The 57,671-nt window shown below is 52.2% G+C and carries 51 protein-coding genes, 1 tRNA gene and 1 riboswitch (1 of these 53 running past the window's edge); of the genes, 12 read left to right on the forward strand and 40 right to left on the reverse strand.

Annotation, left to right across the window (positions count from 1 at the left end):
• Positions 1 to 174 precede the first annotated feature (174 nt).
• Positions 175 to 1,779 (forward strand): NAD(P)/FAD-dependent oxidoreductase, encoded by a 1,605-nt coding sequence (locus tag EYB48_RS14505; RefSeq protein WP_162021096.1) that lies wholly within the window; start codon positions 175 to 177, stop codon positions 1,777 to 1,779.
• Positions 1,780 to 1,855: 76 nt separating this feature from the next.
• On the opposite strand, the gene EYB48_RS14510 is transcribed toward EYB48_RS14505, so the two are convergent.
• The 6 genes from EYB48_RS14510 to EYB48_RS14535 all read right to left on the reverse strand — a co-directional run bounded on the left by EYB48_RS14510 (position 1,856) and on the right by EYB48_RS14535 (position 8,245).
• Complete coding sequence (locus EYB48_RS14510) at positions 1,856 to 2,683, reverse strand: HDOD domain-containing protein (protein WP_162021097.1); 828 nt, start codon at positions 2,681 to 2,683, stop codon at positions 1,856 to 1,858.
• A 187-nt stretch (positions 2,684 to 2,870) separates the two neighbouring features.
• Positions 2,871 to 4,349 carry a nitrogen regulation protein NR(I) gene (gene ntrC / locus EYB48_RS14515; RefSeq protein WP_162021098.1) on the reverse strand — a complete coding sequence of 493 codons (1,479 nt, stop codon included), beginning with the start codon at positions 4,347 to 4,349 and terminating at the stop codon, positions 2,871 to 2,873.
• A 56-nt stretch (positions 4,350 to 4,405) separates the two neighbouring features.
• Positions 4,406 to 5,473: a nitrogen regulation protein NR(II) gene (glnL, locus tag EYB48_RS14520; protein ID WP_408058303.1), complete on the reverse strand. Its 1,068-nt coding sequence runs from the start codon at positions 5,471 to 5,473 to the stop codon at positions 4,406 to 4,408.
• 83 nt (positions 5,474 to 5,556) lie between these two features.
• Complete coding sequence (locus EYB48_RS14525; protein WP_162021100.1) at positions 5,557 to 6,045, reverse strand: DUF4124 domain-containing protein; 489 nt, start codon at positions 6,043 to 6,045, stop codon at positions 5,557 to 5,559.
• 132 nt (positions 6,046 to 6,177) lie between these two features.
• Complete coding sequence (gene glnA / locus EYB48_RS14530) at positions 6,178 to 7,593, reverse strand: type I glutamate--ammonia ligase (RefSeq protein WP_162021101.1); 1,416 nt, start codon at positions 7,591 to 7,593, stop codon at positions 6,178 to 6,180.
• Between the two features lie 457 nt (positions 7,594 to 8,050).
• Positions 8,051 to 8,245, reverse strand: coding sequence for a hypothetical protein (locus tag EYB48_RS14535; protein ID WP_162021102.1), 195 nt, complete (start codon positions 8,243 to 8,245; stop codon positions 8,051 to 8,053).
• A gap of 61 nt (positions 8,246 to 8,306) precedes the next feature.
• Between EYB48_RS14535 and EYB48_RS14540 the strand changes: the two genes are divergently transcribed.
• The 3 genes from EYB48_RS14540 (at position 8,307) to EYB48_RS14550 (ending at position 11,833) form a co-directional block, all read left to right on the forward strand.
• The gene (locus EYB48_RS14540; protein ID WP_162021103.1) at positions 8,307 to 11,108 is read left to right on the forward strand and encodes a bifunctional diguanylate cyclase/phosphodiesterase; all 2,802 of its coding nucleotides are present in this window, start codon (positions 8,307 to 8,309) and stop codon (positions 11,106 to 11,108) included.
• Positions 11,109 to 11,188: 80 nt separating this feature from the next.
• A complete protein-coding gene (locus EYB48_RS14545) occupies positions 11,189 to 11,653 on the forward strand; it encodes a rhodanese-like domain-containing protein (protein ID WP_162021275.1) in 465 nt (154 codons plus the stop codon).
• A 90-nt stretch (positions 11,654 to 11,743) separates the two neighbouring features.
• Positions 11,744 to 11,833, forward strand: a tRNA-Ser gene (locus EYB48_RS14550).
• Between the two features lie 163 nt (positions 11,834 to 11,996).
• Here the strand turns inward: EYB48_RS14550 and EYB48_RS14555 are convergent.
• From EYB48_RS14555 to EYB48_RS14575, 5 genes are all read right to left on the reverse strand, one after another.
• On the reverse strand, positions 11,997 to 13,076 hold the full coding sequence (locus EYB48_RS14555) for a fimbrial protein (RefSeq protein WP_162021104.1): 1,080 nt from the start codon (positions 13,074 to 13,076) through the stop codon (positions 11,997 to 11,999).
• A complete protein-coding gene (locus EYB48_RS14560; protein ID WP_162021105.1) occupies positions 13,073 to 15,763 on the reverse strand; it encodes a fimbria/pilus outer membrane usher protein in 2,691 nt (896 codons plus the stop codon). The genes EYB48_RS14555 and EYB48_RS14560 overlap by 4 nt, the downstream gene beginning before the upstream one ends.
• Positions 15,756 to 16,514 carry a fimbrial biogenesis chaperone gene (locus EYB48_RS14565; RefSeq protein ID WP_162021106.1) on the reverse strand — a complete coding sequence of 253 codons (759 nt, stop codon included), beginning with the start codon at positions 16,512 to 16,514 and terminating at the stop codon, positions 15,756 to 15,758. The genes EYB48_RS14560 and EYB48_RS14565 overlap by 8 nt, the downstream gene beginning before the upstream one ends.
• A 180-nt stretch (positions 16,515 to 16,694) precedes the next feature.
• Positions 16,695 to 17,249: a fimbrial protein gene (locus EYB48_RS14570; RefSeq protein ID WP_235935173.1), complete on the reverse strand. Its 555-nt coding sequence runs from the start codon at positions 17,247 to 17,249 to the stop codon at positions 16,695 to 16,697.
• Between the two features lie 625 nt (positions 17,250 to 17,874).
• Positions 17,875 to 18,420 carry a hypothetical protein gene (locus EYB48_RS14575; RefSeq protein WP_162021107.1) on the reverse strand — a complete coding sequence of 182 codons (546 nt, stop codon included), beginning with the start codon at positions 18,418 to 18,420 and terminating at the stop codon, positions 17,875 to 17,877.
• 257 nt (positions 18,421 to 18,677) lie between these two features.
• Between EYB48_RS14575 and EYB48_RS14580 the strand changes: the two genes are divergently transcribed.
• From EYB48_RS14580 to EYB48_RS14590, 3 genes are all read left to right on the forward strand, one after another.
• Positions 18,678 to 19,025, forward strand: coding sequence for a hypothetical protein (locus EYB48_RS14580; protein WP_162021108.1), 348 nt, complete (start codon positions 18,678 to 18,680; stop codon positions 19,023 to 19,025).
• A 151-nt stretch (positions 19,026 to 19,176) separates the two neighbouring features.
• Positions 19,177 to 19,839: a DUF4272 domain-containing protein gene (locus EYB48_RS14585; protein ID WP_162021109.1), complete on the forward strand. Its 663-nt coding sequence runs from the start codon at positions 19,177 to 19,179 to the stop codon at positions 19,837 to 19,839.
• A gap of 2 nt (positions 19,840 to 19,841) precedes the next feature.
• Positions 19,842 to 20,504, forward strand: coding sequence for an SOS response-associated peptidase (locus EYB48_RS14590; RefSeq protein ID WP_162021110.1), 663 nt, complete (start codon positions 19,842 to 19,844; stop codon positions 20,502 to 20,504).
• Here EYB48_RS14590 and EYB48_RS14595 read toward each other — a convergent pair.
• Positions 20,496 to 22,124, reverse strand: a complete 1,629-nt coding sequence (locus tag EYB48_RS14595; RefSeq protein WP_162021111.1) for a mechanosensitive ion channel family protein — start codon at positions 22,122 to 22,124, stop codon at positions 20,496 to 20,498. The genes EYB48_RS14590 and EYB48_RS14595 overlap by 9 nt on opposite strands.
• 282 nt (positions 22,125 to 22,406) lie before the next feature.
• Here EYB48_RS14595 and EYB48_RS14600 point away from each other — a divergent pair, with 282 nt between their 5' ends.
• Positions 22,407 to 23,153, forward strand: a complete 747-nt coding sequence (locus EYB48_RS14600) for a tetratricopeptide repeat protein (protein ID WP_162021112.1) — start codon at positions 22,407 to 22,409, stop codon at positions 23,151 to 23,153.
• Between the two features lie 3 nt (positions 23,154 to 23,156).
• Here EYB48_RS14600 and EYB48_RS14605 read toward each other — a convergent pair whose 3' ends face one another.
• The 19 genes from EYB48_RS14605 to EYB48_RS14695 all read right to left on the reverse strand — a co-directional run bounded on the left by EYB48_RS14605 (position 23,157) and on the right by EYB48_RS14695 (position 45,852).
• The gene (locus EYB48_RS14605) at positions 23,157 to 23,759 is read right to left on the reverse strand and encodes an SCO family protein (RefSeq protein ID WP_162021113.1); all 603 of its coding nucleotides are present in this window, start codon (positions 23,757 to 23,759) and stop codon (positions 23,157 to 23,159) included.
• Complete coding sequence (locus EYB48_RS14610; RefSeq protein ID WP_162021114.1) at positions 23,732 to 24,211, reverse strand: hypothetical protein; 480 nt, start codon at positions 24,209 to 24,211, stop codon at positions 23,732 to 23,734. The genes EYB48_RS14605 and EYB48_RS14610 overlap by 28 nt, the downstream gene beginning before the upstream one ends.
• Positions 24,208 to 30,021, reverse strand: coding sequence for a discoidin domain-containing protein (locus tag EYB48_RS14615; protein ID WP_162021115.1), 5,814 nt, complete (start codon positions 30,019 to 30,021; stop codon positions 24,208 to 24,210). The genes EYB48_RS14610 and EYB48_RS14615 overlap by 4 nt, the downstream gene beginning before the upstream one ends.
• A gap of 507 nt (positions 30,022 to 30,528) precedes the next feature.
• Entirely contained in the window at positions 30,529 to 31,983 is a 1,455-nt protein-coding gene (locus tag EYB48_RS14620) for a cobyric acid synthase (RefSeq protein ID WP_235935175.1), read from the reverse strand.
• 24 nt (positions 31,984 to 32,007) lie between these two features.
• On the reverse strand, positions 32,008 to 32,811 hold the full coding sequence (locus tag EYB48_RS14625; protein ID WP_162021116.1) for a cobalamin-binding protein: 804 nt from the start codon (positions 32,809 to 32,811) through the stop codon (positions 32,008 to 32,010).
• A complete protein-coding gene (locus EYB48_RS14630; protein ID WP_162021117.1) occupies positions 32,808 to 33,800 on the reverse strand; it encodes a cobalamin-binding protein in 993 nt (330 codons plus the stop codon). The genes EYB48_RS14625 and EYB48_RS14630 overlap by 4 nt, the downstream gene beginning before the upstream one ends.
• Positions 33,797 to 34,816: a threonine-phosphate decarboxylase CobD gene (gene cobD / locus EYB48_RS14635; protein WP_162021118.1), complete on the reverse strand. Its 1,020-nt coding sequence runs from the start codon at positions 34,814 to 34,816 to the stop codon at positions 33,797 to 33,799. The genes EYB48_RS14630 and cobD overlap by 4 nt, the downstream gene beginning before the upstream one ends.
• Positions 34,809 to 35,762 carry an adenosylcobinamide-phosphate synthase CbiB gene (cbiB, locus tag EYB48_RS14640; protein ID WP_162021278.1) on the reverse strand — a complete coding sequence of 318 codons (954 nt, stop codon included), beginning with the start codon at positions 35,760 to 35,762 and terminating at the stop codon, positions 34,809 to 34,811. The genes cobD and cbiB overlap by 8 nt, the downstream gene beginning before the upstream one ends.
• Positions 35,762 to 36,331, reverse strand: coding sequence for a bifunctional adenosylcobinamide kinase/adenosylcobinamide-phosphate guanylyltransferase (gene cobU, locus EYB48_RS14645; RefSeq protein ID WP_162021119.1), 570 nt, complete (start codon positions 36,329 to 36,331; stop codon positions 35,762 to 35,764). Before cobU ends, cbiB begins: the two co-directional genes overlap by 1 nt.
• Positions 36,328 to 37,629 carry a cobyrinate a,c-diamide synthase gene (locus tag EYB48_RS14650; RefSeq protein ID WP_162021120.1) on the reverse strand — a complete coding sequence of 434 codons (1,302 nt, stop codon included), beginning with the start codon at positions 37,627 to 37,629 and terminating at the stop codon, positions 36,328 to 36,330. The genes cobU and EYB48_RS14650 overlap by 4 nt, the downstream gene beginning before the upstream one ends.
• The gene (gene cobO, locus EYB48_RS14655; protein ID WP_162021121.1) at positions 37,623 to 38,255 is read right to left on the reverse strand and encodes a cob(I)yrinic acid a,c-diamide adenosyltransferase; all 633 of its coding nucleotides are present in this window, start codon (positions 38,253 to 38,255) and stop codon (positions 37,623 to 37,625) included. Before cobO ends, EYB48_RS14650 begins: the two co-directional genes overlap by 7 nt.
• Before the next feature lie 4 nt (positions 38,256 to 38,259).
• Complete coding sequence (locus tag EYB48_RS14660; protein ID WP_162021122.1) at positions 38,260 to 39,024, reverse strand: ABC transporter ATP-binding protein; 765 nt, start codon at positions 39,022 to 39,024, stop codon at positions 38,260 to 38,262.
• Positions 39,024 to 40,082: a FecCD family ABC transporter permease gene (locus EYB48_RS14665; RefSeq protein ID WP_162021123.1), complete on the reverse strand. Its 1,059-nt coding sequence runs from the start codon at positions 40,080 to 40,082 to the stop codon at positions 39,024 to 39,026. Before EYB48_RS14665 ends, EYB48_RS14660 begins: the two co-directional genes overlap by 1 nt.
• Positions 40,083 to 40,303: 221 nt before the next feature.
• Entirely contained in the window at positions 40,304 to 42,133 is a 1,830-nt protein-coding gene (locus tag EYB48_RS14670) for a TonB-dependent receptor domain-containing protein (RefSeq protein ID WP_162021124.1), read from the reverse strand.
• 190 nt (positions 42,134 to 42,323) lie between these two features.
• Positions 42,324 to 42,561, reverse strand: a riboswitch (cobalamin riboswitch).
• An 88-nt stretch (positions 42,562 to 42,649) separates the two neighbouring features.
• Positions 42,650 to 43,030: a PilZ domain-containing protein gene (locus EYB48_RS14675; protein WP_162021125.1), complete on the reverse strand. Its 381-nt coding sequence runs from the start codon at positions 43,028 to 43,030 to the stop codon at positions 42,650 to 42,652.
• A 46-nt stretch (positions 43,031 to 43,076) separates the two neighbouring features.
• Positions 43,077 to 43,619 (reverse strand): histidine phosphatase family protein, encoded by a 543-nt coding sequence (locus EYB48_RS14680; RefSeq protein WP_162021126.1) that lies wholly within the window; start codon positions 43,617 to 43,619, stop codon positions 43,077 to 43,079.
• Complete coding sequence (locus EYB48_RS14685; protein WP_162021127.1) at positions 43,616 to 44,419, reverse strand: adenosylcobinamide-GDP ribazoletransferase; 804 nt, start codon at positions 44,417 to 44,419, stop codon at positions 43,616 to 43,618. Before EYB48_RS14685 ends, EYB48_RS14680 begins: the two co-directional genes overlap by 4 nt.
• Before the next feature lie 3 nt (positions 44,420 to 44,422).
• Complete coding sequence (cobT, locus tag EYB48_RS14690; RefSeq protein ID WP_162021128.1) at positions 44,423 to 45,451, reverse strand: nicotinate-nucleotide--dimethylbenzimidazole phosphoribosyltransferase; 1,029 nt, start codon at positions 45,449 to 45,451, stop codon at positions 44,423 to 44,425.
• Positions 45,452 to 45,453: 2 nt separating this feature from the next.
• The gene (locus EYB48_RS14695; RefSeq protein ID WP_162021129.1) at positions 45,454 to 45,852 is read right to left on the reverse strand and encodes a diacylglycerol kinase; all 399 of its coding nucleotides are present in this window, start codon (positions 45,850 to 45,852) and stop codon (positions 45,454 to 45,456) included.
• A 325-nt stretch (positions 45,853 to 46,177) separates the two neighbouring features.
• On the opposite strand from EYB48_RS14695, the gene EYB48_RS14700 reads away from it, so the two are divergent.
• The gene (locus EYB48_RS14700) at positions 46,178 to 46,951 is read left to right on the forward strand and encodes an IclR family transcriptional regulator (RefSeq protein ID WP_162021130.1); all 774 of its coding nucleotides are present in this window, start codon (positions 46,178 to 46,180) and stop codon (positions 46,949 to 46,951) included.
• A gap of 195 nt (positions 46,952 to 47,146) precedes the next feature.
• Here EYB48_RS14700 and EYB48_RS14705 read toward each other — a convergent pair whose 3' ends face one another.
• The 3 genes from EYB48_RS14705 to EYB48_RS14715 all read right to left on the reverse strand — a co-directional run bounded on the left by EYB48_RS14705 (position 47,147) and on the right by EYB48_RS14715 (position 48,732).
• On the reverse strand, positions 47,147 to 47,530 hold the full coding sequence (locus EYB48_RS14705) for a TipAS antibiotic-recognition domain-containing protein (protein WP_162021131.1): 384 nt from the start codon (positions 47,528 to 47,530) through the stop codon (positions 47,147 to 47,149).
• An 89-nt stretch (positions 47,531 to 47,619) separates the two neighbouring features.
• Positions 47,620 to 48,165 (reverse strand): TlpA family protein disulfide reductase, encoded by a 546-nt coding sequence (locus EYB48_RS14710; protein ID WP_162021132.1) that lies wholly within the window; start codon positions 48,163 to 48,165, stop codon positions 47,620 to 47,622.
• Positions 48,166 to 48,273: 108 nt separating this feature from the next.
• Complete coding sequence (locus EYB48_RS14715; RefSeq protein WP_162021133.1) at positions 48,274 to 48,732, reverse strand: hypothetical protein; 459 nt, start codon at positions 48,730 to 48,732, stop codon at positions 48,274 to 48,276.
• 286 nt (positions 48,733 to 49,018) lie between these two features.
• Here EYB48_RS14715 and EYB48_RS19450 point away from each other — a divergent pair, with 286 nt between their 5' ends.
• The 3 genes from EYB48_RS19450 (at position 49,019) to EYB48_RS14730 (ending at position 52,108) form a co-directional block, all read left to right on the forward strand.
• On the forward strand, positions 49,019 to 49,714 hold the full coding sequence (locus EYB48_RS19450; RefSeq protein WP_162021134.1) for a toll/interleukin-1 receptor domain-containing protein: 696 nt from the start codon (positions 49,019 to 49,021) through the stop codon (positions 49,712 to 49,714).
• A gap of 100 nt (positions 49,715 to 49,814) precedes the next feature.
• Positions 49,815 to 51,332 carry an ATP-binding protein gene (locus tag EYB48_RS14725; RefSeq protein WP_162021135.1) on the forward strand — a complete coding sequence of 506 codons (1,518 nt, stop codon included), beginning with the start codon at positions 49,815 to 49,817 and terminating at the stop codon, positions 51,330 to 51,332.
• Positions 51,333 to 51,787: 455 nt separating this feature from the next.
• Complete coding sequence (locus tag EYB48_RS14730; protein ID WP_162021136.1) at positions 51,788 to 52,108, forward strand: hypothetical protein; 321 nt, start codon at positions 51,788 to 51,790, stop codon at positions 52,106 to 52,108.
• A gap of 1,078 nt (positions 52,109 to 53,186) precedes the next feature.
• Here EYB48_RS14730 and EYB48_RS14735 read toward each other — a convergent pair.
• From EYB48_RS14735 to tkt, 6 genes are all read right to left on the reverse strand, one after another.
• The gene (locus tag EYB48_RS14735; RefSeq protein ID WP_162021137.1) at positions 53,187 to 53,723 is read right to left on the reverse strand and encodes a DUF924 family protein; all 537 of its coding nucleotides are present in this window, start codon (positions 53,721 to 53,723) and stop codon (positions 53,187 to 53,189) included.
• A gap of 103 nt (positions 53,724 to 53,826) precedes the next feature.
• Positions 53,827 to 54,315 carry a hypothetical protein gene (locus EYB48_RS14740; protein ID WP_162021138.1) on the reverse strand — a complete coding sequence of 163 codons (489 nt, stop codon included), beginning with the start codon at positions 54,313 to 54,315 and terminating at the stop codon, positions 53,827 to 53,829.
• Between the two features lie 45 nt (positions 54,316 to 54,360).
• Positions 54,361 to 55,044: a signal peptidase I gene (gene lepB, locus EYB48_RS14745; protein ID WP_162021139.1), complete on the reverse strand. Its 684-nt coding sequence runs from the start codon at positions 55,042 to 55,044 to the stop codon at positions 54,361 to 54,363.
• Between the two features lie 138 nt (positions 55,045 to 55,182).
• Positions 55,183 to 56,196, reverse strand: coding sequence for a type I glyceraldehyde-3-phosphate dehydrogenase (gene gap / locus EYB48_RS14750; protein ID WP_162021140.1), 1,014 nt, complete (start codon positions 56,194 to 56,196; stop codon positions 55,183 to 55,185).
• A gap of 176 nt (positions 56,197 to 56,372) precedes the next feature.
• Entirely contained in the window at positions 56,373 to 56,990 is a 618-nt protein-coding gene (locus tag EYB48_RS14755) for a GNAT family N-acetyltransferase (protein ID WP_235935177.1), read from the reverse strand.
• Positions 56,987 to 57,671, reverse strand: partial view of a transketolase gene (gene tkt, locus EYB48_RS14760; RefSeq protein WP_162021141.1) — the 3' portion only. The gene runs 1,319 nt beyond the window's last position; only the last 685 of its 2,004 coding nucleotides appear in the window; its start codon lies off the right edge, out of view — the gene reads right to left on this strand; its stop codon occupies positions 56,987 to 56,989. Before tkt ends, EYB48_RS14755 begins: the two co-directional genes overlap by 4 nt.

Consider the following 57,671-nt stretch of genomic DNA (forward strand, 5'->3'; position numbering starts at 1 on the left):
GATGCCTCTTTGCAAGCCCTTCGTTCAAATAATTTCTGCAAACCGAAAAAGTTCATCCACTTCAAAATAGGTGGCGTCTATGCGCATTTCCCTCAAGCACGCAACCAAACGGTAGAATACTGCTTTTCAGATTTTCCACTTCCGTCCGGCACGGAGGCTTTTTGGATCACCACTATGTTACGCATTACCGACCTATCGCTCCCACTTGATCACACCGAAGCTGACTTAACTAATGCGATATTGGCGCAGTTAAAAATATCTTCAAGTGAGATGACTAGTTACAGCATTTTTAAACGCAGTTACGACGCGAGAAAAAAAACGGCCATCTTACTGATATATACAATTGATGTTGAGACGGTCGATAACAAGGCTGCGCTAAACCGCTGCAAAGATCATCCAAAGATTTCGGCGACACCCGACACCAGCTATCAGTTTGTGGCGCACGCAGGAAAAACATCGTTTGAAAGACCTGTAGTTATCGGCTTCGGCCCATGTGGCTTATTTGCTGCATTCATACTGGCGGAAATGGGCTATCGCCCTATCGTCCTGGAACGTGGCAAGACAGTTCGTGAGCGTACGAAAGACACCTGGGGACTATGGCGGAAACGTGAATTGCAACCGGAATCTAACGTACAGTTTGGCGAAGGCGGCGCCGGCACTTTTTCAGATGGTAAGCTATATAGCCAAATTAAAGATCCCAAGCATTATGGTCGCAAGGTGTTGACTGAATTCGTCAAAGCTGGCGCGCCTGAAGAGATTCTGTATGTGAGCAAACCGCACATCGGCACCTTCCGGCTGGTTAAAATGATAGAGCAGATGCGTCATCGCATAGAGGAACTGGGGGGCGAAATCCGATTCCAGCAACGCGTGACCGATATCGACATCCAGAACCACGAAGTTCGCGGCCTGCATATTAATGATAATGAATACCTGCCAACCAGGCACGTGGTACTCGCCATTGGACATAGTGCGCGCGATACCTTCCAGATGATTTACGACCGTGGCGTCTACGTTGAGGCCAAACCTTTTTCAGTCGGCTTCCGAATTGAACACCCGCAATCGGTGATTGACCAGGCGCGCTTTGGTCCGAATGCAGGCAATAAAATCCTGGGTGCAGCGGACTATAAATTAGTACATCATGCGAAAAATGGACGCTCTGTCTATAGTTTCTGCATGTGCCCAGGCGGCACCGTGGTAGCTGCAACCTCAGAACCAGGTCGCGTTGTGACCAATGGCATGAGTCAATACTCACGCAATGAACGCAATGCTAATAGCGCGATTGTGGTCGGTATTACGCCTGCAGATTATCCTGGACACCCGCTGGCAGGCATAGACTTTCAGCGTCAGCTGGAATCAAGAGCATTTGAACTTGGCGGCAGCAATTACAGCGCACCAGGTCAATTAATCGGAGACTTCATTGCAGGCAAGCCATCCACCGCATTGGGCTCAGTAGTCCCCTCCTACAAACCAGGTATAGAATTGGGTGATCTGCATCTGGCATTACCAGAATTTGCGATCACGGCCATGCGCGAAGCGATTCCGGCATTCGATAAAAAAATTAAAGGTTTTGCGATGCGAGATGGTTTGCTGACTGGCGTAGAAACAAGAACTTCATCTCCAATTCGCATCAAACGCGACGATCACAGTCTGTGCAGCCTGAACACCAAGGGCCTATATCCTGCCGGTGAAGGGGCTGGCTATGCCGGGGGCATCTTGTCGGCAGGCGTAGATGGCATACGCGTGGCAGAAGCGGTTGCTCTTCATATCGAAGGCAAATAAGGAAAATAAAAAAACGAGTGTTAGCTGACACTCGTTTTTTATACCTACGTAAAAAGGAATCCTGCAGCAGAGTTGGCTAAGCAATCAAATCCTGCAAGCCCTCACTCAATTCCGCGATAGGAGGCATTTCTTCAAGAAATAACTCTTCTTTTAAGCCCAGTTTTTTTGCGACAGCGGCCGGGAAAGTCGCCGCCAGCTCATCCGCAGAAAATTTAGCCTCGTCTGCACGCGCACGCCATGCAGCCAGATGCACGATGGCAGCAACCGGTTCAAATGGCTCATGCTGCAAAGGTTCAGCGCAGGCCTTAATCGCAATCGCAAAGGTTTCCGGAAAGCGCCAGCGTTTGGCAAGCTCTGCACCCACATCATAGAAATCATAGCCGAAAGAATTCATCTCGACATCGGTGCGGCGCGCATCCAGCGGGCCTGCGATTTTATCAATCTGCAAAGTCTGTTCTGGCATACCTGCATGCATCACCAACTGCCCAATGGCATGCATCAACCCCACGGTAAATGCAAAATCTGAATTCCCATGTGCCTGCTTGGCAATCCATTTCGCAGCCACTGCAGTATTCAGGCTGTAACGCCAAAACTGCTTCAAATCAACACCCGGCATTGCCTTAAATCCACCGGTCAGGCCTGAGCTGACGACCAATGTGCGCACCGTCATAAAGCCCAGCATGAGCACCGCATCATCGACACTTCCTACGGTACGTGATGCATGGTAGTACGAGGAATTTGCCAGGCGCAGCAGTTTGGCACTGAGTACCTGATCAGCAGACAGCTTACGGGCGATCTCGTCAATCGAGACGCTGTCATTATTAAAGCTGTCTATCACTTCCTGGACAACTTTAGGAATGGAGGGTAAGGCATTTTGTTGTTGAAACAGAGCATCGAGTTTCATGGGCATCTCCTGGGATGTTGGCGGCCGTGTTGCCTAGACCTGCATCTTGATCGTCATTTCACATGACAAATCGCCTTTTCTGACAAATAGCGCTACTCGCTATCAAAAATCATACTCTGATATTTGCGCTAAAGAAAACTATTTTCTCAGCGAAACAACGATCGTTGCAATTACCCAAAGAAAATATCTAGTCTTCTTTCGCTCCAACAATACCCAATTCCTGAATTTTCCGGGTAATCGTATTGCGTCCTATACCCAACCTGACTGCCGCATCATTTTTGCGGCCATGCGTGTATTTGAGTGCAGCACGAATGACAATCGCCTCAAACTCTTTGCCCAGCTTGACGATTACTTCTGGTTCAGCAGCTGCCAGCAAGGAAGCAGCTTCTGTCTCAAGCAAATCATGCCAGCTATGGTGAGCCATCTCAGTGACAGCTGCGCCCATTGAATTGCCTATGACGTCATTAGCAAGCCGCGCTTCGCCATTTAATGGTGCTGAAACTGTTACCTGAGCAGTAGATGTCAAATCCTGCGGCAAGTCTGGAATTTCCACAGTCTGCCCTGGTGCCATCACAGTAATCCAGTTGCACAGATTTTCCAATTGGCGCACATTGCCCGGGAAATCCAGCGTAGACAAGTACTGCACAGCCGGTTCCGATAAGCGCTTCACCTCAACACCCAGTTGCTTGGCGCTTTGTGCCAGAAAAAATTTTGCGAGCAAAGGAATATCTTCGCGTCGCTCACGCAAACTAGGCAGCCTGAGCCTGATGACATTCAGGCGGTGATAAAGGTCTTCACGAAACAAGCCCTCTTTGACGCGCGTTTCAAGATTCTGGTGCGTAGCTGCAATTACTCTGACATTCGCTTTTAGCGGCTGATGTCCGCCGACACGGTAAAAATGTCCGTCCGACAATACCCGTAGCAGACGCGTCTGCAAATCGAAAGGCATATCTCCGATTTCATCCAGGAATAAAGTGCCCCCCTCCGCCTGCTCAAAACGCCCGCGCCGCGTGGTTTGCGCTCCGGTGAAGGCACCTCTTTCATGCCCAAACAATTCAGACTCCAGCAAATCTTTTGGTATCGCTGCCGTATTCAGCGCAATAAATGGCTGGGATGCGCGTGGACTATGTTTATGCAATGCCCGCGCAACCAGTTCTTTACCACTACCCGATTCACCAGTAATCAAGACTGTTACATTGGATTGCGACAAGCGTCCTATCGCGCGGAAAACATCCTGCATTGCAGGTGCCTGACCCAGAATTTCCGGCGTTTCGGAAATGGTCTGCTCGACGCTGGACTCACGCAGACTTTCATCAAGTGCACGGCGTATCAATTCAACCGCTTTATCCAAATCAAATGGCTTAGCCAGATATTCGAACGCACCACCTTGAAACGCGGCGACCGCGGAATCAAGATCAGAGAAGGCGGTCATAATAATCACTGGCAATCCAGGATGCTTAGCCTTGACCACCTGCAGCAACTCCAGCCCCGATGCACCGTGCATACGGATATCGGATACCAAAACCTGCGGCGCTTCAGTTTGTAAGGCTGTCATCGCATCCCGCGCATTCGTAAAGCTACGCGTCGTCAGGCTTTCGCGGGCCAGCGCCTTTTCCAGCACCCAACGAATCGACTCATCATCATCCACTATCCAGATTGGCTTCATATTTTTCTTTTCAGTTTTATGTTCGGTTTAACACAGCGTGGCGTAAGTATTTCTCATCAGGGTAAAGGAATCAGTATTCTGAAATCCGTACAACCCGGACGACTCTCGCATTCAATCGTACCCATATGCTGAGCCACAAAAGTCTGCGCCAGCGTTAGCCCCAAGCCGCTGCCACCCTCTCTGCCAGAGACCAGTGGATAAAAAATCCGGTTACGTATTTCAGCGGGAATGCCAGGGCCGTTATCAATGATATGCAAATCTAATGCCAGCCTGTAACGCACCTTGGCCAAAGTGATTTGACGCACAACGCGAGTTTTGAAAGTAAGCACTGCATCGCCCTGGATGATGCGATCTGACAAGGCCTGCGCCGCGTTATGCGCAATATTCAGCACCGACTGTATCAATTGCTCCTTATCGCCGCGGAACTCAGGAATCGATAAATCGTAATCGCGCTGTATCGACAGTCCTTGCGGGAACTCAGCCACAATCAGACTGCGCACCCGTTCACATACTTCATGAATATTCACGTCGCCAACGATGTGCGGATGGCGGTGAGGTGCCAGTAAGCGATCAACCAAGGTCTGCAAGCGGTCTGCCTCTTTGATGATGACCTGGGTATATTCCCGCAATTCACGCAGTTGGCGCTCAGGCAGCTCAAGCTCCAACAGCTGCGCTGCGCCACGAATTCCACCGAGTGGATTTTTGATTTCATGCGCCAGATTACGAATCAGCTCTTTATTGGCCTGACTTTGATCCAGCATGCGCTCTTCACGATCCAGCTTGAGTTGCTGCACATTTTCTCTTAACTCGATCAACACTGGCATGTCTGGGTTATCCAGTGCGGTCACAATACTGTGCACATGCAGAGGTTCACGTCCAGAACGCTGCAGCGTTAAGTCCTGACGCTTGTCTGCAAACTGATGTTCGACCGCCTGATGAAACACCTGAAGCAGATCATCAGCATTCAAAAACAAATCGTTGAGCTTCTGATTGACCAGAGAGCGCGCCGAGCTTTCCAGTAAATTTTCAGCAGCGGCATTCGCGTACACCACGGCACACGCGTCATCCAACACAATGACCGCGGAAGTCAGCAAATCCAGACCGGAAAAAAAAGAAGGTGTCATCAAACCAGTATCCATAAAAAAAGGTCGCCTACCGCGACCTTCTTACGCAAACATCGTGCCCACATGCAGGCCAGTCGCTCTCTTTACTTGAGGTTAGCAATCTCACGACGCAATGCTTCGACATTTTTTTCTGTACGCGCGATGTTATCTTTCATCATCGCGGTGCGCTCCAGATATTTGGCGTAGTTACGCTCATCGCCACGCCGTTCAGGCTCACCGTTATTAAACTCTTTTTTCAACTCTGCCAGCTTCTGCTCTTCGGTTTTCAATTCATCGCTGAGTATCTGCTTTCTGTCAGCATCACGGCTTTTCTGCGTACCCTCATCTACTTTAGGGAAATCAGCCGGACTGGATGCGGATTTAGCCTGCGCTTTTTTCGGGGCAGGCGGCAAAACAGGTGCGGGCACCATGGTAATACCAGGTAGCTCCACTTTCTTACAACCCTTAGTTGTCCCGGTATTTTTGTACTCTTTCTTGCCGTTCTCATCCACACACAGGAATACCTCGGTCTGCGCAAGGGCCAGCCCATGGAAGGCAATCGTAGAGATCAAACCAATCAAAAGTCGCTTCATAATCATTCAAAAGTCAAAAACAGGCTCTTAGTGTATGCGAAGCGGGGGCAGTTCACAATCAGACGTTACCAGCCGTTACCAGTCGTAACAAAGAAAAAAGCGGGGCTAGCCCCGCTTTTTTTGCCCTGAAAATTACAGGGAATAGTACATATCGAACTCTACCGGGTGGGTAGTCATGCGGAAGCGTTGAACTTCCTGCATTTTCAGATCAATGTAGGCATCGATCATGCTGTCACTAAATACGCCACCACGTGTCAGGAATTCACGATCTTTGTTCAGTGCATCCAGCGCTTCTTCCAAAGAAGAGCAAACTGTAGGGATCAGTGCATCTTCCTCAGGCGGCAGATGGTAGAGATCTTTAGTCGCTGCTTCACCTGGGTGTATCTTGTTCTGAACACCGTCCAGACCCGCCATCATCAGTGCGGAGAAGCACAGATATGGATTCGCCAGTGGATCTGGGAAGCGTGCTTCCACGCGACGGCCTTTTGGATTTGCCACGTAAGGAATACGGATAGAAGCAGAACGGTTACGCGCAGAATAAGCCAGTTTTACCGGAGCCTCAAAGCCTGGAACCAGACGTTTGTAGGAGTTCGTACCCGGATTGGTAATCGCGTTGAGCGCTTTTGCATGCTTGATGATACCGCCGATGTAGTACAGCGCGAAGTCAGACAAACCTGCATAACCGTCGCCAGCAAACAGATTCTTGCCATCTTTCCAGATGGATTGATGTACGTGCATACCGGAACCGTTGTCACCAACGATAGGCTTAGGCATAAACGTCGCTGTTTTGCCGTAAGTGTGAGCCACGTTCCAGACTACGTATTTCAGATTCTGTGTCCAGTCAGCACGTTCAACCAGTGTAGAGAACTTGGTGCCGATCTCGTTCTGACCAGCGCCAGCTACTTCGTGGTGATGCACTTCTACAGGAATACCCAAAGATTCAAGGATCAGGCACATTTCAGAGCGCATATCCTGGAAACTGTCGACCGGAGGAACCGGGAAATAGCCGCCTTTAACTGCAGGACGGTGGCCGGAGTTGCCGCCTTCGAGCTTGGCACCAGTCGACCAGGACGCTTCTTCGGAATCAATCTTCACGAAGCAACCAGACATATCGACGTTCCAGCGTACGCCATCAAAAATGAAGAATTCTGGCTCAGGACCAAAGTAAGCTGTATCACCGATACCGGAAGATTTCAGATAGGCTTCTGCGCGCTTGGCGATGGAACGCGGATCGCGGTCATAACCCTTACCATCGGAAGGCTCGATGACGTCACATTGCATGAACAATGTGGTTTCTTCCATGAACGGATCGATATTTGCAGTGTTTGGATCAGGCATCAACAACATGTCAGAAGCTTCAATACCTTTCCAACCTGCGATGGATGAGCCGTCAAATGCATGACCGGACTCAAACTTATCCATATCAAACTGGGAAACGGGAACAGTTACGTGCTGTTCTTTGCCTCGTGTGTCAGCAAAACGGAAGTCAACGAACTTTACTTCGTTGTCTTTCGCCATTTTCAAGACTTCTGCTGCTGTCATTGCCATGTGAAACTCCTCAAATAGAGCAAAAAAAATTCGGAAATTGCCGAGTGTCCTGCCTGTGCACAGTAGAAAACCCGCCAAACTGTCTTCTTGACTTACGTATTCAAACTGCGGCGCTTAAACTCATACGTCTTATTAGCAGAATCTATGCCACCCCAATTAAAAACCCAGACATCAAGCAACAACTGCCTAAACAACTGTTTTTAATGATTTTTTGCATAAGCATTCGTAGAAAACCAATATAGCGCAAAATCAGCAACGCACCAAAACACTGCAAAAAAAATATTTCGCACCAAATTAGCGCAACGCAAAGGCGCATTCGATTTGAAGCATCTTTGTGGTGCAATTTCTTGACGCTCGATTATCTTTATTTAAATTCGTGCTCAGAATAGTGCATGCAACGCCGTTCTGCTTGATTTGTATCACACAGTAGTAATCGACTTGCAAATAAGATTGAGTCTCATTTTCCTGGCTGTGCTGCAAAAATTGCATCAAGCTTCAATTGTCGCATATACTTTCCAAAAAGAAACAATTTACTATTTTCTTCTGATCTTTTCATATCAATGTCCATTTCCTCCCATATCAAGCGAACCAATTCCAGAATCTGGGCAGCATTGGCATTCTGTATGGCGATGACATGCAGCATAACTATCATCAGCAAACTCGAACAGGCTGAGCAAAGGGAGCAACACAACCAAGCCTCAGAGCTCGCACTAATGCAAGCCCACACACTGGAGCACAAACTCGCCCATGCGCTGTCAGCCTGTTATGCAGTCGGCGCTTTTATCCAGCAGAACCAGGGAAGAACGGAAGGCTTTGCACAATTTGCCGAACAACTTCTGGAATACCACCCCGGCATTAACGCGATTTACCTGGCACCTGGTGGCATCACACAACTTGTCGTACCAGCAAGCCTGAGCAGCGTGGGTCTAGGCATAGACCTCATACACGACAATTCGCGCAAAACAGAGGCTTTGCTGGCTATCCAGAGTAAGCAACTGAGCCTGGCTGGGCCCTTAGAGCTGAAACGCGGTGGGGCTGGTGTCGTTGGCAGACTACCGATTTACTTGAGCGACGCAAGCGGTAAGGAAACACTTTGGGGCATCGTCTCTGTGGTCATTCCGCTACCACAAATTCTGAATGACGCCGAGCTTCCGGAGCTGGCTAAACGCGGGCATCAATATGAACTTTGGCGCATACATCCGGAAACCGGCAACAAGCAGATAATTGATCAAAGTGCACACTTTTCAGACAAAGGCAGTGTGCGTCACAGCTTTAGTTTACCTAATACAACCTGGATCTTAGACGTCAACATCAGCAGCGTTAAGGGGTTGGCCTATGCTCCTCCTTTGAAGTTTGGAATAGCACTGCTATTAAGCGCAATGCTGGCGGTCATGACACATTTATTGCTATCAGCACGTGAACAAAAAAAAGGCTTGCGCAAACTGGTGAGTTTGCGCACAGGCGAGTTGGTGGCGCGGGAAAAAGATTTACAACGCGCGCAATCCATATCGCAGACCGGGAGCTGGATTGCCGACCTGAGCACCATGGAAATCCGTGGTACGGAACAGGCCTTTCGCATTTGGAGTATAGGCCAGAGAACCACAATTTCCTGCGAATCTGTCCTGGCGCAGATACATCCCGAAGATCGTGCTATCGCACTTGCCGGCTGGCAGCAAGCCAGACAAGGACATGCCGCATCGGTGGAATACAGATTGCAGCTAGGCGATCAACTCAAATGGGTACATTCCCAGATTGAACACGATCACGACCCGATCACTGATGCAATGCGCTGCATAGGGACTGTTCAGGATATAACCGAGCGCAAAAAAATTGAAAATGATTTAAGGATCGCTGCGATTGCCTTTGAAGGACAGGAAGGCATTGTCATCACCGATCAGCACAGAAACATCTTACGCATCAATCAAGCCTTCACCCGTATTACCGGCTATGAGCGGGACGAGGTGCTGGGAAAAACCACCAGCTTATTGAAATCCGGCATACATGGCCCCGCTTACTATGCCGATATGGCTGAGCAACTGGAAACCCAGGGACTATGGCAGGGGGAAATATGGAACCGGCGCAAGAATGGTGAAATTTACCCGGAATGGCTGACTATTACCGCCATACGGTCTGCAGACGGCGGCATCGTCAATTATGTTGGCACCATGCTCGACATTACACAAAGAAAAGCGACTGAAGCCAAACTGGAACATCTGGCCTACCACGATCCGCTGACAGGGCTCGCCAACCGCCGCCTGCTACTGGACAGACTGCAACATGCGCTAGTCAGCAATGCACGCAGCCATCGTTACGGCGCAATCCTGTTTTTAGATCTGGATAATTTCAAAACGATTAATGATACTTCGGGTCATGGAAAAGGCGATTTATTGCTGCAGCAAATTGCGAAGCGACTGCAAGTCCGCACAGGAAAAGGCGATACACTGGCCCGCATAGGCGGCGATGAATTCATCATCATTCTGGAAGACCTCAGTGAGAATCTGCGCGATACAGCCATTGAAGTCAGGTCATTTGCCTCTGGCATACTGGAAGACATCAAACGCCCGTTCGACCTCGATGGCCAACCCTTTCATACCACGGCAAGCATAGGCATAGACCTGTTTGGCACTAGCGAAACCTGTGCTGAAAACATGCTAAAACAAGTGGAAGTTGCCATGTATGAAGCCAAAGCGGAAGGCGGCGATCATTTCTGCTTCTTCAATCCCGATATGCTCAATATCATCGCCGCCCGGGCCGCGATGGAAAACGATATACGCACAGGTATCAGCGAGCGGCAATTCACCCTGTTTTACCAGCCACAAGTTAACAGTGCAGGAAAATGGATAGGTGCGGAAGCACTAATACGTTGGCGACACCCGGAAAAAGGCATGATCTCTCCTGCTGAGTTTATCCCTTTAGCCGAAGAATCAGGCTTAATTATCCCGCTCGGAAACTGGGTGATACAAGAGGCTTGCTTACAATTGAAATCCTGGTCAATCCAAGCCGCCAGTGCGCATATGACGTTGGCAGTTAACGTCAGCGCCAAACAATTCCGCCAGCCTGATTTTGTCGATGTTGTTCTGAATGCACTCAACTCCAGCGCTGCTGACCCAAGAAAACTCAAAATCGAACTCACAGAATCGGTACTGGTCGACAATGTAGAAGAAATCATCGCCAAAATGCAGCTATTGAAATCGCATGGTGTTTGCTTTTCGCTGGATGACTTTGGCACAGGTTATTCCTCCCTGACCTACTTAAAGAAGTTACCTTTGGATCAGCTAAAAATTGACCAGTCTTTTGTGCGCGATATTCTGATTAATCCTAACGATGCCGCGATCACACGCACCATTATCGGACTTGGAAAAAGTCTGGGACTGGCCGTAATTGCCGAGGGCGTGGAAACCGAAGCGCAGCGCACATTTTTGCAAAGTCAGGATTGTCATACCTTCCAGGGATATTTATTCGGAAAGCCATCTGCTACACTCGATATTCCACACAAAACACCGCTTGCTGTCTGATTGCACTGCCTGAGGGTAACTCAGAGCTCAGTAACAGTGCAGGTATCAGATCAGCATCTTATCCCCGAATGGAAACGATGATGTCAGAAACAAGTCTGATTGCGCTGGCCAGACAGCGCGCAATAGAGAGCAGCCTGCCCTATGCCGGAGCGCTGACGCCGACAGAAGCATACGCCTTGCTCCAGCAGCAGGATAAGGCCATCCTGATCGATGTCAGAACCAATGCTGAGCGCGACTGGGTCGGGCGGGTAGTGCTCGCGGAAACCCAGCACCACGCTGTGCAATGGAGCCTGTACCCGGGAGGCACCCCCAACCCGGACTTTCTGACCCAGCTTGCTGACATTTGTCCGGATAAGGCGACCCCGCTGCTGTTTCTTTGCCGCTCAGGAGTACGTTCGCGCCATGCTGCCAAGCTGGCAACAGAGCATGGCTACACCCTGTGCTTAGATATCCTTGAAGGATTCGAGGGAGACAAAAATACCCTAGGCCACCGCAAGAGTGTCGGCGGCTGGTGTCAGCACGGATTACCTTGGGTTGGCGCTTAAATTCATGTATTCGCAGAAAGGGGCTTCCATCTTTTATAAGTCTTTGCTAGAATAGCGGACTTCGCTGATGCAGAAATGCAAAAGCATGTTGGAGAGGTGGATGAGTGGTTTAAGTCACACGCCTGGAAAGCGTGCGTAGGTTAATCCCTACCGGGGGTTCGAATCCCCCCTTCTCCGCCAGGATTAAAAAACGCCCTTGAGCAATCAAGGGCGTTTTTGTTTTTACCAACCAACATCCACACTACAGGGACAGATGCAGGTGGCTGATTATCTTCGCATCGCTGAGTAAATTAGAGCTTCGTCATCCGTATCGCCAAGCAAGCAGCCAGCTTACCGCAACACCCTATTCGTAGTTCATAGTAAAAGTGACCGTCGCTGCCACATTACCCGCAGAAACCGATGCAGCTGTCTGAAAATAACGGGCACTGTAAGGAATGCTTAAAACACCGTTGGGAGACAGTCCAACCGGCGCCTTCAATCCAAAGGTAACAGGAACACCAGCTCCATCCTGTATCTGCACTCCCACACCAGAGGCAAAGCCAGCTCCGGTAGTCGGCTGCACAACACCGGCAAAGGTCGCAGACGGATTAGCAGTACTCATCGTGACCTTCACAGTCGACCCGGATTGGCAATTAAGACTCAGGGCAAACGCTGTGTTGCCAGCGGCCGATCCCAGGCCAGTCAGGGCCGATACGGGAATGGTTGGCATATTTACCGTCATATTGACGGAGCCCGCAGAAACACTGCAAGCGATCACATTGACCGTCGTTCCTCCGTTTAAGCTAACAAAAACATCTGGAGAGAAGTTGGTGCTGTTATTCAGGCCCAGCACGACCCATTGAAAATGGAATAAATTTGTTTTCGCTGCCACTGCCCCAGGTGTCACAGCCCCGGTTTTAATGAACTGAAAAGTCACAGCATTAGTCGCAACAGCCCCAGATGCGGCCACAAAGGCGAAATCATTCCCCATAGGCGCCGTAATTCCCAATGTATCGTTGACCAGCAAGCCCACGCCAGGGAGGTTCGTAGGAATAATTATCCCGCCACCACTACGCGCAGTCCATGCTGCAGGACTAGCCGTCCGGAACTGAATAAACGCCTGCCTTGGATTGCCCGGACTAAAGTTATCAGTAGTGGTACAGGTAAAAGAGTAATTTTGAGAGACAGGTGTGCCGATCAAAGTCCCGACAGGGGCATCCCTTGGAACAGTCACTACAGCAGGCATAGTGAAACTGGTCGGAGCCGAAATGATGGAGCAGGAGGTGCTTGCATGGGCAATAAAACAATAAGCAGTCAGCAGCATCAGCAGACCTAATTGACGCAAGTGGCTCAGCCACCGTGAGCACGCCCCCTTCAGGAAGCAGCGGTTCTCAATTTTCCGTACCGTTTTATCTGACTGCAATTCAAAGTCGTATCCCATCATGGTTGTACTCCTGTGGTTTGATCGCCAGCCACTTTCGCAAATGTAGATGCTTTAGGTAAACAAATTGTTCTGATAATTTCATATGCCTGCTCCGCATTTGACCCGGATTTTTTTTCGGGCACCTGATATTGCAAAGTGCAACCGTCTGGCTGATCATCTGCCATCCAGCTAACCCGAAGCGTTCCGCGTGCTGACGGCAACTGAGCAAAAATACGCCCCCCCTGACTAACAATACCCACATCCTGCTGCGCATGGTCAGTCACCTGTGCACCGAAAGGAATCGGTGAGCCATCAGGCAATGCAGACTGGATAATCGCCATGCGTTGAAGACTGGTTTTAAAGCGCATCTTGACGATAGCACCAGCATAAGGAGCGACTTCCTGCGTAGTAGACTCGAACTGCACATCCAGCGGCAAACCTTTCGGACTCACTTCGATAGTGTTCCTCACGAAGGGTGTCATATACGGGACGATTGCCCTGCCTTGCTGATTAAGCCGGACACCGCTTGCATTCGTAATTTCCGCACCGGCGGCACCAGGCGCCTCAACGATACCAATGGTTTCACCAAGACTTTGGCCGAACAGCAGCCCTCCTTCGTGCAGCACTATCGATCCGGCAGCGCTCAGCGACTGCTGGGAATAATTGCGTCCTTTACCTGCACTCAGTGCCATTCGGGCGTAAGGCCCCCGGTACTCCCCGATTGCGTTCACGGCACTACCCGCATTGCTGTCATTAGACACGCTGGCACCATAGCTGAATTCATTCTGCTCACCAGCCGAGGCATTAAAGCTTGCGAGCGCGGCAGTTCCCCCCTCAGGTTGACTGGAGGTCAGACTGGCGGTGATATTTTTTGCATGGCCGTTTTCATCATCCAATGGGAGAGTAAAGCCAAGGTAAAACTGATTGACATATTGATTTGAGAAAACGTCTTTACTGCGAGTGACTGACAGGTTGTAGTTCAGGCGTCCGATATGGTTGTTATAGCCGACCTGAAACTGGGTATCGTTGCCATAACGATTCCAGTAATTTTGAGTTGTTCCCATCAGGTACAGGGTACCGGATTGATTGCCCAGGCGCTGATTCAGCGAGATGCTAAATCGATTACGACTGCGATCCAGCGAAGGCAACAAACCAAGTTTGGCACTGTCATGCAGCAATGCTGCATCGGTCAAATTCAAAAAACCGCTAGTCGAATATCGATAAGCAGCAATGGCAAGATTAGTGTCTGTCTTTGGCAAACTCAGGTTATATGAAATGCGCAGACTGCTGCCATTTTGTGTTGCAGCGCCAGGAATTTCAGCTTGAGATTGTGTCAAATCCAAGCCCACGGCGCCCACCTCAGTATTCATAGCAACACCGCCTAAAACGGAATGGTAGGCTGGTGTCGCAGCAATACCTCCATAGACCGTCATTTGGCTATTAAGGCCATGCTGTAAAGTAGCCTGGACGACATTGACAGATTCCATCAGTCCTGGTTGTTGCAAGCGTCCCGCTGCAATATTGAAACGACTGACTCCGGGGCGCAATAATTGCGCCACATTCGCATATGGCACACTGAAGATTCTCTGTCTGCCATCTGCTTCTGTAACCGTCACTTGCAGATCACCGCCATATCCGGTCGCATACAAATCCCTTATTTCAAAAGGACCGGCAGAAACCGTGGTTTCATAAATCAGATAGCCACGCTGGCGTATCGTTACTTTCGCATTACTATCAGCAACGCCTCTGACCACTGGTGCATACCCACGCATGGAGCTGGGGAGCATGCGGTCATCAGAACCCAACTGAATACCACGGATAGAAATCACATCAAACAAATCATTGGACGTATAGCTGTCACCGATGGTCACTTGTGCATTCCAACCTGGCACACTGGTTTGCACATAGCTGGCCATGTGCTGCCAGGAATGACGCGAGCCATTGGACCCTCCACTTTGCCAGATCAATGCAGAACTCTGGCGAAAACGCCAGCGATCCCAGTTAAAACCTGCATCTAATCCGAGGAAGGTATTACTTTGGGAAACTCCTTGTACTTCCGTACGATAACTATTAAGAGTGTAATTAAGACTGGCTGCGGTCACACCCAGGTCCCAGAATTCCGGATTCACATAACCTCGGGGAACGCGGTTTTGCACAGCTTGTGGAATCGTGATCTCCAGACGCTGATCCGCACTATCAAAACGCTCGCCAGCATCTGGCAGCAAGCTCTGCAAACTGACGCAAGCGGACGGCACACTCAATTGTTTCATCGCTTCCGCTTGCAACTTTTCAAAGTTCACATTCGCACGCAACAGCAATTCCCGCGTGTAGCAAGCATGCGCACTGTTGCCTGAATCTGGAGCACGAAACACGACGGTACTGATTCCCATCCATTGATCGTTGATAAACACATCAACCCGATATGTGCCGGGCAAGACGACATTTCCTCGCTCAAATCGTTTTAAATCCAGTCCCTTGCTACTTCCACTCAAAAATGCAGGATTAAATGTCTGTTCCGTATTCTGGCCAGACTGTTTTTTTTCCTCTTTAGCTGGCGCTGAAGTGGATTCGGCAACTGCTTGTACCGTGTCAGCACAAGCAGCACCCTGTATCAGTACAAGCACCGCCCCCATAATGACATTGCGTCGACATAAGTGCGTCGCCGCCAGTCTGCGCATTCGTGCAGACTGATCGGAATAATCAATCATGGAGCACTCCGAGGAATACAGTTGTGCCGCCAAAATCATTGATGATACTAAAGCTCAAATCCGGGTTTCCAGCCTTACAGGAATTCAATCCTTTCATACTGAAGCGCATCTGAGAAAATGGAGCAATCATGCCGGTATCCCCTTGAATGCGTTGTCCACCCACATTCAATTCCAGCGCATTAATAGTTATATGGAACGCAGTCGGATTATCGGCTTCCAACATGCACAAACCGCTCGCACTGTCAGGCAGGAGTTTCCAACGCAACTGCTCAGGCGCTTTCACACCACTGGCTGTCAGTGCTTTGGGCCGGAAAAACACTTTAATTCGGGACCGAAAAGCGAACTGCAGCATATTTTTTTCCTGACCCTCAATTTGTTTGGGAGCAGGTGGAATCTCCAACACATTTAACCAAAACACTGATTCGCGATCCTGAGGCAAAGGCTCACGCGAATACAACATACGCAGGGTCTGACCACGATGCGGCTCCACACGGAAGATTGGTGGAGTCAGCGTAAATGGGGTAGTGACTTTATCGGGCGTCACGGTGGCATCCCCATTGTCCATCCACACTTCGACCAGGGCCGGATATTCGCCTTCATTGCTCAACCTGACTGTGGCTTCCTGGTCTGACTCTCGAAAAATCACCCGGGTAGCACCCACCACAATACCTGCCTGAGCAGACGAGAAACTCTGCAATCCCAGCAAGAAAAGCATGAGCCGAATGGAAAATCGGGATATAGAAAATTTCATGATGTCTATCTGTGAATAAGATCAAATGTGTACCTCAGATTGACAATATTCATCTGTGTACATGCGTGGCGGAACAGGTTTGACCACCCGAATACTTCTAGCGGCTGCGGCACACCGTGCCACAGTCACGCTTTCCGGGTATCAGCTTCATACTCAAACCAATACACCGGACTATCAACATTACTGATAAATCATCGTGAAAGTCACACTGCTATTGGCAGAACCTGCACCTGAAGTACCCGTCGCAGTGTATTGAGCAAAGTAACTCAAGGTAGCGGATCCGGAATTAACATTTCCGATCTGGCTGTTCTGGGTTGCCAGTGGATTGCCCAACAAAATTTTGCTGGCATCTGCATTCAGCAATTGTAATTCTACGTTTGCTGCCACGCCTGCCCCTTGCAGGGTCAGGTTATTGGTCGACGTGTTAATGGTTGGACCAGGCTCAAAGTAAGTCTGCGCTTTCGTCATCGAGGCAGAGCAATTTGTCAGCGCGATGGAGAAAGGGGTACGACCAGCGACACTGCCAGCACTTGGCAAGGCCGCGGTGGATACCGTAGGCAGGGCAACGTTAATCGTTAAAGGAGAAGTCGCACCATTAAGATTACAAGTCGATGCGGTTACCTTGCCAGTGATGTTGATTGTGCCGTCGATTGCCGACGCTGTTCCTGGCAGGAGCGCGAACAGACTGACCGTTGCTGCGGTCATTGCTGACAATAAGGAAGATTTTATTTTCATACTATACATACCTTTCTTTCAGTGGGAATCATAAAAAATAAGCTCACGAAATCAGAAGTATGTGAAACGCGGGATGTGAATCCGGTGAATTGGCAATCTTGCCTGCGACGTTTGATTTCATACTTTTCAATTCGTACGCAAAGGGTAAATAAACAAAATAGCACCGTATGTTCCTTACCCCACTAATACACAAAATTGCCGCTTACTTTCTACGCCATACTTTTGAAATCCGTGCGCGAAGTATAGGTTGTCAAGAAAACAGGGTATGTCATTGAATGTTAAATTTTTTAACTGAAAATGTTAAGCGTTGTTAAAAATTTCATATGAGAAATGGAATAATTTCCTAACAGAATTTTAATTTCCCTTATCACATCAAACGAAACTCAACTGCACTCAACTCAGTGCCATCCAAGCGGGATTTTTCCTACGCTGGTAGTCGAAAAAAGCAACATTAAAATGCAAAAGACCGGTCAGCAAAATTGCATGACCGGCCTTGAAAGCCTGCACAACCTGATTTGAAACTTTCCAAATCAGGCTTACGCCAGAAAGTTAAAGTAAGAGCTTGCAGTTGCCTATTATTTACTCATTTTTTATGATTACTTTTTCGTTATTTACTGAACATTAGTTATTGATATTCGGTAGTCACCAGAATTTTTCCTTGCAAGCCAGGATTTTTATCCAGCACTTCCGCGAAATCAGACCATTGTACCTGGCCGCGCTGTAGGTAAACATGAGAACGCAAAATGAGTTGAGTTGCTTCATTACTGAGTTTGCTCATCCCGCCAGCTTGCAAAGTGTGTGACTCAGTCGGCAACACTTCTGCTGTCGTCTTGACTTGTGTGATGGAGGAGTGACACTGATTATAGGAAACGACCTGACTGATATCTGCTGCCTGTACGTGACATGTCGCTGTAGTAACTGCTCCACTGAAAGCGATACGTCCATCTTGGGCTGACGCTGCCCCAGCTGCAGCTAGCATACTCAAAGCAGTGGCGAAGGTAATGGCTAAAGTCTGGGTTTTCATAATGGTTTGCCTTTTATTCCCGGATGAAAAAGAAGGAAAACCAAATGTCTGTTGCGCCGTCAACCAGCGCTCCAAGCTGCAATTTAGTTTCCATAAGGGAATAATAGATTTTCCAAGAGGAAATTTCCAATAGGGAATTTCAATCAAGTTCCAGGTCTGAGAGAGAAAAACCACGCAGTTTTAGTGATACGCAAACTTAGCTTAAAACTTTGATCACCAACGATATGATAAGGATCATGGAAGCATGGTGTTACTGTTAAGAATTATCTGTTTTATCCGTCTGTCCCTTCGTTTTAGCATTCTGTCGCAAGGTAATTGAGCGACTAAATTGTGAGGACTAACATGCCTGCATCAACCAAAAAAACAACGCCTGTTCATCCACACTCAGTACAAGGAGCAAAATCATGAAAACGAAAAAAACTTATATTGCATTTGGCATCCTGACTTGCGCAGCCATCCTGGCCTTAATTTTTCAACTTTCGCCAGAAACCCATGTCGTCTGGGATGATGAAGAAGTCGGTGGTGTCGTCGGCTGGGGACTAGGCTTTTTTGGCATCCTGATAGGCTTGGGCGCGAGTTTTTTTGCCTTGCTGATTACGGGTTTGGTCTTTGCCAGTCTGTCGGCAGTTATGGTGCTGGTATTTGCCGCAGTCGTACTGGCTGTCTGTTTTGCGCTGGCGCCCCTGTTACTGCCCTTCCTGATCCTGGCTGGGCTGATCATGCTGATGTCACGCCGTAAAAGCGTGTCCTGAACTGAGCTAAGTGCAGAGCTAAGCTCATAGGTCAGCTAAGCTGGCAACTCAGATTTCAGCTTAGCTGTACGGTAAGAAAATCAATAACACTCCCATCATTCATGCAGGCAGAGGCTGGTACAATTCCGCACCCATTTTCTCCTGCATGACCATGAAATCTCCGGAACTACGCAAAGAACTCTCAGAACTCACACTGCATAAGCGTGGCATACGCATCAATCTGCAATTACCACTGATAGAAAGCGAAGACGAGGTCACGCTGCGCAGCAGGGAACAATTGCGCGATCGTTTACTGGCTCTCCATCTGTGTTGCCTGGCTGCCCAGCCTGAGCAGCAAGCGGATCTGAACAATCTGATCACTAAGCATAATCTGCAGCACATTCTGTCGGCACAGGAACAAGCCTGGATAGCCCACCAACAGCAGCCAGCTGCGCTGCCTGACTTCGCCATGCATTGCAACTATGCGCTGCATTTCCTGCAATGGGCAACCGGCCTGCAGCCCGCACCAGGTATGCCTGACCGGGCTGAGCGCTTAGCCGACCTGAGTATGACCCACCATCTATTCGAGACCGCGAACAGTCCAGCTTCGGCCCCTGCTTCACTACGCCTGCGCAGTAAATCTGAATTGCTGGACTGGGCTGATTTACTTTATCGTTTGCACTGGTCCGTGCGGCATGCCCACATCACCAACAAACCTACGCCAGGCAGACTGCATTCAGCCAGCGTACTGGCCTGGCATCAAGCGGCTAACTGGCTGATCGCTTACGACAATGAAGATGACTGGGATCAGGTCAGTACCGAAACCGGAGGCTGAACATGTGTGTCAACTTCACGCCTAGCCGCAAGGATCAGCTCAACACTGCATTTTCTGTACAGCCGCCGGCATCCTGCGTTTGGAAAAACGAAGTCTGGCAAGATGATGCCGCCCCGGTCATCATTGCTGATGCCAGTGCAGGACGAGCCTGCATTTCAGCCAGTTATGGCATGTTGCCCAAGCATCAGTTCGCGCCAGGCAGCAAGCGCTACAGCACCATGAACGCACGTGCTGAAACCATCGCCAGCCTGAAATCTTATCGGTCTGCCTGGCAGCATGGTCAACGCTGCGTCGTACCTATGCAGAATTTTTTTGAACCTAATTATGAGTCGGGTAAAGCGCAGCGCTGGCATATCGGGGTGCGGGATCAGGATGATTTCGTGGTGGCAGGCCTGTTTCAAGCCTGGGAAAGTGTGGATAAGCTGCTCAGCTATTCATTCACTCAAATCACCATCAATGCAGACCAACATCCATTGATGAAGCGCTTTCATCCGCCGGGTGAAGAGAAGCGCTCACTGGTGATACTGCCCGCAGAAAACATCGATGCCTGGCTGCATTGCCGCGACCTGGAACAAGCCCGCAACATGCTGCAGCTTTACCCGGCAGATAAGATGTGGGGTCAGCCAGTTGATACCAAGCCGCCGGCGCAAGCCAGTTTATTCTGAGCTGGCCGGTGCCTTAAACCAATCCTGCTTAGGCACTACTTTTTCATGTCCAGGATCGCCCAGATAATGCGGTGACATAATCTGTACGCCGTAGGTATTGAATACATCCTGAATATTGGCATGCAGCAGATTGATCACCTCGGCCCGTGGTCGCGGCTCGGTCGGGATGGCATGACAAATCAGCAGATACTCGGGGTAAAAATCGGACAAGGCAGTCTGAAAAACTTTAGGTGCAGGATGGGTTTGCACACCTTGTGTGCGGCTGGCCGCCTCTATCAGCATCGCTTCAACCTGACGCCAGGGCGTGTCATAGCCTATCGTGACTTTGGTATCAATCACAAAGCCATCGCCACCGACCACGCGCGAATAATTTTTAGTCACATTATTCAGCACAAAAGAATTCGGCAGCGTCAGCTCGACCCCCATACCATTGCGGATGCGGGTCGTAAACATACCCAAATCGGTGATGGTGCCTTCATGCTCGGCCACACGGATAAACTCACCTTTACGATAGACCCGTGAATAAGTCAGGATCAGGCCACTGGCAGCCTGCCCGACCAGGCTGGAGGCACCGAGCGAAATCATCAGGCCAACTAATACCGATACCCCTTTAAAGGCCTCGGTTCCTGAACCTGGCAAATACGGATAGGCCATCGTCAGCGCAAACAGCCAGACTGCGATGGTCGCGATTTTACGCGTCGGTCCCACCAGATCAGCATCCAGCCAATCCACCTCAATTTGGCGGTTCTTAACCAGGTCAAAAAACCGCCCCATCGCATGCGTGAACAGTTTTGCCAATCCAAAAATCACTACTGCAACAAATAAGTCCGGGATCGCTTTGAGTATGGCGCCCCCCAGTGTCAGCACCAGCCCAAACAGATAGGCATTCAACTGCTCGCCCCAAGGACGGGTAAAAGGAAACAACGACATCAGCACACCCAGCCACTGATAGCTGAGTAACAGACTGAGCCCCCAACTCAGCACCTGGCTAAGTTTCTGGATCAGCCAATGCAAACGCTCACGTTTAATCAACGCGGAACCAACGTCATGCAGTTCCGCCAGTTTTGCGTTAGCGAAGATCAGGCTGCGGCGCATCACAATGCGGCGCAACTTCCAGACCGCCCACAGTAAGCCCACATATGCCAGCGTCGCCACCAGCGCATATAGCGCTGCATGCAGCATACTGCGCAGATTCCTGCTTTCTTCATACTCGGTAATAGCCAGTTGCAGGGCCTGTTTTGCCTGCTGGCTGACGCTGTCCAGCGTTTCCTGCTGAAAAGGATCGACATCTTCCGGCGCGATATAAAAGCTGCCGCTGCCATCTATCTGCACCAGAACACCGGGTGATACATGACTGAGACCGACTTCATGGCGTCCAGGTTTTTCCAGCTGTTGTTCAATTCTTGCCCGGGCGCGCTGCATCCTGTCTTCCGGCGTCATGCCAAGTACGCTGGCTCTGAGCGTCAGTATCTGGCGGTTAAATATCTGCAGTCTGACTTCGGCCGGATGCGGGATGCTGTTTTTGCCCGCATCCTCTGCAGCGCAGACAACAGACGCCAGACATAACAGCATCAAAGCTAACAGTGGCCCCAAGCCGCGCCGGATGGATAAAGCATACATAGCGTTCCCGTTTCATGATCAGCAATAGCTGCAAGCCTGCCGGCCTGCAAACCCATGCACCTGTTTATTGATGTGCCGCACAGCATGCTGATAATAACAAGACAATTGCCACTATGAATAATAATCTGCCATCTGCTGCAGCTTTCTTGCGGCTTTCATCACAGACGCTTTCCGCACTTAGCTGTGGTTCGCAGTGAATGCCGCCAAGAGTCAACATATTTAACAAAATATTGCCTTAGATCACTATTTATTTTCTTCTCCATCTTGCCCATACGCACTACAATGACTTATCTCAGTTTGACTTCCGGCTGGCACATCATGAACAAGCTCACATTGAAACCCCTACTCCTCGTTGCCGCGCTGTGCGCAGCTGGCTTTTCCCTGCATATGGCCCATGCCAATAGCTTTGACGATGGTGTTGCGCTGTATGAAGAGCAGGATTTCCCAGAGGCAGCAGCAGCCTTTCTGGAAGCAGCAGAGGAAGGCAATGCGGATGCCCAGTTCAACCTGGGCTTAATGTATCTGAATGCGGAAGGGGTGGACGAAGACTACGAGCAAGCATTTGCCTGGTTCTCGAAATCAGCCGAGCAGAATAATCCGCGTGCCCAAACCAATCTGGCGCGCATGTACGCCAAAGGCAAAGGTGTGCGTCCTGACTATGATGCCGCTGTCACCTGGTTCAATAAGGCAGCTGAACAGAATTATCCGGATGCGCAATACAGCCTGGGCGTCTTGTACGTGACCGGCAATGGTGTGCCGCGAGACTACAACAAAGCCCGCGACTTATTCCAGAAAGCTGCCGATCAGGGCAATGCCAGCGCACAGTATCAGCTGGGCCTGATGTACTTCAAAGGCAAGGGCATGGAAGTGAATCAGGTCGAAGGCTATAAATGGATGGAACTCGCGGGCGACTATAGCGAGGCTGCGGTGTTCCGCGAATTCGCTCAGCAATCCATGTCTGCCGCAGACGTAGAAAAAGCCGCTGAGCTGGCGGAAGAATGGAAAGCCAGCCAGGAAGAGAATTCTTAATACTCAGGTTTTGCGCCCGGCGAAAGCATGCAGCATCTCCAGCACATGGGATGCTGGCGGCATTTCTGCCGTTTTGTAGACTAGCTGCGCCTGGCGGTCGAACAAAAAGATATTTCCTGAATGCCGCTCATTCCCCACAATCTGCCCCTTCAATAAAGCCAGTATGGCTGACAAGTCCTGTTCACGCGGTGCCAATACCTGCCACAAAGGATGGGCGGCAAACTGCTCACGCCATTGCCGCATCGCCGCTGCCGTATCCGTCAAGGGGTCTATGCTCAGGGAAATCAGCTGCAAGTCTTTATCCTGACTGGACATCTTAGCTGCCACCGCAGCAAACAAAGCACCCTGCAGCGGACAAATCGCGCTACACCCTGTGAACATGAGTTGCACAGCCGTGACTTTCCCTGTTAACAGCCGCTGCAAAGCGATGCGCTGATTTGCACTGTTCAGCACGCTGATGTCAGGTAAGCGACGTGGTGGCCGGATAAAGCCAAATGGATCATGCGAAGGCGGTGCAGCCTGCACCCAGGCGGGCAGACACAGCGCTGCAGCCTGCAATACAAACTGACGCCGCCCGCTCAGCGCGTCTGATTCAGGAATTGCCATAGCGCTTCACACTGTTCATCGTTAATTTGAAAAACCGGCATATTTCTGGAAATGAGTATATGCGCGGGATCGATGCCGGTTCTGAGTACCCGGCAAAAACTACCCAACTCATAGCTGGAGGCCGGGCCGCCACGGCGTGACTGCCTGTTACGCAGCACGCCTGCCTCTAAGGCCGGACCAAAATTCTGCGCCAGCTTATCCGTGGCCGCATTCGTTTTGCCGGACGCCTGGCTGGAAGCATTGCTATGGCAATTCACACAGCGGCTGGCCATGGGCGGCAATGCGATATCCTGCCCTCTGAGTTGTGCAGTAACAGGAAGCTGACCCGTGTACAGTTTTCTACCCAAGTCAGTGTCATTCTGGTTCGCATAGCTGCCCGTCGCCACTAACAGCAGCGGTGCGCACAGCGCGGCCAACAGCCGCCGTTTGAGCGGTGTGTAGCGCTGGCTCATCGTGCGCCTATCCAATCCAGCAAGCGGCTCCATTGCTGCTGCACATTGGACCATGCCTGACTCGCAAACTGCTGCAACTGTGCTACCGGTGTATCCGCTGCCATGGCTGCTTTCGCCTGCAAACCAGCCGCTGGATTGCCGATGTTAGCAAACAGCACGGATTTTTCAGCAGCGTTATCCGCATTGAGTTGCCGGAAATCGCCCTGCCAGGCTGGGTCGCCCCAGTTCACACCGTCGCTGCTGACATAGAAATTGACCAGACTCATGGTGCCATTGCCACCCCCTGCACGTGGCAGATAACGGAAGCCAGCGACTTCTTGTGCTGCGCCCAGATCGACCTGGAACCAATGTGGCGGGCGTGGATTGGCCGTTTGCCACTGGGTATGCCAGATGCTGTCTTTGTTTCCGTCAATCGCATTGGCAGCAGCACCGTTTTCGCCTTGCAGTTCTACGCTGTCTGCACTGGCCTTCCAATTGCTGCGCGCTAGCAAAGCACCCTGCTCATTGACCAGATTAAATTCCGCCATCGAACCCCAGGCATTGTTATTCACCTCGCCCAGTTGTTCCAGTTTCACATAACGGACCGCGCCACCAGCCAGTTCTGCATTGCCGATTTGCTTAACGAAAGCCGCTAACTGATTGAGCTCAGCATCCGTAAAGGCACGCATTTTTTGCGCACCAGCACCCAACAATGGAGGATTGGCCGCATTGATGGTCGCAGGATTATGCGCTGCAATCGCCTGCTGTATGGTCGCTGCGGAGCCATCATGCAAATAAGGTGCCGTGTCCCAGACATCGCGTAAAGTCGGCACATCCAGACCAGTCAAAGGCGTACCCTGACGCTGGCCGCTGCTGGCTTTGAGGGTGCCGATGTTATACAACTTGCCCAACGCCGTACCACTGACCGTAAAGTTCACACCGGTGTGACAGGATGCACAGTAAGTATTGAACAGACTGCGCCCCGCCTTGCCATCCACGGTCAGCGAATTATCCGGATTTCGGTAAGGGCTGGCATCAACCTGGCGCAAGGATGCCATGTAAGCCGCCAATGCATCCAGATCAGCGCTGAGACCAGCCTTTTTATCACCTAAGGGCTGATTCCGGGTGCCGGCATTGTAATCTGCATCCTTCATCAATCCTGTGCCCTGGGCAAAGCTGCGGATCTGAGATTCAAAATCCTGTAGCTCGTCAAAATTTCCCGACCAGTGCAGATTCATCTGGCCACCGGCGCGGCCACGCAGGCTGATGGTATTGCGTAAGCCCTCGCCTAAACCGGTAAAGTCCCAGGTACGGCCATCGGTTCCAGCCTCGCTGTGGCAAGCGGTACAGCTGAGCCAGCCGCCACGCGCCAGACGCGGATCACGCGCATCATAGAAATGCTGTTTCCCGATCAATACCTGAGCACTGAGTTTTTCGGCCGCGATGGTGGATGCCACTTGCACTGCACCCACCTGCATTTGCCCACGCTGCAGCATCGGTGTCAGATCGAAACGACTGACCGTGCGATCCATAAAATTATTAACGAACAGCACATTGCCATCACTGGAAAAACTCAGTCCCTGTGGTGCGCGCCCTGCATCAAAGCGGAACATTTCGCGTGCGCCAACCGGATCAAGCACCGCGATCTGTCTGGTGTTTTCCAATGCGAGGAACAGATACGCACCACCCGGATGAAACGCAACCGCACTGACCAGGCCGGTGCTGTTGATATCAACACGGGCAGCGTAATCCTCTTTCATGCTGTTGAGGTTAATGCGCGAGCTGATCGCTCTGACCGTGTTCTGAAAATCGAGATTTTTTCCATCGCGCAAACTACCGCGCAGTATATTGTCCTGCTTGGACGGTATCCAGGCAGAACTGCCATCCGGTGCAATCGCAGCGGCAGCCAGATAATTGGGTATGCCGCGTCCCTGAGTTTGTGCATCCTGTTTATCACTGTGCTGCAGGATCACTGAGCTTTGCAGGCGCAGAGGATGCGTATTTGCCACCACCACGATACCGCCATAATTGACACCATTGACCGTGGTCTGCACCTTGGCTGTGCCTTCACCGGGCAACGCTGGCGTGATAAAGCGTGATACCAGCAGGCGATCACTATCCTGATGCAGACTCAGATAACGCGGCGTGGCACCGACGCTGAGACTCGCAATTTGCTTGCCAGTCGCACTGTCGATTTGCCACACCTGGCCCAGCGCTTCCAGCGCGACATACAGGCGCGCTTCATTGGCCGCAGCGACGATGCCAAACGGCTGGCTACCCACAGGCAAGGCCACGGTATTACTGACTTTCAGCGTCCCGCTATCAATCACACTCAGACTGGCCGCATCGCGATTGCTGACCCACACTTTGCCATCTGCCGTCAGCGCCAGCTGGCGCGGCCCTTTACCGACCGCGATCTCAGCCAGTTTCTGCAGATTTTGCGCATCCATCACCGCTACGCTGTCATTGTCCGGATTAACCACCCAAATGCGGTCACCACCAGCGCGTTTTTCCGTCAGCAACGCGCTTGATGCACGCGCCTGCCCCGCAATCGCAGGTGTCGTCACCGCCTGATAGAAACTATAGGTGGAGATAATGCCGGACAGGTTTTTCACTGTCGCGGTGACGCGGTACAGCCCGGGCTGGGTGTATTGATGCGTCGTTGTCGCGCTGGCGCTGAATGTGTTCGGATTGGTACTGCCATCGCCGAAATCCCAGGCATAAGTCAGTCCACTACCGGTTGCGCTCACCTGATAACTGACCGCCGATCCGCTGGTTTGCGGTTGTACGCTGATTGGTGAAATCACAGCCGCAGGCAGCGTCACATTCATCACAAAGTTTTGTGATGCGACACCGCCACGGCCATCGCTGACACTGGCACTGACCATGAAACTGCCGTCACGCGTCGTAGTGCCGCTGATCAGTCCGGTCGCTGCATTCAGGGCCAAACCGGGAGGCAGACCAGATGCGGTAAAACTCAGGGTATCACCATCAGGATCATTCGCCTGCAGGTTCAGATTCACGGTCTGCCCCAGCTGCACACCGGTGAAGGTCGGCATATTTAAAGTCGGCGCACGGTTTGCAGGGCGACCATATACCTGCACTTCGGCGAGTTGCAGGAAGTTCGTGCCAGCCAGTTGTACTTTGACGTAACGGCCGCTGGCTTTCAGGTCCAGTAACAGATTGGATGGAGCGACTCCGGCGTAATAGGACTTAGTAACTGCGGTATCAGCCAGCAAACTGTTCAGGCTGCGGCCACTCATGTCCTGCGCCGACGCAAATACATAGAAATTACCCAGGCGTTCGGCACAGCAATCGCTGCGATTCCAGATCCGCACCCGGCTCAAGTCTTGCACGCTGCCGAGATCTGCCTGCCACCAGTCATTGGCGGCTGTTCCTGCGGTATGGGTAACGCTGCCATTGGCGAGATTGCCGTCGCTGATGCCATCGACTGCGCGTGCGCTGTCGAAATTCTGATACATGGATGACTGTGAAGTCGCTTTTCCACGCGCCAGATTATTCAGATATATCGTTTTCTCTGCGGCGTTATTCTGGAAATCAGCCAGATTTCCTTCCGCGACAGGATTACCCCAGTTCACGCCATCGGCACTGGTATAAAAATAAAATCTGGCGATGGTGCCGTTACCGCCACCTGGTCTGGGTAAATAGCGGAAGGCACTAAGCTGCGTTGCTTTGCCCAGGTCGACCACAAAGGAATGTGGTGCAGCTGTGGTGTTGGCAGTCCAGGCAGTATGCCAAATCGTATTCGGATCACCGTCGATGGCATTGGCCGGACCATAATTACCAGCCTGCGCTTCAGCACTGTCTGCACTCACCTTCCAGCCCGCGCGTGGCAGCAAATTGCCATCCTGATCCAGCAAATTGAATTCCGCCATCGAGGCCCAGGGATTGCCGCCTACCTCAGACATCTGCACCAGTTTCACAAAGCGGGTACTGCCTGCTGCGGCGACATTCCACACAAAATCACTGCTGACATACGCGCCGCTACTCTGCGCAAACACAGTGACAGAATAGTTGCCTGCCTGTGTCACCACACCGGAAATCACACCGCTTTGCGCATTGATGCTCAAGCCTGGCGGCAATCCGGTAGCACGGAAACTCACCGCACCAGGTGCAGCTACGGTCGCCGTAATATTTAAGGAAACATTGCTACCGGTATTAGAAAACTGGTCGTCAGGCGCTTGCAGTTTAGGCGCATTGTTTCCGTGAATATTGATTGTCTTCGCAACCGAAGGCACACCTTTGGCATCTAAACCGAACAGCATGTAATTACCAGGCAATAAGATCCCAGGATTGCCCGGGATATTCAACGTGTATTGCCCTGCCGCGCTGCGCGCAAAGCTAAGTGCGATACGGCGCTGATCATTGTTGACCGTATGCGTCGTGGCCGACAGGCGTATCAAGGCAAACGCTGCGATGCCGTCAGTCGCGCTGACATTGAGATTACTGCCGTAACCAGCTGTTGCCGGTACCGTCGTCAAGACCGGACGATTAGCTGCTGTACCATCTGCATTCAACAAATAAGATGGCGTATAGATCTGTATATCCTGGTGATTGGCCGCACAGCCATTGCCACACAGGCCACCACCAGCGGACAACACACGTCCATCATGCATCAGCAAGGCGACTGAGTGATACACACGCGGTACCGACATGGCAGGCAAAGTCGTGAAAGTTTCTGTCACCGGGTCCCATAATTCGGGCGCCAATACTGCGGTGTTATCGGAGAACGGTACAGGACGGGTCTGTCCACCTATCACCATCACTTTTCCATCTGGCAGAACCACCAGGTTGGAATAAGCGCGCGCGTAACTCATGGAAGCGAGTTTGCGCACGGATAAGCTGCCATTGGTGTTGATCAGGTAAGCGGAATTGCTCGCGTCGGCGTCCTGGTAATCTTTAGCTCCACCAACTTTGAGTATCTTGCCAGCGTCGTACATGACGGTGTTTCCATTCATGGAATCAGCGTCGTCTGCACGTTGTCCAGCCGGTGACACCGAACCATTGCCGCGGGTATCTATCCAGTTCATATTCCGGCTTGGCCCCGCATGCAAGACTTTGCCATTGCCGGTTGGGATCAGCCACATATGATTGTCACCACGGTACACACCACCGGCGTCATTGGTCAACATATTGGCGACCGACACGCCACTCAGGCGCCGCCAGCCATTCGCGTTATCCCAGATTTCGCCATGCTTGTTGCCGGCACCACCAGACCAGGAACCACCCAGCGTGAATACCGAACCATCTGCCAAGGTGGTCGAGGCGTTGTAACCACGGGTGATATTCATGTTGGGCGCGGCAGTCCAGCTCGCGTTGGCCGGGTTGTAGATACTGGTTTTGCCGCTATCGATACCGCCATTCACCAGCAAGCGGCCATCGCCAAGTAATGCTGTGCCCGGACAAAACATGTCATGCCCGGTAGCGCTGATCAGCGTTTCTGTCGCTTTATTGGTGAGGGGATCAAAATTCGAAAAGTAAGTCTGCCCGCCGGCCCCAAAAGAGAAACGGTCATTGGCAGACCAGAACAAGACATGCCCATCCGGCAAATTGGAGGCAGCTGCAGGCACCAGCGACAGCGGGATAGGTGCTGACCATGAAGATGGCGCTGCAGGGGCTGCACGCAAACTATCGAAAGCCAGACTCAGATTGCTGCCACTTTGCTCAGCGCTTATTTGAGGTGCAGACTGATTGCCGCCACAAGCTGCCAGTGACAATAGCAAGATACTGCTCAACACGGGCATAACTGTGACAGAAATTGCCGTTGGCACAGCCCGTGCAGCTGGCATGACTGAAAATTGATAGCGCATTCCGGTACCTGATTTCGATAGTTAACTTAAGAAGTTCGCTATGCTAATCACAGTTACCAATAGTTACAATTTCCACAAAGAAATTACATTTCTCCATGTTAATTATTTCCAAGGAAATTCTCTATTTTTCTTGCTTGCCTTTACCTGGACTGAGTTTTCCTTAGCTTGAAGAAATTGTGCTGAAATACATTTTCTGCACATCACTAAAAATCCAGGCAATCATGCTGAGACGCAATGTTCATCATGCTTTCAGGAATGTTGCCTTCAGATAGACTATGCAAAAATAAGCAATCTTCTCCACGCTCAATAAGCCTGAAATTCCTTCGAAAAGCAGTTACCCACGGAAATTGAAAATGATTGTTAATTTAATTATTTTATTTGTGAATCATTTTTAAATGACGTGAAAAACGAGGATTTATTACAAAATCCCCGCATCTGGCTCAATTACTGACACCAATTTTGTGTCAAAAACGATGCTCAATGACTCATGCTTACAGTCATTTGCTGTCAGTCTAGCCGCGCCAGTGCATCGAGTATAGGTGCGGCCGCATCAGCAATGCGGTCTATGCTGAGTTCACGTAATGCAGCCAAATCGACTCTGTGCTCACTGCGTAAACCGGCCCAGCGCAGCAAAGCCTGACAGGCCTCAGGATGATCAAACATGCCGTGCAGATAGCTGCCCAGGATTTGACCGTCAGCAGACACTGCACCTTCACCTTCAGTTTGCCCATCCAGCCTGAACGCCGCTGCCAATTGGCTGCGGGCATGGGTCACCCCCATGTGGATTTCATAGCCGCTAACCCGCGCCTGCTCAGGATCAGGCGTAAAAGCACACAGACCCGTGACTTGCTGCAGCCTTTTTTCGCGGGTCAATTCGGTAAACGTATCGAGCAATCCGAAGCCCGACGTGATGCCAGGCGCGCCTTCAACACCATGCATATCGCTGATCTGCTGGCCCAGCATCTGATAACCGCCACAGATGCCGATCAGCTTGCCGCCATAGCGCAAATGCTTATGCAGCACGGCTTCCCAGCCCTGCTGACGTAAAAATTCCAAATCAGCCCGGGTATTTTTACTGCCCGGCAAAATGATCAAATCTGCCGCAGGGATGACCCGATCCGGGCCGATAAATTGCAAATCCACTTCTGGATGCGCGCGCAAGGCATCGAAATCCGTGTGATTGGAAATACGCGGGATGGCGGGCACGATAATGCGGAAACGGCCACTGCCATGCTGACTGGATTGAATCGCATCCTCGGCATCAAGTTGTAGCCCGTGCAGATAAGGCAGCACCGCCAGCACTGGCTTACCGGTTTTTTCCTCCAGCCAGCGCAGTCCCGGCTCCAGCAGACTGATATCGCCGCGAAAGCGGTTAATTACAAAGCCGATAATGCGGTTTTGCTCAGATGCAGACAAACAAGCCAGCGTCCCCAGAAAATGCGCAAACACGCCGCCACGGTCGATATCTGCCACCAGGATCACAGGACAATCGACCGCCTCGGCAAAGCCCATATTTGCGATATCGCGTTCGCGTAGATTGACCTCAGCCGGGCTGCCCGCGCCTTCCACCACAATCACCTGATATTGCTGTTGCAGGCGCTGATAGGATGCCAGCACCGCACCCATAGCAACGGTCTTGTATTGGTCATAGTCACGTGCGTGCATATCGGCGCGGACTTTGCCGTGGATAATAATTTGCGCGCCGGTATCCGAAGAAGGTTTCAGCAATACCGGATTCATATCGGTATGCGGCAGTATGCCCGCTGCCTGCGCCTGCAATGCCTGCGCCCGTCCGATTTCACCGCCATCCACCGTCACCGCACTGTTCAGCGCCATATTTTGTGGCTTCATCGGTGCCACGCGCACACCCTGGCGTTGCAACAGGCGGCATAGTGCCGCGACCACGGTGCTTTTTCCGGCATCAGAAGTCGTGCCCTGCACCATCAGTGTCGTCAGTTTCATCTATTTGCTTTCTATGCAGTTCAGTTACAGCATGCTCTGAGCTGCCTGCCAGTCGGCAATCAGCACCTGTATTTGCAGCAGACCTTGCTGGATCGCAGCCGGGCCAGGCGACAAAATATCGGGTGACTTAATCTCAAATACACGCCCATGTCTGACTGCAGGAATTTGCTCCCAGCCAGGTCGCGCCATCAGCTGTTCAGCCCGGAATTTTTTACCGCACCAGGAAGCGATGATGATGTCGGGCGCGCGTCGTATTACTTCATCGGGATCGGCAATAATGCGGTCTTTCGCGCTGTAGAAAACAGCGCGGTCTGCAAACACATCTTCACCGCCAGCGATCTCGATTAATTCCGAGACCCAGCCTATGCCCGACATCAGCGGTTCGTTCCATTCTTCAAAATACACTTTGGGACGCCGTGTCCATGCTGTCGTGTCGCGCCGGCAGGCAGCGATCTGCTGCTCCAGTTCAGCCACCAGCGCCAGGCCAGCCTCTGCCTTTCCAGCCAGCGTAGCCAGCACTTGTATCATATGCAGGATACCCGCCACATCACGCTGATTGAAGGCGTGAACCTCTACCCCGGCACTGATCAGTTCACGGCTCAGTTCTGCCTGCATATTCGAATAGGCGACCACCAGATCCGGTCTGACCGCCAGAATTTTGTCGATTTTGGCAGAAGAAAAACCACTGATCTTGGGCTTCTCTTCACGTGCACGCGCCGGTCTGACTGTGTAACCGGAAATCCCGGCCACCAGATCTTCGGCACCAATCGCATACATGACTTCGACCGCCTCAGTCGATAAGCAGGCGATACGCTGATATAAACTCATGACTTCACTTTCTGTACAGGTGTGGCTGACTGGCTGGCAGACTGACGGTGCTGTCGGGCTTGTTCCAATGCTTCGCACATGGCACGTGCGCCCTCGATCAGGCGTGGACCAGGGCGATTCACTAAATCACCATCGACCGCCACCAGATTCTGATTTTTGTTGGCCAGCAAAGTCGGGAAGCTCTTCCACTGTTCCAACATCTGGCTAGTACGCTTTTTGTTTTCTGCTGCCAGTATCAGTTCCGGATTTTCCTGCAGCACCGATTCGATGCTGACCACCGGTGCGGTGCTTGCCAGCTTGCCGTAGATATTTTCGCCGCCGCAACTGCGTAAAACGTCATTGATGATGTGTTTTTCATTGAGTGTGTATAGCGGCTTATTCCAGACCTGATAGAAAGTGCGCACTACCGGTTTTTGCGCATAGCGGCTCGCAATCTGCTGCCATTGCTGACGAAAATCCGCTGCCGCCAGCTCCGCTTTTTTGCTGGTCCCCATCAGCAGTCCCAGCTTACTCAGGGTCTCGGGGATGTGTTCCATCTGATGCGGTTCGCTGAAAAAGAAAGGCACGCCGGATTGCTTCAGCAATTCCAGCTGACGATCAAACGCGCCATGCATCCAGACCACGATCAAATCCGGCTTGGCAGCCAGAATGCGTTCCATATCCAGCTGACGTAAATCACCAATGCGCGGTATCGCTTTAGCCGCTTCCGGAAAGTCGCTATAGCTGACGGTCGCGACGATCTTATCGCCAGCACCGGCAGCAAAAATCAGTTCCGTCACATGTGGCGCCAGACTGATGACACGTTGTGCAGGTTTGCTCAGCGTGACCTGACGTCCCAGATCATCAGTGACTGTCAATTGCGCGGCTGGGGTCGCTGATGCTACCGAAGCTACAGCTGAAGCCGATGCAGTCGCAGCAGAAACCGGCAATTGCAAACTGCTGCCCAATACCGCAACCCATGCGAGTTGCCACCATAAAGAGGTATTCATCCTTGTATCTTCCATTCTTGTAAAGCCAGTTCTAAACGCTGCCAGGCCGCCTCGGAGGCAGGCAGGCCAAAGCGTATGCCGTGTGGTCGTTGCGGGCCCGGTGCGAAATAGCGGGTCCAGATTCCGCGCTGCGCCAGCCATTCCCATAAGGCTTCGGTCTGTCCCTGCAAGTCCTGAGCAGAAACCCATTGAAATAAGTCCGTACCGCTGCTGGCTAATTGTTGAGCCTGTAGCAGTTCACGCAAACGCTGGCCTTGCAACCGTAAACGAGCACGGGTCTGCTGTTGCCATTCCAGATCACTGAGTGCACGCAGCGCCACTTCCTGCGCCGGGCCGCTGACAGCCCAAGGGCCCAGCCAGTCAGCCAGTCGCGTCAGCAATTCCGGCGCCGCTGTCACAAAACCCAGGCGCAGTCCGGCCAGTCCAAAAAATTTACCGACCGAGCGCAATACGATCAGACCAGCTTGCTGCGCATGTTCAGTATGCGCAGCCAGGCTGATCTCAGGGAAGGTATCGCCGAAGGCTTCATCCACAATCAGCCAGCCACCGCGCTGATGCAAGTGCTGCGCCCATTGCAGCAACTCTGCTGGCGCGATCCAGGCGCCGGTAGGATTATTCGGCTGGCAGATCACCATCACATCGCACTCAGCGAGCTGCTGTGCCAGTTCAGAAAAAGGACACTCGCTAACCTGATGGCCAGCCTGCCGCCATTGATGCGCGTGCTCGGCATACGAAGGAGCGGACACCACCACGCGGCTGGCTGCACGCAAACGCGGCAAGGCCTGAATCGCAGCCTGACTGCCCGCTACCGCAAGTAAAGCCGGGGCCTGATAATAGGCCAACGCTGCGGCATTCAGCGCATCCGATATTTCCGGCAAGCGGTGCCAGGCATTGTTGCTAAGCGCAGGGACAGGATAAAAATCGGGATTAATGCCGGTCGATAAATCGACCCAGTCCGCCAATGGCCGCCCATAACGCGCAACGGCATCGCGCAAATTGCCACCATGTTCAAGCATAGAATATTCCGCCCTGTCCCAAGCCCAGCGTGAGCAACACGGCGATACCCAGCCACAGCAAGGTGCTGTGCCAGACCAGGTGCCATGCAGCCAGAATATCCGACGGCGCGGCACTGCGTCCTGCGCCTAAAGGTGGACGCTGTTCATCCTGACCGTCATACCGGGCGCTGCCACCCAGTTGTACGCCCAGCGCACCGGCACCGGCCGCCATCACCGGTCCCGCATTCGGACTGGGCCAGGCCGCAGTCTGGGTGCGCCAGCAATGCAAGGCCAGACGGGTATTGCCGAGTAAGGCATAACTGAGTGCAGTCAAGCGTGCCGGGATCAGATTGAGCACATCGTCTACCCGTGCCGCCACACAGCCAAAACGTAAAAAACGCGGACTGCGGTAACCCCACATCGCATCCAGGGTATTCGACAAGCGGTACAACACTGCACCCGCACCGCCTAGTAACAGGAACCAGAACAAGGTGCCAAACACCGCATCGCAACCATTTTCCAGCACAGACTCGACGCTGGCTTTGGATAAATAAGCGGCGTCCGCCTCAGCGGTATCACGGCTGACGATGCGTCCGGTCAGTTGTCTGGCCTGCTCCAGATCGCCTGCATCCAGCGCCTGCTGTATCGGTAAATTATGCTCACGCAAACTGCGCAAACCCAGGCACACATACAGCAAGGCCGCATGCAGCAAGGGGGCCAGCCAGAGACTGGTGTAAGCGGCCGCATACAAGGCTGCCTGTACCAGCAATACGATGGGTAATACACATAAGGCCCAGGCCAAGCCGCCTTTGAAGCGGCTGACATTCGCATGATTGAGCCATTGTTCAATCAGGCTGGCCAGCTTGCCGAAACCAATCAAAGGATGCCAGCGTCTGGTCTCACCCAGCAGGCAATCGAGTAACACGCCCAGCAGCAATGCGCAGCATAGTGTGAGGCCGGTCAGCATCAGCATGGGCGACTCCCTTTCAGGTACAAAGGTAATCCGGCTGCGACCCACACCACCTGTTCTGCGATTGCCGCCACCGCCTGATTCAAGCGGCCGGACTCATCGACGAAACAACGCGAAATCGCCCCCATAGGCACGATGCCCATGCCGACCTCATTCGATACCAGGATTACCTGGCCTGGTTGCCGTTCCAATTGCGCCAGCAGCGCAGCGCGTTGGGTGAGCCAGGTCGCCGGTAAAGTGATTTGCCCGACTTCAGGGAATTCCTGCTGTTGGGCGAACAAACAATTCGACAGCCATACCGTAAGGCAATCGACCAGAATCACGCAATCCGGTGCCGCATAGTGAGCAAGTACTTCCGCCAGCGCGAGCGGCTGTTCCACCGTGAGCCAGTGTGCCGGGCGTTGTGCACGGTGCATGGCGATACGCTGCTGCATTTCGCCATCCTGACTTCCCGCTGTGGCGACATACACGACGCGTTGACCGGCCTGCTCAGCGCGTGCGGCCAGTTGCTCGGCATAGCGGCTTTTACCGGAACGCGCAGCACCGAAAACCAGCGTACAGCTCATAGCGCCTCACCCATCAGCAAGCGTGCCATCGCTGCCGGATGCGAGGGAAAATACGCATGAAAATACGAGGCACGTAAATTACCGACCTGGTACACCGCTTCGCCTTGCTGCGCATCACGCTGCTTTACTGCATGGGTGGCCGCCGTCAGACTGGTGCTGAAACTGGAGAAGTGAAACGTATGGCCGCGCAATTCACCATCACTGGCTGGCAGATACTGCGGCCCCAGCGCAGTCAGCCGCTTTTGCATCGTGACGGTGCCGGGTAACAGACCCGCCATGGGCCAGCTCAGACCCTGCTGATCGCATACCGTTTCTGTAAGCGCCATCATACCGCCGCATTCTGCATAGACCGGCTTGCCTGCTGCATGATGCGCCTGTATCGATGTCTTCCAGGTCGATGCCTGCGACAAGCGTTCAGCATGTAATTCAGGATAACCGCCAGGCAGATAGACCGCGTCAGCCATGTCAGGCACTGCCTGATCTGCGAGTGGTGAGAAAAATACCAGGCTGGCACCGGCCTGCTGCAGGCACAGCAAATTGGCTGGATAAATAAACGCAAAGGCGGCATCGCGTGCTATCGCGATGGTTTTACCAGCCAGAGGAGTTATGTTTTCAATCGCAGTCTCAGGTACGGAAAAAGTCGTCAGCGGCAAGGCTGCAAAAGCCTGCATATCGAGCTGTAACTGTTCCGCCAGCTGATCCAGGATGGTATCGAGTTGACTGACTTCATCCGGCAACACCAGCCCCAGATGACGCTCCGGCAGGGGCTGCTCCTGACGGCTCAGGGTACCGATCAAGGGGATATCACGCATCGCTTCTGCCACCATTTGTGCATGACCCGCCGATGCGATGCGGTTGGCAATCACTCCGGCTAAGTGCACCGGCCCGTAATCGCGTAAGCCCAATGCCAGCGCACCCACGGTCTGCGCCATGGCAGATGCATCCAGCACCGCTAACACCGGCACGCCAAATGCACGGGCTAAATCCGCTGATGAAGGCTGGCCGTCATACAGCCCCATCACGCCTTCGATCAGGATCACATCGGCTTCCATCGCAGCCTGCGCCAGCAAAGCTTGAGACGCGGCATGCCCGACCATCCACAAATCCAGCGACAATACAGCATGACCGCAGGCGCGTTCCAGCAACATAGGATCGATGAAATCCGGCCCCGTTTTAAACACCCTTACCCGCTGACCGGCACGCACCAGTTTGCGTGCCAGCGCCGCGGTGGTGGTGGTCTTGCCTTGTCCCGAAGCGATGGCCGAAACCAGCACCACCTTGGCCTGATGGCTCACCATTCCACACCTGCCTGCGCCACGATTCCATCTTTAAATGCATGCTTGACGATCTGCATTTCAGTCACGGTATCGGCCACTTCTATTAATTCCGGCAAAGCACCGCGCCCGGTCACCACTACGTGCTGCATTTCAGGACGGGCATCGATATCAGCGATCACCTGTTGTACATCCAGATAATGATATTTGAGTGCGATATTCAGTTCATCCAGCACCACCAGGCCTATCGCCGGATCTTGCATAAAACGTTTGGCCTGTTCCCAGGCGAGCTGGGCTTTTTCTATATCGCGTTCACGGTTCTGGGTTTCCCAGGTATAGCCTTCGCCCATCGCATGGAACTGCACTTCATCCGGGAAGCGGCGCAGGAAAATTTCTTCGCCGGTAGACATCGCGCCCTTGATGAACTGCACCACACCGACCTGCATGCCATGTCCCAGCGCACGCATCACCATGCCAAAGGCACTGGAACTTTTACCCTTGCCATTGCCGGTATGGACCAGCAAGACGCCAGTCTCACGCTGGGCCTGTTGTATGCGTTCATCCATCAGGGCTTTTTTGCGCTCCATGCGGCGCTGGTGACGGGTATTGATATTGTCGGCGCTGCTATCGCCATTCGAAGTGTTAGTCATGATGTCAGGTTTGAGGTAAGAACAGGGTTTGTCCGTTGTGCTGAAAGCTTTGAATAGGATGCCCCAGACATTCACTGAGCAGAGGGACGGTGAACATCTGATCGCGGCTGCCACTGAGCCAGCGCCCGTCCCCCATCAGTAACAGCGCATGGGTGGCAATACGGTGCGCCAGATTGAGATCATGGCTGACCATCACCACCGATTTTTGTTGTTGCAGACAGAGCTCAGAAAACAATTGCATCACGCTGACCTGATGCGCCAGATCGAGTGCATTGGCTGGCTCATCCAGTAACATGCATTGCGCATCCTGCGCCAGCAAAGCAGCGATTGCCACACGCTGGCGCTCACCGCCGGACAGGCTGCGCACGTCGCGTTCAGCCAGATCCGCGACATCCAGCGCCTGCAAGGCACGCAAGGCGAGCGCGACATCATCACCGCCATCCCAGTAGTGCGCATCCTGAAACGGGTGTCTGGCACTGAGCACGGTATCTAATGCGCTGTAGCCAAATGCATCGTGCCGGCTTTGTGTCAGATAGGCGCGGATTTTAGCCAGATCGGCCAGCCGCCAGTCGCGGATATCACGCCCTTCGAACAAGACCTCGCCATCGGCTTCAATCTCACGCATACCGCTCAGGGTGCGTAACAGCGTACTTTTGCCAGCGCCATTGCGGCCGATGATGCACCAGCATTCACCCGGCTGTACCTGCCAGTGCAGCTTATCGACCAGATGACGCTGCCCTATGTGTAAGTTCAGATAGCGGACTTCCATCAATGCCTCCGCAACTGATGCAACTGCAATAAAAAAACCGGTACACCGATCAGTGCCGTAATCACACCGACTGGCAATTGCTGAGGCGCCACCACGGTGCGTGCAATGGTGTCAGCAAATACCAAGAAACTGCCACCCGCCAGGGTTGAAGCCGGGATCAGCAAACGATGATCCGGGCCCAGCGCAAAGCGGCAGGCATGCGGCATGATCAGGCCAACAAAGCCAATACTGCCTGCGGTAGATACCGCACTGGCGGTCAGCAAAGCCGCACCTAAAAATAAAAACTGACGCAAACGTCCCACATTCACACCCAGCGTATGGGCCGTGTCAGCATGCATGGCAGCGATATTGATGGAACGTGCATAACGCATCGCCAATGTCAGTACTGTGCCCCATACCAGCCAGGGCATCCAGCGCGATTGCGATGCGGACAAGTCGCCTATCATCCAAAACACCATGCCGCGCAAACGGCTGTCCGGCGCCACCGATAACATCAGCGTGATCAGCGCACCGCAGCCAGACGCGACGATCACACCGGTCAGCAATAACAAGGGCGCACTGCCATCGCTGCTGCCATTCCCTTTGAAGTCGCGATAAGCCAGCGCGAACAGCAGCAAGGCCACCGCCAGTGCACCGCAAAACGCAGCCAAGTCTATCATCCACAGGCTGCCGTAAAATAAAATCATGGCCAGCGCTGCCACCGAGGCTCCGCCGGAAATTCCCAGCACATAAGGATCGGCCAGCGGATTGCGCAATAAGGCTTGCATCATCACGCCGGACAAGGCCAAGGTGGCACCGGTCACAAATCCTGTCATCGCGCGACTCAGGCGCAGATCCAGCAGGCTGGAGGCCAGCGTTGTATTGTCCTGTCCCTGTACCATCGCCATCACAGCCTGCCCCAGTTCAGACAAACTCAGCGGCACGGAACCAATCACACAGGCGAAAACGATGCTGCAGACAGCGATCGTTAATAAGACGGGAAGCAGCAAGGCCGGACGACGCGACCAGTGCAAGGTACGCGTTGAAGTGGCAATGCTGTCAGTAAGGCGTGTAGTCATGAAACGACCCGAAATTAGGTGACGCAGCCCTGAGTCAAACAATTGAGCCCGACCCGGGCCTGCGTCTGGTGTGCCGCCATACGGCAGCACATGCAGCTAGTTCAAACTTATTAGGAATGCCGCAATAAGACCAGGCAAGCTCAGGCGATACCCGCTTCATTGAAAGCGGCAATCAACCTGCTGCCTGCCGTGGCCGATTAAAGGCTATAAAGGCTATCCTGTTATTTAAAGCCGTAGTTCACACCCAAAAACAGCGTAGAACCAGCGGTAGCATAATTTTTCGCCAGTTCGTAATCCTTGTTCAGTGCGTTGTTCCAACGTGCCAGCACTTGCAAGTCTTTGCTCAATTGATAGCTGCCATACAGGTTCAGCAAACCATAACCTGGCAAGACTTTTTTGTTGGCGACATCATCAAAGCGCTGACCAGACAACACGGTTTCCACGCCAAATTTCGCTTTTTCTATGCTGTATTCTGCGGCCAGGCTGCCATGCTTTTTAGCGCGGCGTGCCAGTTGCAAACCGGTGGTGTTATCTTTCGGGTTTTGAATATCGACCGAGCCACGCAGCGTCACGCCTGCCAAGATCGTGCTGCCACCGATCGTCAGACCAGACATGGTTGCCTGATTCACGTTATAGGCGCAACCGTAAGGATGAGTGCTTTGCTCAACCGGGCAGACATTGGTGCTGACCAGCAGATCAGTTGCCTTGTTGCGGTAGTACACAGCGCTCAGCTGATTATCGCCCTGCTCATAATAGAGACCGATTTCAGCATTCTTGGCTTTTTCCGGCTTGTTGCTGGCGATGCCGTAACCTGGGTAATACAACTCATTGAAAGTCGGTGCACGGAAGCTGGTGCCATAGCTGCCATTCACGCGCAAAGCATCGCTCAGTTTGTAACCGTAAGCGATGCTGCCGGTGGTGTTGCTACCATAGATGGAGCTGTGATCGTAACGCAGGCTGGCACTGGCCAGATGGGCATCCTGTTTAAAAATGTAAGAACCCGCCAGCGAGTCAGTCTTACGTTTGCCGTTCAGGACTTTAGTCGTGGCATAGACTTTTTCTTCACGACGTTCTGCGATCACTTGCAGTACATTTTTGCCAATCGCAAAATTATTCTGGAAGCTGATCAGTTCCTGACGGGTATCGATCTGGCTCTTGCCATACGAGGCATCAGTGTAGCCCTGGTCACCGGACTGGGAAATCTGCAAACTGGAAGTCCAGATATCGGAAATTTTGCCCTTACCATACAGCGCCAGGGTTTCCAGAGTCTGCACATTGCGGTCATCGTAAGAAGGACCCGAATCAAACATTGCGTTCAAACGGCTTTGCATAATGCTGGCACCAACATCATAGCCTTTCGCCACTTCCAGATTGACCTTGGCATGCAGACTGTCCATTTTGTGACCGTCTTTATCGGCATTGTAGGAATAGATACCGGCCGCTGGCTTGGTCACAGAAAAGCCTTCTGTCTCAGTGTGCGCTGCATTCAGAGAGAAGCTCAGCTTGTCGCTGATAGAACCGGAAATGCCGGTTTGCAGCTGGCGCGCGCCATAGCTGCCCACACCCAGCGATGCGGTCGGTGCCAATGCACCTGCTGTTTTTTTAGTGAAAATCTGAATCACGCCACCCATCGCATCCGCACCATACAGACTGGACAAAGGACCGTAGACGATTTCGATATGATCGATCAGTTGCAGCGGAATCGTGGCCCAGGTTGCGCCACCGGTGGTCGCAGAACCGATGCGTACGCCATCGACTAACACTACGTTCTGGCTGTTATTGCCACCACGGATAAACACGGAAGCGTTAGAACCCGCGCCACCATTGCGCGCAATTTCTATACCGCGTTGTTGCTGCAATAAGTCGACGATAGTCGCTGCGCCGGATTTGGCGATGTCTTCTGCGCTGATGACGACATTGTCTGCCAACACGTCTTTAGCGGCTTGTTCCAGGCGGCCTGCGGTGACGATCACGCTGGCAGCGGTCGTCATGGATTGAGATTGAGCGAAAGTTTGCGCTGCAGGGAATGCAGCAGCTATAGCTAATGCCATAGCGAGAGGTTGACGTACAGATTTCATGATGAACCGAGAAAATTGTTTTGCGGCCTAAGTCCCCGTGGGCCGCGCAGAACAAAATGACAGGATAAGAGGCATGCAGACTGGTTTCTGCAAGAGACAACGAAGGCAGCGCATGCGATCAGGCGCTGACACAGCAAATTGTTGACGAAATCCCCCGTCCGTATCACTTCACGAATGTCTGGCCGGTATCCGGGCTGACAAATATCACCATCTGACCTTCCCATGCAAATTTGCACAGTGGTATAGAACAATGGCTGGCAGTGACATCAAATAATGCACACTGCAATTTGTACACCGTTGCGGGGGCAGCACACTTTCACGTTTCAAAAGAAGCGCATCGTGTTTCCCGTTTAACTGAGGACATGAATATGTCCGCAAGCACCAAAACCCCGCCATTCTATCGGTTGCGGGTGACGACAGCAAGGAAAGAAGCCCGTGACGGACCAATGCAAGGTAAATAGCAGGCGCTTTATGGCGCAGAGTAAGTACTCATCCCGAAGAAAATTTCTTTTCTGCCAAGGAAACCCAGGCGCTGACCAACTCCTTATGCACGTCACTCATATCGCTCAGATGAATGCCAGCGCGATATTTACCTTCAGACAAAACGACATGACGTATATTGCCTTTGCAACTCACGCGGAAAATCTCTTTGGGATCTTTGATACTGGGAATTTCTACCAGCATAGGGTAGCTACGGGAAGGAGTCAGATTTTCTTCGCTGATCAGCAATATGCCTTCATCCGAAATATTGATGGCGCGGCACATCAGCAAACGCCCGTCGCTGAGCTTAATGCCGCAGCGCCAGGTCACATTGATACGCGGAGCACGTCTTAATTCCACCATATTGAGGAAGCTTTCCGTTAGCGCCAACACACACTCATCAGCGGTGCCTACCTGTTACTGGCGTTCGTTAATGCTACATCAAGATATCAAAATGCGTGCAAGAACCATAAGAAAAGCGCCTGTCGCGGGCAGCAACCCGTTGTGCAATGCCGACATCGCTGGCCGCGGCATCCCAATGACTCAGAATTTTCAAGACGCCGGCATGGGTCACCAGTATCGCGCCCGCTAAATCCTGCTGCTGCAAACTGCGCAGAAAAGCACTGACGCGGGTGGTCATCTGCAATAAGGATTCGGCACCGCCGGGCTGGTAATGCACGGTGTCAGCCGCCCAGGCATCGATGTCAGCGCGGGCTATGCTATCCCAGGGCTGCATTTCCCAGTCGCCGAAATTCAATTCTCGCAAACGCGCATCGCTCTGCACCGGCCGCTCCAGCAAGCTGGCCAGCGACAGGCAACGCTGCAAGGGACTGCTATAAACGGGAAAAGACGGCAAGCTGGCACGCAGACTGGCCGCCGCCTGTGCATTGGCCTGCGCATCGACTGCCAGATCGCTATGTCCGTAGCACAGACCCTCGGCCTGCAAAGGTGCCAGATGCCGGATCGCAATCAGCTTCATGCCGCTGCAGAGGCGACCGGATGCGCGAGTAAGCCCAGATAAAACGCGACTTCAGTGACCTGCTGTACTGCGCCCAGACAATCGCCGGTATAGCCGCCGATTTTGCGCACAAACAGACGCGCCATCCAGAATGCCGCCAGCAGCATCAGGATCAGGGCAGGCAGCAGACGCTCCACCACAACTGGCTGCCACAACAGGATCGCACCGGCGGGAATAATCACCGTCAGGCAAGCCAGCCCGAACTCATTGGAACTCATATGCTGCGCCAGCGGCTTGGCTTTGCCCTCATCACGCGCATAGCTGAGCAACCAGATCAGGCTGCAAGACAGCAAACGCGATAATGGATGGGCGATCAGCAAAGCCGGCACCACCAGCACCAGCGGCAGGCTGAACAGCAAGGCAAATTTACTCAGCAACATCAGGAAGATACCGATCGCACCATAAGCGCCGACCCGCGAATCCTTCATGATGTCCAGCGTACGCTGCGCCGTCATGCCGCCGCCAAAGCCATCGCAGACATCGGCAAAGCCATCTTCATGAAAAGCGCCGGTCAGCAGGATGCCAGCGATCATAGACAGCAAAATCGCAATCGCATTCGGCCACCACTGCGCCGCTGCGATATACACACTGGCGCTCACCGCACCAACCACCCAACCGACTGCCGGAAAATAGCGTGAGGCCTGATGCAGCCAGGCCGGGTCAAACCCCACCCAGGCCGGAATCGGGATGCGGGTAAAGAATTGCAGAGCGATGAAAAACAGACGCAACTGATGCAGCAGCTGTATGCGCAGGGTCGTCATGGTTTACTGGCTCTTTTCGCTGACCTGGGCCGAGCTGAACGTCGCCATCTGATTCAGGAAATTCACTGCTGCCTGCACCATAGGATAAACCAGTGCCGCACCCGTGCCCTCACCCAGACGCAGATCCAGCTTCAGCACCGGCCGTACCTGTAAGGCGGCCAGCATACGCGCATGTCCACTCTCGTCGGACTGATGTGAGAACACGCAGTAATCCAGTATCGCCGGTTGCAATCTGGCCGCGACCAGTAAGGCGCTGCTAACGATGAAGCCATCGATCAGCAAGACCATGCGCCGTTGCGCCGCTTCCAGCATCGCACCGACCATGGTCGCAATTTCAAAACCACCAAAATGCGCCAGCACATCCAGCGGTTCCTGCACATGCGCGTGCAGTGCGACGGCGGCTTCGATCACGCTTTGTTTATGCGAAATACCTTGCGCCGACAAACCGGTACCGGCCCCGACGCAATCTGCAACCGCAATGCCAGTCAGCTTATGCATGATGGCAGCGGCTGAGGTGGTATTGCCTATGCCCATTTCACCAAAGCCAATCACATTACCGCTGATATCGGCGATTAAGGCACGGCCATTCTGGATCGCGGTTTCGCATTGTTGCGCACTCATCGCAGCGACCTTGGCAAAATTACGGGTGCCCGGTGCGACCTTGGTATTCCACAAACCCGGACGCACACCAAAATCATGGTTCACGCCAGTATCCGCGATATGCAATGCGATGCCATTCTGGCGCGCAAACACATTGATCGCCGCACCACCGGCCAGAAAATTCTCTACCATTTGCCAGGTCACATCCTGCGGGAATGCAGACACGCCCTCGGCCACCACGCCGTGGTCACCGGCAAAAATGATCATGGCCGGCGCCACCAGTTCAGGTGTGGTGGTTTGCTGGATCAGACCGATTTGTAAAGCCAGTTGCTCCAGCCGTCCCAGACTGCCGGGCGGCTTGGTTTTGTCATTAATGGCGAATTCTAATTGCGCGGCCAGTGCTGCGTTCTGCGTGCTCGGTAAAGTTTGCATGCTCAGTAGTAAAAACGGTTAATCAAGACCACCGCCCAGGTAGCGATGGCCATTATCAGTGTCAGCAACACGGCTGCACTGCCAAAGTCTTTGGCATTTTTGGATAAGCGATGACGCTCCAGCGAAACCCGGTCCACCACCGCCTCTATCGCAGAATTAATCAGCTCGACCACTAATATCTGCAATAGCACAGCGATCATCATCAGCTTTTCAAAAGCCGACACCGGCAGGATCAAAGCGACAATAATGCCGATAATGACCAGCACCAGCTCCTGACGAAACGCATGCTCATTGCGCCAGGCGGCACGGAACCCATCGACCGAATAAAAAAACGCGGAAAAAATCCGGCGCAACCCGCTTTTACTTTTGAACTCACTGACTGCCGGTTCCTGCTCTGACATAAGGCTTCCTTGTATGTGCCATAAAGGTTTACTGGTCAGGCACAAACTTGCGCCTGCAGAGTTTGCTGCAGACCTGAACACCGGCTTTCTTCCAAGTCGGCAGGCCATACGCATTTCAAACCCCGCCGAATTTTACCTGACAAAACTGCCATACCTTCAGGCTTTTGCATGTCCGCCAGCATGTTTTTGTATGCAAGTGCCGTCGTTCCGCATTTGGAGCAAACCCTTTAATCTGTGCTGAGACTGCTGCATTTTGACCACGGAAGCATGACGGTCTTTTCACATTGTGGTATAACAATACATATTGCACTGCACCACGGATACTATGAAAAACGACGCTCCTGCTTCAGAAAAGACTTCTATCCAAGTGATAGAACGTATGGTTGCTCTGCTTGATGCGCTCTCGCGCTATCAGGACCCGGTCAGCCTCAAAGAACTCGCCATCGTTACCGGCCTGCACCCGTCCACCGCGCACCGGATTTTGAATGATCTGGTCACGACCCGCTTTGTCGACCGTGCCGAAACCGGCTATTACCAACTCGGTATGCGTCTGCTGGAGCTGGGGAATATCGTCAAAAGCCGCCTCAATGTGCGTGAAGCCGCACTGGAATTCATGCGTACCCTGCACCGCCAGACCAATCAGACCATTAATCTGTCGGTGCGTCAGGGCGATGAAATCGTCTATATCGACCGCGCTTACTCAGAACGTTCAGGCATGCAGGTGGTACGCGCCATCGGTGGCCGCGCACCGCTGCATCTGACCTCCACCGGAAAATTATTCCTGTCGCTGGACGAACCCAAAGCCATACGCGCCTATGCGACGCGCACCGGTCTGGCCGGACATAATAAAAATTCGATTACCGATCTCGCCAAGCTGGAACGCGAACTGGCCGAAGTGCGCAGCAATGGCTTCGCGCGCGACAATGAAGAACTGGAACTGGGCGTACGCTGCATGGCCGCCGGCATCCACGACGACAGCGGCAAAATGATCGCCGGCCTGTCCATCTCCGCTCCCGCCGACCGCCTGCAAGAAGACTGGCTCAGCAACCTGACCGACACCGCCACTGAAATCTCACGCGCGCTGGGCTATCGTGGTTAATGAGCGTGGCTAATGAGCGTGCTTAATAAGCATAATTAATGAGCGCAGCTAATTAGTGGGTTTCAGGCTGCATCCGGGTTTGCAGGCGGGTGCAGCTTATCGGATAAAAGTATTCTCTTGTCGAAGCCAATACGACAATCACCCAAATGACGGGCTGAAATTCACACCCGGTGCGGTGCGCAGCATGACAGCTAATTACAGCTGGTTTTGCGCATACGTAAAAATCGCTTCGTTCAAAAAATCCACCATGTTTGGATGATAGGCATTGTGGAAGGTCTTCATATCCGGATTGTCTTGATAGAACAGCGCCATACCGATATATGCCTCGCGGGAAGGCGGGTAAAACCTGGAGGCGATGGAGTAATGGCGCGCGATCAGGGTTTGAATTTCCGATGACGATGGCTGCGCGCCATCCAGCAGCGGCGCCAGTTCTTTGTACAAGGCATCCCAGTCCAGATGAACCTGATGCTTATCGACATGCGACCAGTTGTTTGTCTCTGCCAGCGATTTGGTTTGCTCAGCCGCCATCGCTACACGGCAGCGTTCCAGATATTCCGGGGTCGGATGTTGAGGGGTCATAAAATAGGTAGTTTCCAATGTAGATGCGCGTGTAGCGCTAAGATTTTTTAAATGCTGATCAACGCGAAACCAGTTCAATATTGTCTCATTCACTGCGCCGTTTTTTTAATTTGCGCGTCAACCCAAGCCCCAATACCTTCTACCGTAGCATTCCCGTCTTCGCCACCCAATTGATTGGCCTGAACCGTTGCCAGCAAACGTCCATTCGAATCGAGCAGCGCAAAAGCAGGGAAACTCTGGACCTTCAGATTTTTAAACAAGAATGTCTGGGCATTCGCAGCCACCTGCCAGCTCCAACCGTACTGCTTCAGGTATTTAGCCGCCTGTTCACTGTGGTCAGGGGTAATGGCCAGGACATTGATATCCTCACGTTGTTGCTTAATCTTGTTCAGCTTAGGCACTTCTCTGATGCAGGGTGCGCAATTTTCAGTATAGAAGTTGATGAGTAAAACCTTACCCAGCACTTTTTCTTTTGCGATGACCTGACCATACGGATCGGTAAGGCCATCCAGCGGAAACTGATCTCCGATGGCGACCCCGAAGTTAGGGAGTAATTTGTAGCTTACTTCTGTCGCATGTGCGAAATTGCATGCTCCAGCCAGACAGATAGCAAATGCGGCGGCGATGGTTCTCATTGCTTACTCCAAATGTTCGCTTTCAAATCGATGAATGCTGACGACACGAAAAATACGGCGGTCTATCCTGTTTGCCTGTCTTTGCGCATTGCATTCAGCAACATCACCTCAGGAAATTTTTGCCTGATTCAATTGCGGGAGCAGCTTATTCAATGCGTCACGCGCCAACATTCGCGGAATGACCATGCGAAATCCACCGGACTCAATACCCATTTCCCTAGGAAGGGTAAATAAAACCATCAAGCGGGTGAACCAATTGGTTCGAATCCAGGCTTCCATCTGTACGTTGTCACCCACCTGTTCGACGCTCAGCATCATGGGCGCAACCATGAAGTAACGCCCTTTTTGATACAGCCGACCAGATGACGTTGAGTGCTTCAAGCGATAGCCCTGCTCACGACTCCATGGCTCCATGACAGACCATAAGTCACCAGTAAAGCTGAATTGCAGCTGCGTCCTTGATGTCATGCCTGTATCTCCTGAAATAGCCTGGATTGTTGCAATATTCGAAAAGCAATATATTAATGCAATATCAGCAACATGTGTCCATCCTATTAAAGGACGCATACTGGATGCGACATTTCGCCAGCCGATGGCAGGCCAATTGCACCAGTCAAATTTATCGACAATTCAAGGTCTTGAAAAAGGGATGCAAAACAGACAGATCAGGCAACAAGTTCATGTGCGCTAGTGTTATATCCGGACGAAATCACCGAAAGCGTTGATTCATAGGAAATTACCATTTAATATATGCTTTTTGCAAACTAAATATACACCTAGAAAGATGTCTACTAAACGTGGGGACATAATGGTGGATGTTGACTCACCTTTTAAACATTAAGGAGACATACCAGTGGCTAGATGCACAGCTCCAGTACGAGGACATAACTCAGCGGCCGCAGCAGCTGCCTGCCCCGCTTGTCGCTATCGAAGCAGCTATAGCAGCGGCTACGGGAGTTACAGTCCATCCTACCCCTCCTCTGGTGGTTATAGCAGTAGTAACAATGGCGTCAGTAGATCTGGAAGTGGTTCCCGCCCTCGCTGGTCAAAATCTAACTCATCTCTTTCATATACCACTTCGCAAATAATTTCACTAACTCCTATACGTCAAACAGTTGAAGCTCGCGCCGTTGTTCAGCCCGATCTTCGTGACGTATTTCTCTGCCATGCTTGGGATGATCGTCATGGTGCAGCGAAAGAACTACATGAATTACTTGAAAAAGCAGGTGTTAAAGTTTGGTTTAGTGAGAAAGATCTAGGTCTTGGTGTGCCTATGATGCGCGCAATAGATAAAGGGCTAGCTAACTCCCGAATTGGGCTTGTACTAGTGACCCCTGCACTTCTAACTCGTCTTCCGAAAGAAGGCGTTGCCGATAAAGAGCTTTCGACATTACTAGCTGGCAATCAACTGATTCCAGTCGTGCACAACACTACCTACGAAGCCCTTAGAAATGTAAGCCCTATGCTTGCTTCCAGAAGTGGTCTAGATACTTCTGAAGATTCAATGTCTGTGGTTGCTGAAAAAATTGCTGAATTAGTAGCAATTTAATTGTAGATACAAATGTGTTCTAACATTCATTCCAGAGTTTCGCCTACCGCGCCCTCAAAACTCACACGTTAGATACACTCAAAAAAGCTGATAGGAAATCATGAAGATTAAGTCAGTAAGCGTAAACCGGTTCCGCGGATATGATTCACCGGTAAGTGTAGAAATCGACGACCTATGCGTTTTGGTTGGTCGGAACGATATTGGTAAATCAACTATTCTTGAGGCGCTGGACATTTTCTTCAATGAAGGGAAAGGGTGCGTCAAGCTCGATAAAGACGATATCAACAAAACGTGTCTGGCAAATTCAGAAGATTGCATCGAGATCGAAGTCGAGTTCACCAATCTCCCGCAAAGAATCCTAATTGACGCGACGAATGAAACAACACTAACGGATGAGTATTTGTTGTCTACTGATGGAACACTACGAGTCCTCAAGAAATACCCGGCAGCTGGGAAGGAAAAGATATTCATTAAGGCAAACCATCCAGTTAATGCTGAATGTGGGGATCTTCTGATGAAGAAGATTCAGGATTTAAGGAAAATTCTTGACGAACAAAACTTGGAATGCGAGGACAGAACAAGGAGCGCCGAGCTTAGAAAGGCAATCTGGAATGGCCAGGCCAACCTTCAGCTGGAGACATGCGAAATTGAAATTGCCAAAATTGATAACAAGAATATCTGGGATCAATTAAAGACATACATGCCGCTATACACGTTATTCCAATCGGATAGGAAGAACGCGGATTCTGATGATGAGGTCCAGGATCCTATGAAAATTGCGGTCAAGGAGATTCTTGGCGATCCAGCCATTCAAGAGAGTCTTACGGCTGTCGCCGAAAATGTTAAAGCCCGTCTCCAGATGGTGGCAGCGAGAACGCTTACCAAGCTGAATGAGCTAAATCCGGCAATTGCGAGATCTCTCGCCCCTCAAATTCCAGACGCCGCCAGCCTTAAGTGGGCAGATGTCTTCAAAAACGTTTCAATAGCTGGTGACGATAACATTCCTATTAACAAAAGGGGTAGCGGCGTTAAGCGTCTGATTTTGATTAGCTTCTTCCGTGCGGAGGCTGAGAGAAGGCAAAACGAGTCAAACCTTCCGAGTGTTATATACGCAATAGAGGAGCCAGAAACATCTCAGCATCCAGATCATCAGCGGGGGCTAACCGATGCGCTCATTGCGCTTTCTGAGGCTGCGAATACGCAGGTACTACTCACGACGCATAGCCCAGAAATCGTGAAGCGGCTCAAATTCGAGAACATTCTTCTAGTAACGGGAGATTCTCCAAACAGAATTTCCAGTGTTCAACAAAGCGAATTGCCATATCCAAGCCTGAACGAGGTAAATTTCTCTGCGTTTGGTGAGGCCACGTACGAGTATCACAACGAGTTGTATGGATATATCGAGGCGGAAGGGCAATTGGCTGAATATAGGAACAATAAGCCTCTGCGGGCATACATTCAGCTCCGTAGAGATAATTCTACTGAGCAGCGCCAAGTTGTTCTTACTGAATACATCAGGCACCAAATTCACCACCCAGAAAACAATCACAACGTGCGGTTCACAGCCGCTGAGCTGTTCGAGTCTATACGTGCAATGAGAGATTTTATTCAGACATGAGTCATTGCGTGGAGGCATCTAACCATTCGCTGTAGGCGCGACGGCCCTGACGGGTCGAGGCCTAAGCTCAAACGTTAGCACCATCACCGAGGAGAAGAAATTGGAAGGTCTAAGTGTCATCGTTATCATTGGCTTGCTTGTCTATTTCGGATGGATTAAGCCGCATCAAAACTGGCTTTCCTGGCCTACACTTGAACAGTACTGGTCGCGACACCCTGAATGTCGTACAAACAATGGAGTTAAGTGCTACAACTGCGGCTCAAGAAGCACGAGACATTACGGTTGGAAAGTGAGATCCGATAATCGAAGAATTCACAAATGCAATCAATGCAGTACAGTTCTTTACCGAACCGAAGGCTAGTGCATATCAAAAAAAGCGCTAACCCTGCAGCTCAACCGGACGCTGCGCCATTATGCTGCGTAGCGCCAGTTAGCTCTACGTTAGGCATATAAAGATGAACCGCCTCGTTGTATCTATTTTTGTCGCGACCATTGCAGGCAGTTTGGCCGTCTACCTTCTGCCGCCGCCGTGGCTGGCACCGTTGTCTGCGGTCACAGCCATTTGTACCGCCATCTTTGCCATCATCGTCAGAGTCAATACAAGGGCCCAGCCGCCCTCTGAAAATCCTGTAGCCAGTGCTCTGCTATCGTTAGCCAATCTTCCTGAGCAACCTCTCGCTAAAGTCAGGAAGGGGTGGGCATTAACAATGTTTCTCACGTCAGCGGCATTTCTTGTCTCGCTATGCCTCGCGGTTATTGTGCGTGCGAATACCTAAGCCCAGGCTCATGGGACGCACCTTAGGTATACCTTAGGCATAGCAATGATTGAGTGAGTTTTCAGTCCGAAAGTTAATCAATAGCAGAAATTTTTCGCGCCAGGCTAACCTTCGTTTTTTAACCCATGCATACTGCTGATACACTGCTTCATTATTGCCAATTCCATCGCCCCGCTTTACAATCAGGCATCATTTTTTATCAGTGTCAGCGTGCGTTATGTACGCATCGCTCAACAACCAGCCAAACTCATCGTTGCAATGGATCGCTTGCTGCGCCCGTTAAACTCAAACGTTAACCGTCATCGTGAAACTCCGTCACCAAGCAATCCAACTCGCAGCTCTGGTCTGCATGCTTCCCAGCCTGGCAAACGGCGAATGCAAGGGTCGCTCCTACAAGATATCAGGGACAGCAATCGATAAAGCCGGGCGCCCTTTGTCGGCTCCGATTTCTTTCTCCTGGATTGAGGAGTACAACGGACGCTCTCAAACAATACAGACGCAGGCCAAGGCCGGACGATACAGCGTCGATATTCCCTTCTATCCACAGGCGAAGCAGAGACCTGTCACCGCAGTACTAGATGGCGACCTGTACTACCGTTGCGATGCCCGATTGAAGTCCGTTTCATACACGTTTCCGTCAGCACGAGGAAGTCAGTCGACCGGTGTAATTCAAATCTTGGGCCCTGAAACCAGCGCAAACTTGTCAATCCAAAGCGCAGCCTCACCACCAAATCGATAAAATTATTTATGTCCAAGGTAGTGCCCCCGCCAAGGGACGTCTTGCGGTAAACCGCATGCTGCTAATTCCGTCGAGCATTAGGCATAGCATTGATCGAATTGGTTGTCGGCCACCAGTCTAAGCACTACATAGAGATTTTCACGCTAGGCTCCCCTTCGCTTTTTAACTCAAGCGAACGCTTGTATCGAGCCATATTCAATTCAACGTTTCTCAGCCCAAGAGCGTCGTGAAAATGCCAACTAAGCCTTCAGTGGAAGGGGTGCCAGAAGGTGCCAGTTAATTCAAACCTTAGCGCCTCAATAAAAAAGTCCTATCCGAAAAACCTAAGCCCCACACAACTCAAAACGACGATCCAGGTTGCTGCAGGAAGCTGAGTTCTGCTTCGGTGGATGTGCGGCCCAGGATGGCGTTGCGGTGGGGGTAGCGGCCGAACTGGTCGATGTTGGCTTTGTGGCGTAGTTCGAATTGGTAATTGTTCTCCAGCCCCAGGTCGCGGTACAGGACTTCGGCGTCCTGATGCACGAGCGCGGATTCGCTGTGCATGTAAGGCAGGTAGGCGAAGCTGCGTTGCACCGGGCTCAGTTCCTGTGTCATGCCGTTGCGCTGCATTTCCTGCGCCAGCACCAGTGCCATGCCATCCTGACTAAAGGCCAGCGGGGTGCCGCGATGGATGTTTCTGGAAAACTGATCGAGTACGATGATTTCTGCCAGTCGTCCCTGTGCATGTTCACGCCAGGACGCATATTCTGCGCGGCTGGCGGCTTGCCATACTGCGCCAAATTCCTGCGCGATGCGCTGATCCAGTGCGGCATCTACTTTCCACCAGTCGGCAGGCTGTAATTGTTCAAACCAAAAGTTCAGTATCTGTTGCCACATGGTGTTAGTCCTGTTGATGTGTATTGATGTTTGTTGATGTGTATTGATGTTTGTTGATGTTGACCGTGCTGGTCGATAAGGGCCAAGGCTGGCTGCGTGCGGCTTAACGGAACTGGCTGAGCTGGCCTTGAGGCCCGGCGCAAGCGAGGCTGAAGAAGGCCTGACCATTGCTGGCGGTCAGTGATTCCTGCACCTCATTTTTCACATCATTTTGCAGCTCATTTTGCGCAGCTGCCGCAGCTGTGCCGCGCGTAGCCTGGCGCCGGTATTTGCCGATTAAGGCAGTCGCGATCATGCTTTGCTGCGCATCTTTCAACACGCCTTGCACATGACTGGATGAGACGGTACCGACGAAGTAGTTGGCGGGGGCTGCGTTGTCTTCCGCACCGTTCAGCAAGCTGGCGCTAATGCGGTTGCCATCGCGTTGTATCAGCGCCCTGCCCTGGCTAAGCTGCCAGTTGGCGCCCGCGTCCGGCATGCCCATCACATAGCTGCAGAGCCCAGTCTGCTGCTGTGCCTGTGCGGAATTGGGCAGACTCAGTGCTGGCAATGCGAACACTGCGATCACAGCGAAGAGCGCGGGGAATTTCATACAGTTTCCTTTCAGGGCTGACAGCGCATTGGTGCGCCGTCAGCTTTACAGTGCCGCGCCGAAGCGTTCCAGTCGCGGCAGATAATAGTGATCGCCATTCAGGGAGAACATCAGGCGCTTGACCTGCCCGGTAATCAGTTCACGTTTTACCAGACCAATATAGCGTGAATCGCGGCTGTTATCGCGATTATCGCCCAACATCAGATACTGTCCCTGCGGTACGGTGACCGGGCCAAAGCTGCGCATGGCGGGACGCTCAGGCATGACGATGATGGAGTGATTCAGGCTGCTCAGCTGTTCGCGGAAGACTTGCTGTTCGCCTGCATATTCGCGCTTAGGCGTGAGGTGATCGGGGCTGGTGGCAGACTGCGCTTCATAGCTGGCAGACTGGCCGTTGATGAACAGGCGTTCATCTCGCATTTCCACCACATCGCCGGGAATAGCGACCAGGCGCTTGACCAGGCGGGTGCCGTCTTCGGGCGAGGAAAAGGTCACAATATCACCACGCTGCGGATCAGCCAGCGGTTTGAGGATGACGTCGGTGAATGGCAGTTTCAGGTCATAGGCGGTGCGGTCGCAAATCACGCGGTCGCCCTCAAGCAGGGTCGGATACATGGAGCTGGACGGCACCAGATAATAGTCAGCCAGCGCGCTACGCACCAGCACCATGCCCAGCATGAAGGCGATAAAGCCCTTGTTATCGGCAACCAGTTTTTTGAGTTTCAGCATAAGAGGACTCCTGCAGGCGTTGAATGAGGCAGTGGCCAGCCTGTGTTTTACTGTAGTTACACGAACCGCCCCTGCAGCATACAGACAAAAAAATACCCCGAAAGTTCGGGGTATTTTTTACTCATCTGAAACGCAGAATTATTTTGCGTTCATCAATGCCACTGTAGTGTCGAGCATACGGTTGGAGAAGCCCCACTCGTTGTCGTACCAGCTGGATACTTTCACCAGACGGCCATTCACTTTAGTCAGTGTTTCGTCGTAGGTGGAAGAAGCCGGGTTGTGGTTGAAGTCAACAGACACCAGAGGTGCTTTGTTGTAGTCCAGGATGCCTTTCAGGGCGCCTTCGGACGCGTCTTTCAACACTTTATTGATTTCTTCAACAGTAGTGTCGCGGGATGCGATGAAAGTCAGATCAACCACGGAAACGTTGATGGTTGGAACGCGCATTGCGTAGCCATCCAGTTTGCCGTTCAGTTCTGGCAGAACCAGGCCAACCGCTGCAGCTGCACCGGTTTTGGTCGGGATCATGCTCATGGTAGCGGAACGGGCGCGACGCAGGTCTTCGTGCATCACGTCTGTCAGTACCTGATCATTGGTGTAAGCATGGATAGTCGTCATCAGACCACTTTCGATGCCGATTGCGTCGTGCAGCGGTTTTGCCAGCGGAGCCAGGCAGTTAGTGGTGCAGGATGCGTTGGAGATCACGGTGTCAGTTGCTTTCAGAACGCCGTGGTTGACGCCGTACACAACAGTCGCGTCGACATCTTTACCGCCTGGTGCGGAGATGATGACTTTTTTCGCGCCGCCAGCCAGATGGGCAGATGCTTTTTCTTTGGTCGTGAAGAAGCCTGTGCATTCCAGCACGACGTCGACATTCAGTTCACCCCAAGGGATGTTGGCTGGATTGCGTTCTGCGAATACTTTGATTTTATCGCCGTTGACGATCATGGTATCGCCTTCAACGCTGACGGTGCCAGGGAACTTGCCGTGGGCTGTGTCATAGCGTGTCAGATGTGCGTTGGACTCTGCATTGCCGAGGTCGTTGATCGCTACGATCTGGATCTCATTCTTGAATTTACCACCTTCGTAGTGAGCGCGAAGGATGTTACGGCCGATACGGCCGTAGCCGTTAATTGCGACGCGAATCGTCATGGTTTTATCTCCAAAGGACTATTTACAACTATCAATAAACAACAAAAATCGTCTGGGCTGATGTCGCTGCGGCTTCAGGTTCTGCTGAATTTGCTGCTGCAGATTCTGCTACAAGTTCTGCTACAAGTCTGCTATCACTGCGTCCCGGTCATGCCGGGACCGCATACATCATCCTGTTAATGAATTGCTGCAGACGTCGGCATTGCCTGCACAGAGGCCAGCAACACGGACAGATCGCGCCAGCCATAGCCGCTTTCTTTCAGATCCACGCCATCCCAGCTGAATTCCTGCTCCAGAATAAATTCCGCACCCAACTCTTCGCAGAAGTTGCGCGCCACATTATTCCCGGAGATCAGCCACACTAACAGATTCTGCGCACCTTGCGCCTGCAAAGTGCGTGCAACCTTCTGCACCATACGGCGACCGATACCGGAACGCTGCCAGGCCGGGCGCAGATACACCGCGCTCAGTTCAGCAGTAAAGCCATGTTTGGCGCGCTCAAGCAACATGCCGGAAGCGAAGCCGATAATATGCCCTTCACTTTCCGCGACATAGACACAGGCGCGGTCGCCCGCTGTAGGCAAGGCTTCCAGCACTGTTTTCCAGTGCAGGAAGCTGTCCTCTATGCGCATTTCATCCAGATAGGAATCCGGAATCATGCCACGGTAGGTGGTCTGCCAGCTTTCCACCCTGACTGCGGCGATGGCTTCTGCGTCGGCGACTGTAGCACGACGCAGGCTGACTTCCTTGATACTGCTCATCATTTCCGACATAGTGTCCCTGACTTCCATCATGCCAGCGTTGCTTTAACCTGAGCGACGACGTTGTCTACGGTGAAGCCGAAATGTTTAAACAAAACGCCAGCCGGTGCAGATTCACCGAAGGTATCGATACCGACGACTGCGCCTTCCAGGCCAACATATTTGTACCAGAAGCTGGTGACACCGGCTTCGATCGCGATGCGTGGCAAGCCTTTGCCCAGTACTGCTGCCTTGTAAGCGGAATCCTGACGGTCAAATACATCGGTAGACGGCATGGAGACCACGCGTACCGCGATGCCCTGCTCTGCCAATGCGGCTGCGGATTTCACGGCCAGTTCGATTTCGGAACCGGTTGCGATCAGCACGGCTTTCGCCTCTGCTGCGTCCTGCAACACATAGCCACCACGCTGGATATCAGCGATCTGCTGCGCGCTACGTTCTTGGTAAGGCAGATTTTGACGCGAGAAAATCAATGTGGATGGGCCATCATTGCGTTTTACTGCATGGGCCCAGGCCGCTGCCGATTCCACGGTGTCGCATGGACGCCAGTTATCCAGATTCGGGATCAGGCGCATGCTGGAAACGTGTTCCACTGACTGATGGGTAGGACCATCTTCGCCCAGACCGATAGAGTCATGCGTGAATACAAACAGGCTGCGGATTTTCATCAGCGCTGCCATACGGATAGCATTGCGGCTGTAGTCAGAGAAAGTC

The sequence above is a fragment of the Cognatundibacterium crateris genome (genome assembly GCF_010078235.1).
Classification (GTDB): domain Bacteria; phylum Pseudomonadota; class Gammaproteobacteria; order Burkholderiales; family Burkholderiaceae_D; genus Undibacterium; species Undibacterium crateris.

Coding starts and splice junctions, on each gene's coding strand:
- EYB48_RS14505 (WP_162021096.1), top strand. CDS start 175: ATGTTACGCATTACCGACCTATCGCTCCCACTTGATCACACCGAAGCT.
- EYB48_RS14510 (WP_162021097.1), bottom strand. CDS start 2,683: ATGAAACTCGATGCTCTGTTTCAACAACAAAATGCCTTACCCTCCATT.
- ntrC (WP_162021098.1), bottom strand. CDS start 4,349: ATGAAGCCAATCTGGATAGTGGATGATGATGAGTCGATTCGTTGGGTG.
- glnL (WP_408058303.1), bottom strand. CDS start 5,473: ATGACACCTTCTTTTTTTTCCGGTCTGGATTTGCTGACTTCCGCGGTC.
- EYB48_RS14525 (WP_162021100.1), bottom strand. CDS start 6,045: ATGAAGCGACTTTTGATTGGTTTGATCTCTACGATTGCCTTCCATGGG.
- glnA (WP_162021101.1), bottom strand. CDS start 7,593: ATGGCAATGACAGCAGCAGAAGTCTTGAAAATGGCGAAAGACAACGAA.
- EYB48_RS14535 (WP_162021102.1), bottom strand. CDS start 8,245: ATGATAGTTATGCTGCATGTCATCGCCATACAGAATGCCAATGCTGCC.
- EYB48_RS14540 (WP_162021103.1), top strand. CDS start 8,307: ATGCAAGCCCACACACTGGAGCACAAACTCGCCCATGCGCTGTCAGCC.
- EYB48_RS14545 (WP_162021275.1), top strand. CDS start 11,189: ATGTCAGAAACAAGTCTGATTGCGCTGGCCAGACAGCGCGCAATAGAG.
- EYB48_RS14555 (WP_162021104.1), bottom strand. CDS start 13,076: ATGATGGGATACGACTTTGAATTGCAGTCAGATAAAACGGTACGGAAA.
- EYB48_RS14560 (WP_162021105.1), bottom strand. CDS start 15,763: ATGATTGATTATTCCGATCAGTCTGCACGAATGCGCAGACTGGCGGCG.
- EYB48_RS14565 (WP_162021106.1), bottom strand. CDS start 16,514: ATGAAATTTTCTATATCCCGATTTTCCATTCGGCTCATGCTTTTCTTG.
- EYB48_RS14570 (WP_235935173.1), bottom strand. CDS start 17,249: ATGAAAATAAAATCTTCCTTATTGTCAGCAATGACCGCAGCAACGGTC.
- EYB48_RS14580 (WP_162021108.1), top strand. CDS start 18,678: ATGAAAACGAAAAAAACTTATATTGCATTTGGCATCCTGACTTGCGCA.
- EYB48_RS14585 (WP_162021109.1), top strand. CDS start 19,177: ATGAAATCTCCGGAACTACGCAAAGAACTCTCAGAACTCACACTGCAT.
- EYB48_RS14590 (WP_162021110.1), top strand. CDS start 19,842: ATGTGTGTCAACTTCACGCCTAGCCGCAAGGATCAGCTCAACACTGCA.
- EYB48_RS14595 (WP_162021111.1), bottom strand. CDS start 22,124: ATGTATGCTTTATCCATCCGGCGCGGCTTGGGGCCACTGTTAGCTTTG.
- EYB48_RS14600 (WP_162021112.1), top strand. CDS start 22,407: ATGACTTATCTCAGTTTGACTTCCGGCTGGCACATCATGAACAAGCTC.
- EYB48_RS14605 (WP_162021113.1), bottom strand. CDS start 23,759: ATGGCAATTCCTGAATCAGACGCGCTGAGCGGGCGGCGTCAGTTTGTA.
- EYB48_RS14610 (WP_162021114.1), bottom strand. CDS start 24,211: ATGAGCCAGCGCTACACACCGCTCAAACGGCGGCTGTTGGCCGCGCTG.
- EYB48_RS14615 (WP_162021115.1), bottom strand. CDS start 30,021: ATGCGCTATCAATTTTCAGTCATGCCAGCTGCACGGGCTGTGCCAACG.
- EYB48_RS14620 (WP_235935175.1), bottom strand. CDS start 31,983: ATGAAACTGACGACACTGATGGTGCAGGGCACGACTTCTGATGCCGGA.
- EYB48_RS14625 (WP_162021116.1), bottom strand. CDS start 32,811: ATGAGTTTATATCAGCGTATCGCCTGCTTATCGACTGAGGCGGTCGAA.
- EYB48_RS14630 (WP_162021117.1), bottom strand. CDS start 33,800: ATGAATACCTCTTTATGGTGGCAACTCGCATGGGTTGCGGTATTGGGC.
- cobD (WP_162021118.1), bottom strand. CDS start 34,816: ATGCTTGAACATGGTGGCAATTTGCGCGATGCCGTTGCGCGTTATGGG.
- cbiB (WP_162021278.1), bottom strand. CDS start 35,762: ATGCTGACCGGCCTCACACTATGCTGCGCATTGCTGCTGGGCGTGTTA.
- cobU (WP_162021119.1), bottom strand. CDS start 36,331: ATGAGCTGTACGCTGGTTTTCGGTGCTGCGCGTTCCGGTAAAAGCCGC.
- EYB48_RS14650 (WP_162021120.1), bottom strand. CDS start 37,629: ATGGTGAGCCATCAGGCCAAGGTGGTGCTGGTTTCGGCCATCGCTTCG.
- cobO (WP_162021121.1), bottom strand. CDS start 38,255: ATGACTAACACTTCGAATGGCGATAGCAGCGCCGACAATATCAATACC.
- EYB48_RS14660 (WP_162021122.1), bottom strand. CDS start 39,024: ATGGAAGTCCGCTATCTGAACTTACACATAGGGCAGCGTCATCTGGTC.
- EYB48_RS14665 (WP_162021123.1), bottom strand. CDS start 40,082: ATGACTACACGCCTTACTGACAGCATTGCCACTTCAACGCGTACCTTG.
- EYB48_RS14670 (WP_162021124.1), bottom strand. CDS start 42,133: ATGGCATTAGCTATAGCTGCTGCATTCCCTGCAGCGCAAACTTTCGCT.
- EYB48_RS14680 (WP_162021126.1), bottom strand. CDS start 43,619: ATGAAGCTGATTGCGATCCGGCATCTGGCACCTTTGCAGGCCGAGGGT.
- EYB48_RS14685 (WP_162021127.1), bottom strand. CDS start 44,419: ATGACGACCCTGCGCATACAGCTGCTGCATCAGTTGCGTCTGTTTTTC.
- cobT (WP_162021128.1), bottom strand. CDS start 45,451: ATGCAAACTTTACCGAGCACGCAGAACGCAGCACTGGCCGCGCAATTA.
- EYB48_RS14695 (WP_162021129.1), bottom strand. CDS start 45,852: ATGTCAGAGCAGGAACCGGCAGTCAGTGAGTTCAAAAGTAAAAGCGGG.
- EYB48_RS14700 (WP_162021130.1), top strand. CDS start 46,178: ATGAAAAACGACGCTCCTGCTTCAGAAAAGACTTCTATCCAAGTGATA.
- EYB48_RS14705 (WP_162021131.1), bottom strand. CDS start 47,530: ATGACCCCTCAACATCCGACCCCGGAATATCTGGAACGCTGCCGTGTA.
- EYB48_RS14710 (WP_162021132.1), bottom strand. CDS start 48,165: ATGAGAACCATCGCCGCCGCATTTGCTATCTGTCTGGCTGGAGCATGC.
- EYB48_RS14715 (WP_162021133.1), bottom strand. CDS start 48,732: ATGCGTCCTTTAATAGGATGGACACATGTTGCTGATATTGCATTAATA.
- EYB48_RS14725 (WP_162021135.1), top strand. CDS start 49,815: ATGAAGATTAAGTCAGTAAGCGTAAACCGGTTCCGCGGATATGATTCA.
- EYB48_RS14730 (WP_162021136.1), top strand. CDS start 51,788: ATGAACCGCCTCGTTGTATCTATTTTTGTCGCGACCATTGCAGGCAGT.
- EYB48_RS14735 (WP_162021137.1), bottom strand. CDS start 53,723: ATGTGGCAACAGATACTGAACTTTTGGTTTGAACAATTACAGCCTGCC.
- EYB48_RS14740 (WP_162021138.1), bottom strand. CDS start 54,315: ATGAAATTCCCCGCGCTCTTCGCTGTGATCGCAGTGTTCGCATTGCCA.
- lepB (WP_162021139.1), bottom strand. CDS start 55,044: ATGCTGAAACTCAAAAAACTGGTTGCCGATAACAAGGGCTTTATCGCC.
- gap (WP_162021140.1), bottom strand. CDS start 56,196: ATGACGATTCGCGTCGCAATTAACGGCTACGGCCGTATCGGCCGTAAC.
- EYB48_RS14755 (WP_235935177.1), bottom strand. CDS start 56,990: ATGATGGAAGTCAGGGACACTATGTCGGAAATGATGAGCAGTATCAAG.